This window comes from Rickettsia philipii str. 364D, assembly GCF_000283995.1.
GTDB lineage: Bacteria > Pseudomonadota > Alphaproteobacteria > Rickettsiales > Rickettsiaceae > Rickettsia > Rickettsia rickettsii.
In genome coordinates, this window is the sequence record NC_016930.1 from 115343 (window position 1) to 173013 (window position 57671).

Sequence of the window (57671 nt, forward strand, 5' to 3'; positions counted from 1 at the left end):
AAATGAAGAGCATTTTATGTCAAGGACAAAAGAGGAATATGCTGCACAAATTTATGCTGCCGAAGAGCATCGTAGGAGACAAGCTAATTATAGTGATAATGATGCCGAATTGCTTGAAGTTATTATAGTATGTGCCGGTTATGCATGTTATAAAGCAGTAGAAGGGGCAGTAAAAGTTACCGTCACAGGAAGTAAAATTATAGAAAACGCCTATAAGATAGGAAGTGGACAAATAGCAGTACTAGGTACTGATGCCGAAAGTAAAATAACTTATATAACAAAGCATCCTTCGTCTCGAGGTAATACGAGTACTCCCATTCAGTCGATTACAACTAATCGTGTAGATCCTTTAGAGCAAACTCCCCCTAATACTCCTACCTCTAAAAGAGAAAAGGCTAAAATATACGGAAAAAAACTGGTAGATAGTGCAAAGATTGGAGCTAAAACCCTTTCAAACGCTTATAAAGTGACAATCGGTACAATAGAAGTCGTCGGTCCAGGAAGTAATTTTTAATAGCACCGGTAAGGAAAAATTTATATTTTCTGAACCTACTAAGCGTAAAGTTGTTCAAAAAGAATTTAAAACCGAAAACGGTTATAAGTGCGGTATTATGTTGGAAGAGACAATTGAAGCTTCCTTAACATTAAGATTAAATAACAAGCGTATAGTTAAGATTAAAGAATTTAGAAGCATGAGATTGTCTCTGATACTACAGAAGATACAGGAGAAACTTTTGATATTTCGCTAATTTTAAAATATTCTGATGGGGCAAACATGCCTAAAGCAGATCCTGCTTTTTTAAAGATACATTACGGTAGAGACGGAAAATTAAATAAGTTATCGTTGCCAAACCCACCTATAATTTTTCATAACCAATGGTATCCGGCCTTAACCGTTTATAAAGGTGAATTATGTTCTTTGCCTATAAGTAGTGGGTATTATAGGTATTTGAATAAGAAAATACTAGAAAATTAACGGAAGTATAGAAATCAGTCACGTAGATCCTGAATTTACTATAGAGCTTTTAGGAGAATAAGAGTTTTTAGTCTATCAAAGAAACTTCGTAATTACTTTTAAATATTCATCTAGGACTTTTTGGTTGTCCTTAATAAATTTTAAAGCATTTTCGCGGTAAGCTGTAAGTTCTAGAGCATTATTAGACCTGAGTAGATATGTTAGTTTAGTTAGTAAATCTTCACCGTTTTTGATTTGGATAGCTGCTTCATTTTGCAGTATGCCTTTAGCGATATCGGTGTTTTTGCTCATATCGGGACCGAATATAATACAATTAGAGAAATATGCTGCTTCTAAAATATTATGCCCGCCTTGTTTAAAAGAACCGCCGATAAAAGAAATTGTAGCTACAGAAAAAAATAGTCCCATTTCGCCGAACCTATCAACTATATAAAGATCATCGCTTAAAACAGGTAAATCATTTTGCGACTTAGCGGTAGCGGATAAATTATGTGACTTACAATTATCGATAATTGATTTAACTCGCTCAGGATGTCTTGGAATTAAGATAATATAGCAGTCTAAAAACTGCTCTTTTAGGTTTTTGATTATAGGCAAAATCACCTCTTCATCTTCAGGGTGAGTGCTGGAAAATAGCACGACTCGCTTATTGTCTAAATGTAAGCTTAATTTTGATAACTCTTCTTGATTAACCGGAAGTTTTTCGTTGGCAAATTTAATATTGCCTAAATTCACTGCATCTGATACGCCAAGTTCATTGAATTTTTGTAAGTCACGTTCGCTTTGTACGATAATTTTACTGCAATTTTTGAGAATAAGCTGAAAAAAGCTTTTTCTTTGTAGCCAAGCTTTAAACGATTTATCGGAAATACGAGCATTAACTAGTAGTAATTTACACTGCTTTGCTCCCTCATTAATAGTACACGGCCATAATTCCGATTCTATAAAAATGCCTAAATCAGGTTGCCAATTTCTTAAAAATTTTCGAGTAAAAATAATATTATCTATCGGTAAAAATTGGTGAACTGCTATTTTAGGTAATTTGGCAGTTAATATTTTAGCGGAGCTGTTAGTCCAAGAAGTTACTAGAAAACGAACGTCAGGGTAGCGTTTACTTATATTATGTATTAATGTTAAAGCTACCATAGACTCGCCAATGCTTGCTGCATTAATCCATATCAGCCTTCGTGCATAACTTGCTTCTAAAGGTAATTTATACGTCGATCCTAACCCTTCATCCTCACGTATTAGTGTATACGCTGTGGTTCGCAGTGAAGTGTCTCCTTTAAATTCCTCTTTATTAGCGGACGTTTGCATGAAGTCTAATGAATAGTCTTGTCTGTGTTTGCCAATAGCAAAACGCTCTTGGATGCGTCTTATATCTTCTTTACCTATTAATAAACGTATAAGAATTATGATAAAATAAACAGGTAATAATATAAAGCTTAAAGCATAATATAATAACATCATTTCTTTAAACTTTCTGTTAAGCTTGCTAATTGTTTTTCAAGGCTTATATGGTTTTGTATTTTATCATTTGTGAGTTCTAAAGGCGAGCCAACTATGATTTTAATGGTACCAAACGGTAGGGGTATTATTAATTTATCCCAACTTTTTAATCTGAAACATCTAGAAGTGGAGCTGACTATAGTAATAAGTTTTGTGTTATATCTATAGGCAATTTCGGTAATACTGCTATTTACTTTATATACCGGTCCTTTAGGACCGTCCGGCGTGACTATTATATTTGCACCTTGAGATAACTTACCTATAATATTACGTAAAGCTCCAATTGGATTTTTATTAGTAGAACCTACTATCACTCTGCAACCGAATTTTCCTACTAGATCGTTTAAAATTTTTCCGTCTAAATGCGGTGATATTAAAGCATAGATATTTCTATGTCCTATAAACATAGACGGACTTAAGGCAAGCATATTATGCCAAAATGCAAAGATTACCCCTTGTTCGTTTAGGAATTTTTCCTTATTGCCGTTATCGTAAAATATAAATTTCTGCTTTGAAGTAAAGTAAACAAAACGCAAATACCAATATAGTAAAATAGTAATTATACTAAGTACGTATTTATTATTTTTTAAAAATTTTTTAAAAACTTTCCGCATTATTTTTTTGTTGGTTTAGGTGGCTTTTTAACTTTTCCGTCATTGCGAGGAAATTACGAAGTAAGTGACGAAGCAATCTCAGGATATTTGACGAGATTGTCATGCAGCCTATGGCTGCTCGCAATGACGATTTGGTATCCATGCAAAGCCTTAAGCAGGAATGACATCGATTGTTCTCTCAATTCTAATACAAGCTTTTTCTAGCTCTTCCATAGAAGTAGCATAAGAGATTCTAAAATATCCCTCTAAGCCGAAAGCGATACCAGGTACTACGGCAACTTTTGCTTCTTCAAGTAAATATTCGGCAAAATCATTACTATTTGCAATAATTGTTCCTGATTTAGTTTTATGCCCAAATATTTTATCGCATTTAACAAATAAGTAAAACGCCCCTTCCGGCTTATAGCATTCAAAATATTTTACTCTTTTCAAAATTGATAAAGCAAGATCACGCTTTTTTTGACAATTTAAAGCATTAGGCTTTATATAATCTTGAGGACCGTTTAATGCTTCAATAGCAGCCATTTGACTTATTGAACAAGGGTTTGAAGTACTTTGCGACTGAATAATAGTCATTGCTTTAATCAAAGCTTTAGAGCCTGCACCGTAGCCTATACGCCAACCCGTCATAGAATAAGCTTTAGATACTCCGTTTACGGTAAATATTCTCTTTTTTAAATCAGGTGCTATTTGGGCTAATGTATAAAATTTAAAATCATCAAAAGTAATATGCTCGTAAATATCATCGGACATTACGTTTACATGTGAATATTTTCTTAAAACTTTAGCAATATTTTCTAGTTCTTCAAAATTATAGCTTGCACCTGTTGGATTACTAGGTGAGTTAATAATAAGCCACTTAGTTTTATCCGTAATTGAACGTTCTAAAGCTTCTGCACTTAATTTAAAGTTATTTTCAATTCCGCAATTTACAAAAACAGGTGTTCCTGTGCTAAGTGCAACCATATCAGGATATGAAACCCAATAGGGTGCTGGAATAATTACCTCATCCCCTTGGTCTAAAGATGCCATAAACAAATTATATATAACTTGCTTACCGCCGGTGCTTACTATTATTTCATCAAGTTCGTAATTTATATTATTTTCACGTTTGAATTTGTCTTTTATTGCTTGCTTTAAAAGAGGCATACCCTCAACGTTAGTATATTTAGTAAAGCCGTCTTTAATCGCTTTAATCGCCGCTCCCTTAATATTGTAAGGCGTATCAAAATCAGGCTCACCGGCACCGAGTGTGATAATATCAACTCCCGCTTTTTTAAGTTCAAGAGTTTTTTTAACGACTGCAAGGGTCGGCGACGGTTTTATAGAACTTAGCCTCGTAGAAATAATTGACATAATTTGAGTCCGTATTAAATGAAAGCTATAGTAAAATCGATGATTTCAAGAAATAAATATTAATTCTTATAATGAAATCTACAATTATATATTATAATTTGTTTAGTATTGACAGAATATATTAGTCTATGTTCGTGGTTAATTCTACGTGACCATAAACCTGATAATATATGTTTTAAAGGTTCGGGCTTACCTATACCTGTAACCGGTGCTTCTTGGATATTTTTTATTAGAAGTTTAATACGTTCATATTTTTTTAATATCGTATTTTTTCCAATACGCTAAATCCTCCACTGCTTCTAGTGTCCACTCAATCTCAATCATCTAAATTAACTTTAGCAAACTCGCCTCTTTTTGCTTGTTCGATAGATTTTTTTATTCGATTCGCATTAGCAAGATTAGATTATAAATATAATGTTTCTTTTGTAGATTCATATTCTTCTTCGGTTAAAAGAATAATATTCTTATGATTCTTTCTTTTAATAAGATAAGGGACATGATCGTTTTCTACGGTATTTAGTACAGAGCTTAAGTTTTTTCTAAATGAAGTGCCGCTAATTGAGTTCATGAGCTACCTACTGATGTAATAACATGTACATCCTAGCTTCAATACCATTAATTCACAAGTAAAATTATTATTTTATTTAAAAATTTATCAAGATATGCTTTATTATAGTAAGTAATATTAATTTAGTAATTAAACTATGCTCGGTAAAATAAAAGACAAAATCAAACATTATTGCTTAACTATAATAAATGTACCGAATTTTATTAAGAATAAAATTTTAGAATTTAAAAATTATATAAGTGATTATAAATATAAATTCTCTCATTTAACCGAAACTAATTATCAACTTGGACTCGATCATTTATATAGAGGTAATTTAAATGATGCATTACTTAGGTTTAAACTAGTCGATAAATTTTTTAATCCTAATGATTCTAAAGTATATTCTCAACTCGGATGGGTTTATTTTTTAAAAAATAATTACAGGCAAGCTATAGAATATTTAGAAAAATCTAATGAGAAATATAAACCTATATTTATAAATTTTTTGAAAAATTATAAGGATATTACTGAAATACCTCAAGAAATTTGTGGAAAATATCGTGATTTAACTGCACAATATTATCCTACTATTTTTAATAACGATAAAAATATCCATCTTCCGTATAGGTTTGTTAATGAAGCACTTAAGCAGATATCTGATTTACCGGATAATTACTCTATTTTGGAACTTGGAAGTAATATAGGGCTTGTAGGTTATGAAATACAAAAACGTTTTCCGGAACGTTTTACTTTAACCGGTGTAGAAGTGTCTGCTTTAATGAATAAGTTACAAGAAACATATTACCCGAACACTAAAATTTACGATCAAATATATAATATTGCTATCAATGAATTTTTAAAACAAAATTCTAATAAATTTGATATTATTTTTAGTTTTTGCGGATTATCGTTTACTAACAATTTAATAGAATATTTTAATTTAATATACTCATCTCTTAATAAACAAGGGTATTTTGCCCTTTGTTTACCGAATGCGACGAAGACACAATTTTCAGTAAAACGCAAAGAATTTATTTTTAACTTGAATGAAATAAATAATTTTTTACAAAAAAATAATTTTACTATATTAACTTCGGAAGAAATAATACTAGCGGAAAACAATAAATATAGTATTATTGTTTGTAAGAAAACGGCATAAATCAATGAGAATATTAATTATATTATCCATTATTTTATGTTCATTATTGATAAGAGCTGATCTTGAATATGTGGATAATGAAATATATAACTATAATGGTGGAAGCAATGAAAACGGTTGCATAGAAGTTTATGATCCATATGAAAAATTCAACCGTAAAGTGTTTGTATTTAATTCTGTGTTAGATTATATAATATTGCGTCCTTTAGCGATAGGTTATAAGAACATCACGAATGATTACGTAAAAGCACGCGTTAATAGTTTCGTCAATAATGTCGATACACCGCTTACGGCGGTAAATTACGGGCTTCAGTTAAATTACGATAAAACTATGAAAAGCGTTTGGCGGTTTCTCATTAACACGACGCTTGGCATAGGCGGTTTATTTGACGTGGCAGGTAAAGTAGGTTTGCCGTCTGATCGTCAAACTTTCGGTAGTACCCTCGCACATTATGGAGTTGCCCCAGGTCCTTATTTAGTATTGCCGATAATCGGTAGTACTAACGCAAGAGATATGACGGATTCGGTAATTACTAATTATGCTCTTAATCCATTAATGTACTACACTCATAATGATTTTGACTTAGGAGTACTAGCAGTTAGTAAAATAAACGATCGATATGTTGTATTACCGTTTAGTGATTATGTGATGAAGAATTCTACCGATCCTTATGTGGCTATTAGATCAGCATTACATCGTGTTCGTGAAGCATCGGTTCAATATCCTGAAAATTTTAAATGTCCTAAACCCAAGAATTAATGAAATTAAAGAGGATTATATGCAAAAAATTATTACAGGTTTATTTTTATTAGTTATGACTTTTTACGCTTATTCTAATGAAAAAGTGCCTGCCGGTTTGAACAGTTACGTTACTAATTTAGTAAATGAAGCTTCTAGTATATTAAACGATAGTAAGTTATCTGAGCGAGTAAAAATTGCTAAAGCACGTGAGTTAATGTCTCAGAACCTAGATTTTGATTGGATGGCTAAATATACATTAGGCAGAAATGGGGTAAAAACTTTATCAGGTGGGCAGGTTCAGGAATTCATCAAAGTTTACTCTAAATATGTTACTAAATCTTATACTGATTTAATAAAAGATTATAAAGGCAAACAGCCTAAAATAGTAGGAGTTCGTCCTTTAAGCTCAACCGATTTTATGGTTGCTATGAATATCATTAGTAATAAAGAGCAAGACCCTATTAAAGTAGAATATCTTGTACGTGAAATGAAAGGAAACGGAAAAGACGTTTTTAAAGTTTCTGATATAATTACGGAAGGTGTAAGTCTTATTGGAGCTCAACAAGACGAGTTTACCGATACTTTAAAAAATCAAGGCTTTAAGGCACTAATACAAAAATTAGAAAGTCGTTCTTAAGCTTATTTCACTGTCATCTTAAATCGTCATTGTGAGGAGGTATTGTTGCGTAGACACCTCGTCGGCATTGCGAGGAAATTGCGTAGCAATTGACGAAGCAATCTCAGGAGTTTGTTATTATTGCATGAGATTGCCACGCAGTCTACGACTGCTCGCAATGACGATTAGATATCCACGCAACAAAGCCCGCTCGCTAATAGCGTTAAACAACATAAATCACTCACATACAAATCTTAGCAGGCAGTAGTAATAAGTTACTTGCAACGCGTTTAGCTAAGCTATAGCATTAAATATTAAATATATTGAGCCGAAAATTACCTATTTCAATGATTCCGAAATAAAAGTAGAAATTCAAAAATCGTTTCATAATGAAGATATAATCATAGTACAATCCACATCAAAACCCGTTAATGATCGCTTAATTGAGTTGTTTTTGCTAGTAGATGCAGCAAAAAAAGCGGGTGCACAAATCGAATAATTTTAGTAATGCCTTATTTTGGTTATGCAAGGCAAGATAATATAAATTCTCAAAATATAATTCCTGCTAAGTTAATAGCAGATTTCTTAGAGAAGCTCGGAGTAAACCATGTAATTACTATTGATTTACACTCCGATAAAATGGAGAAATTTTTTAATATTCCTGTTTCTAATCTTGAACCTATAAATTTATATATCCCGTTTTTAAGCACTTATAGCAATTTCGTCATAGTTACACCTGATAAAGGAAGTATCAATCGAGTTCAAAAAATTAGTAATTTACTAAATATAGATTCAGCTTATATAAACAAAGAAAGGGATATAAATAATAATTGCGAGATTGATATCAATAACAAGTAGTGTAGAGGGCAAAAATTGCATATTAATTGATGATATTATAGATAGTGGAGAAACAATCGTAAAAGCAGCGAGATTTTTAAAAGAACATTCGGCTTTATCGGTTAGTGTTTTTATAACTCATGCAGTGCTTTCTGCCGGCCGGTTCTAAAAATTCGATAATAGACCTCTTGGAGAACGAAGCTAATAAAGAGGAATTTGTAGGAAACACGGAACGCAGCACCGCAGCGTACACTTTAGTACGTGAGGATGCGAATACTGGATTGACGTACAAATTACCTTTAGAAGCAAGTTATGCAAGAGGTCTATTAGACAATATTTTTATCACGGATACTAGAAACAAGTGACTTATCTACAAAATTTCATATAATACCCGTATTGTCTATCATCGTAAAAAAGTTAATAAATATACTATGAGCTTGTGTACTGTAGAAATAAATCTATCTACAATAAAAAATAATTACCTTTTATTACAAGATGTTTGCAAAACCTCATTAGTCGGTGCTGCCGTTAAAGCTAACGGTTACGGTCTTGGAGCAGTACAAATTTCTAAAGCTTTAATAGAAGAAAATTGTAGGCATTTTTTTGTGGCCTCAAGTGAAGAAGGAGTGAATTTACGCAACGCTTTAGGATTAGATATTAATATTTTAGTTCTTAACGGCGTTTTTGAACATGATGCTTTAGAGCTGATAGAATATAATTTAACACCTGTCCTAAATAACTTAAAACAAATAGAAATTTGGCAAAAATTTAGTAATTTGAAAAACCGATTATTGCCTTGTTATTTACATTTCAATACGGGGATTAATCGTCTTGGCTTAAGCTCTGATGAGATAGAGCAGCTCATTAATGATCGTGATTTGTTAAAAGGGCTAGATTTACAATATATTATAAGCCATCTAGCTATATCCGAGGAAATAGATAATCCTTATAATCTAGAACAATTAAACAGATTTAAAGCTTATTTACAATATTTCCCAAACGTCAAAGCAAGCCTTGCTAATTCCGGCGGCATATTTTTAGGACAGGATTACCATTTTGATTTAGCAAGACCAGGGGCAGCCTTATATGGTCTTAATCCCTTAACAAAGAATCCCGTAACCTTAAAAGCTCCTATAATTCACTTACAGAATTTGACACTAGATAGCCATATCGGTTATAATATGACTTTTACAACTAAGCGTGATAGTGTCATTGCAACGTTACCGCTTGGTTATGCTGATGGGTTTAGTCGTAATTTTAGCAATCAAGGCGAAGTATTTATTAACAGTCGCAGCGTTCCTATAGTAGGGCGAGTATCGATGGATTTAATAAATATCGATGTTACCGATCTACCACCATCCGAGATTTTTCTAGGGCAGGAAGCGGAAATTATCGGAAATTATTGCACGCCCAATAAAATAGCGAGTATTATAGGTACTATCGGGTATGAGGTATTAACTAACCTTGGTAGTAGATATAAAAGAAAGTATATCGGGTAGATATCTGTGTCATACCATGACTTGACCACGGTATCCAGAAAAAAATTAAAAAAGACTGGATCCCGCGATCAAGTCGCGGGATGACATTAGAGGTTACTGGATTCCTGCTTGCGCAGAAATGACATAGCGTACTTAAATTAAATAGAAAAAATACAAATGTTATTCAATATAGCTAATTCGGTCGGTAAACGTACTGTAAAGTTTGCACAAAGTGTAGGTAGTTTTTCTCTATTTAGCTTTGCTGCCGTTAGCAGTATCATAAGACCGCCTTTATATTTGAGTTTAATCATCAGACAATTATTATTTATCGGGTTTCACTCGCTTCCGGTTGTTGCAATGACGACTTTTTTCTCAGGGGCAGTACTTGCATTACAGAGCTATATCGGTTTTTCCCGTTTCTCAGCTGAAAGCTCTATTGCAACGGTAGTAGTATTGTCGCTGACTAGAGAGCTTGGACCTGTCTTAGCTGGACTAATGGTAGCGGGAAGAGTTGGGGCATCAATCGCCGCCGAAATAGCCACAATGAGAGTAACGGAGCAGGTAGATGCTTTATATACTTTATCTACCGATCCTATTAAATATTTAGTTTTTCCAAGAGTAATAACAGCTATTATTACAATGCCTTGTCTTGTTTTAATCGGGGATATAATTGGTGTTATGGGCGGTTATTTGGTAGGGGTATATAAACTTGATTTTAATAGTGCAGCTTATTTAACCAGTACTTTTCAGTATTTAGAACCGATTGACGTAATTTCCGGTCTTGTTAAAGCGGGAGTTTTTGGGTTTATTATTTCTATAATAAGTTGCTATAGCGGCTATTATTCAGGTAAAGGGGCTAAGGGAGTTGGAAGAGCAACTACCTCGGCAGTAGTGAATTCTTCTATCCTTATCTTAATCAGTAATTATTTAATAACCGAATTATTTTTTAAAGTATAGTATACTCGTTTAATTTGAAAAATTGGTTTTGTTGTTTTATATTTTTTGATCCTCACGTTTATGTACGCTGCGGTCAAAAAATATAAAACGCCTAGCTCTTTTCCAAATTAAACGAGTATACAGTTTTTTTGTTTATTTGGAGTATGCATGAGTGTAGAAGAATTTAAAATTAAAATTCGGTCATTATATAAATCATTTGCTAATCATAAGGTGTTAGACGGAATAGATTTGGATGTAAAAAAGGGCAGTTCATTAGTGATTTTAGGTGGTTCCGGTAGTGGCAAATCAGTTCTAATTAAAAATATAGTAGGATTGATTAAACCTGATAAAGGTAAAATTTTTATTGATAATGTAGAAATCCAAGATATCTCAAGTAAACAAAAATTTGAGATTATGGATGGTATAGGTTTTTTATTCCAAGGCGGAGCATTATTTGACTCCTTAAATATACGTGATAATATTACTTTCGAGACTAAAAATTTATCTAAGAAAGAAAAAAACGACCTTGCCGGTGCAAAGCTTAATGCCGTGGGTTTATCTCCTAGAATACTCGAGCTTTACCCTGCCGAATTATCGGGAGGAATGCAAAAAAGAGTAGCCCTTGCTAGGGCTATTTGTAGTACACCGTCGATTTTATTTCTTGATGAACCGACCACAGGGCTTGATCCTATCATGGCAAATGTTATCAATGAATTAATTATAAAAATCCAAGAAGAGTTAGAGGCAACTACGATTACTATAACTCATGATATGATTAGTGCCGCAAAAATAGCTAAAGAAGTAGCGATGATTTATCAAGGAAAAATTAAATGGTACGGTAGTAAAGATGACATGCGTAATAGTGATAATCCTTATTTAAAACAATTTATAAATGGATTAACTACTGGGCCTATAGAGGTATAAAATGTTTAAGAACTTATTATGTATAATAATATTTCTAGGTATAAATCTAAATGTTTATGCTATAAATTCTAGCTCTTATACGACAGATGATATAATAAAAATAGTAATTATTCTTGGAATAGTTATTTTAATTTTTAGTCCTGCAAAATTCCGTGTAATCGTTATCGGTACTATGTTAGGCTTGTCTTGTGCCTATTTCACGTATAAATACATCGTACCTATCTTTATTTCTTTACTAAATGGACCATAAAGATAAATATTGCTATTAGTGACGCCCCACATCTCAGCTATTTTCTCTTCTAATAGTATCAATTTAATATTCTACAATTAATCTAAAGCTCTAACTCCCCCGTGATAGCCATCTAATTCAAAAGAATTGGGATGTATATTTTTACATGCATCTAAACCTATTATATTAATCATATTAGTATTATTATCAATACCATTTAAAGTAGTACGAATATCTTCCAAGTATTTAGATTATTCAGGCGAATCATTACCTCCAATTATTCGTACTTTTATTAAAGCTTGTTCTATCAATTCATTCTGATTAAAGTCAGTAATTAATGGCTCTAACTGTTGTGAATTAATATTTCTAGCTGATGCTATTTTATTTAATTTTACGGAAAAGAAACTACAGACAATCTCTTCATTTAAATCTTTAGTATAAATTACTAAGTCATCATTTATATCAAAATTTTATATTCTTGTGAGTTAATTTCAATTTGCATAGTTTATTTACTTTGTTGATTATTTTTGTGTAAAGCAATATTTTTATTGGGAAGAGTATAGCTAGGTGCAGCTATTTTTGTCTTAGTACTTATATTTTTTTAATATCTTATCACTTGTTAAGTTTAATTTTGGTTCATTTTTTGTTTTATTACTACTAAAAATATTTATGAACAAATCTTTTATTTTTTGTATCCAGGCTTTTTTAATATTACTATCTTGTTGGTAGGTAGAATGAGTAAGTGCTAATGTTTTATTAATTTCTGAACGTACACTTTCCAACGGATTTAAATTGTTAGATAATAAATAATCAGTTTTAGCTATTAAATTATTTACAATTTTTGTTTGTTCTTGATCCTTTAGATTCAATTCGTGAACTCGAGTACTAATATTTTTAGTTACTACATTTTTTACTAATTTTGGATTAGTTTTTTGAATTTCCTCTGCTACTTTAGTAAGTGGTCTTGATATTTGATTAGATTGCCATGTGTCCATAGAATTAGGATTTTGATTAGATCCTAATAAATATTGCTGAATAATATGTTTTTGTTGGATTTCATTTAAAGAGCGATTAGGTATATTTTTATGTTTAGTGAAATCAAAAGCTTTATAAAGTACAGGAGTATTACTTCCTATACTGAAATGTACTTTTCTAGCAGCGGTTGTTTTATCCTCTCTATCCGGAACAGTTACCTGTTATTGGATCAAATAATTCCTAATGGGGCTCCCTTGTCTTCTATATCTGCAGATTTTATATTTACGTTAAAGTGGTTAGTTAATTCTTGTGTTACTTTACGAATATTATCATCTGATACCGAAATTGATACTGCAGATCTATCACGCCCTCCTACTAAATAAGCTTCTAATTGAGTATTAGGAGGAAAGTTGCTTATTACATCATGTGTTAAAGCACCAGCATCAGTAAACCTGTCAACATGGGCTAATGCAGTTTTTTTAGTTAATGGATCATGTAAAATTACAGCAACGCATTGTTGAATGTGATCAGTGCCTATCTTTTCTTTATCAGAAAAACCAACTTTATGCTGTTCCACACGCACAGCTTCATAATCAACTATACCTTGCTGTAATGAGTAAGCATATGCATACTGCGCTATTGAATTTTCTTTGCGGTTTTGAGTTTTATAAGCAGCTCCTAAAGCTAATCTTGCCATTAATTCTTTAGCTTGGCTAATGTTCCTTATGGTTGATATGCAGTGACTAATGCTTTGTATGAATTTTCGACATTATAATATTGCTTTGCTTCAAAAGAATTCTCTATGCTATCTTGAAATTGTTGAATGGCATTATCAAACAGTCCTAGCTGTTGATAGCTACGTCCTATCATAGTATTAATATAGGAAAGTAGGAAAGAAAATTACTGTCAGTTTGACCTATAGCAATTTGTTCAGCTTGTTGTAGTTGTTTAAGAGCAACAAGATGATTATCTTTGCTATATAATTTTAATCCTTCATTATACAAAAAGCTGCTTGATTATGATCAATTTGCTCCTTTGTACTTAATGGTTTTGGAGTAAGGTTACTATAATATATTCAGGAAAACTTGAAGGCAACTCGCCTAATTGTTTAATTAGTCCGGTGATATTACCTTGAACTGGCTTCCCATTAATAAGCATAGATTTATAATAGTTTAATTAATTTATATTTTTATATAAAACTCTGTTATTTAATAAAAATCAAGCATTAGCTAATACTTAGCTACAAAATAATTATCTCTTGACACTAGGGGAGTATTGCGTTATATTCTTTATCTATTGTATATACTGGATGCACTTCAAAATTGGCTACGTCGTTCTACAAGATCTGCGGTGCTCACGTATTAAGTATACGCTCCGCTCCTCGGCGTGTGAACTCTTAGCTCTTTTTGAAGTTGATCTTCGTATATGACTCTTCATTTACTTGAAGTATATTTTATAAGTTTTAAGGTATTTAGCTTATGTCTCGTAAGTGCGAACTCACAGGTGTGGGTGTTTTATACGGCAACAATGTATCACATTCTCAGCGTAAAACTAGAAGACGTTTTGAACCTAACCTAAGATCGGTTAAGTTTACAAGTGATATAACAGCCGGGGAATATAGATTATCGGTTAATGCTAGATGTATTAGTTCAGTGGAAAAAGCCGGGGGTTTTGATGCATATATTCTAAAAGCCGATGATAATGTTTTATCAAGTAACGCTAGAGCTATTAAGAAAAAAATAATTCAGACTAAAACAGCAAAATCATTATGAAAAGTGGTATACATCCAGAATATAAAAAGTTTTTGATTAAAGTAGGAAGCGATGTTTTTGAAACAATGTCTACTCATCCTACAGGTGAAATTTTAATGGATGTTGATTTTAGAAAGCATCCGGCATGGAATAAAGATTTTGGAAATGTAGTAAATCAATCAAACAAAAGTGTTAGTGATTTCAATAAAAGATTCTCAGGTCTTTCTTTCGGTAGTAAGAAAGAAGCTAGTTAGGCTTTGTTTGTGGATAACAAATCGTCATTGTAAGGAAATTGCATAGCCATTGACGAAGCAATCCAGTAAACAATTTTGATTTATAGAATTTTTTATTATTTTTTCTGGGTTGCCGTGCAGTCTACGACTACTTGGTATTTACACAAGAATGACACTAACAACAAAATATAACACAGATAAATCGTCAATTCTCAATTATTGCGGGGTGGAGCAGCTCGGTAGCTCGTCAGGCTCATAACCTGAAGGTCGTTGGTTCAAATCCAGCCCCCGCTACCATGTTTTTTAATGTCATGCTAGCTCACTTATAGCGTTATTGCAGTCTGCTGATGCCATTCCTATACGAAAGCAAATTATGACTACTCAGAAAATAGTGCCTACAAAATCAACTGATGGCAGTAAGCTTTTTCGTCATCAAGCTAAATTTGTAGCCGGTGCTATGAATATAAATCAAGTCCCCAATTTTTCATTACCGGAAATTGCTTTTGTCGGTAAGTCAAATGTCGGCAAATCAAGCCTAATAAACACGATATGTAATAATAAAAATCTTGCTAAAGTTTCTAATACTGCAGGGCGTACTAGGCAAATCAATTTCTTTAACCTTGCAGATAAACTTATTATAGTTGACCTTCCCGGTTATGGTTTTGCTAATGTTCCTATATCAGTCAAAGAGCAGTGGGGAGTGTTAATTAGTTATTATTTACGAAATAGTTATAATTTAAGGTTAGTTAACTTATTGATTGATTCAAGAAGGGGTATAAAAGAAAATGATAAGAAAGTAGCTGATCTATTACTTGCAAATAAAAGAGAATTTCAAATTATTTTCACAAAATCCGATAAAGTTACGGATCATAAAAACCTTCACGATGAAGCACAGAATTTTCTTGCAACTTTAAACTACTCATGTAATGTTATGTATGTAAGCAATAGGAGTAAAGAAGGTGCAAGAGAACTTAAAGCTAGTTTGGCAAAATGCATCAAACTTCAAAAATAAATAGGTAGATAGTATTTCTTCATTAAATAACATTGCTATAATTAAGAATATAATAAAGTGTAGTAGTGAGTTGAAGAATCAAGCAATAGTTCTAAAATTACCTGCTACTATTATTATTGACGATAAATTATTTACGGCTTTTATTGAATCTGTTAGATTGCTTGAGATGTGCGGTGCTAAAATATATATAGTACATGATCATATTGATTTACGAAGTTCGTCTTTAGTATCACAAATAGATGAAAATTTTAGTCAAAAAATTAGTAAAATAAGCGACTATAGTTCTCTAAATAATCCTATTATTATGGAAATTTTATCCAGTTACGTTAACAAGCTTATAGTAACAAAGTTAAGTAGTATAGGTTGTTATGCAGTTGGTATTTCAGGTAAGGATGCTAATTTACTGCAAGCAAAAAAATCAAAACTATCTTACCGAAAAATTGTAAATCATGATGTTATAAATATTGGTTTTTTAAGCGAGCCTATTATGATTAATCCAGAAATTTTATTAAATTTTGCAGATAATAATATTATACCCGTGATAGCACCGTTTGCGAGCGACGATCAGGAGAAAACGCATTTATTAAATGTTAACTTAACGTTAGCAACAATTGCTTCTGCATTAAGTGCAGAACATTTAATATTGCCATATGAGATATTACAGGTATCCGAGACGTTTCCGTATAATATAAAAATACGAGATATTAACTTGTTGAAATCAATGTTAGATGATAGTAATAATTTCATCGAAGAAGCATTAATTAAGATAGCAGTTAATGCCCTTGAAAATAATAATGGTTACGTACATTTTGTGAATAGTGAAGCACCGAATTCAATATTGTCAACTATGTTTGATATTAATATAAATTAATAGAGGTTTTTTATGGCAGGAGCATTAGCATCCGATCTTTTATTTGTAGGGTTAACTAGACCGCCGATGATATTTGGAGTAAGTATTAAGTTTGCTGCATTAAATATGATAATGACGATGATAGTATTTATTTGGAATAACGGCATTATGATTTTATTCATTGCAGCTGCTTTGCATTTGGTAGCTTATATTATATGTTTTAAAGAACCGAGATTCATAGAGCTATATTTAAATAAAATGTCAAGAACTAGCCAATGTCCTAATAAATTTTACTACGGAGCAAATTCGTATAATATTTGAGTTTTATGTCATTCCCGCGTAGGCAGGAATCCAGATTTTTTGTTGTCATCCCGTGGCTACGACCACGGGATCTTGTATCACAGACTGTGTCCTAAGATACCGCGATCAAGGCGCGGTATGATATTAAATGTTACTGGATTCCTGCCTACGCGGGAATGACATAAAAAGAGGTATAACTGACACAATAAATCAAAATAGTTAAATCAGGTGAGGTAATGAAATTATTTAGAACTAGAGCCGCTAAAGAATTAAGGTCTAAACAAGAAAGACCCACTTCGCATTTTATTCCTTATAAATGTCATTGGGATAGTAATACTATTTTAACAAAAGATAATTCTTTATTACAAGTTATTAAAATAAATGGATTTTCTTTTGAAACTGCTGATGATGAAGATCTAGAAATTAAAAAGAATATCAGAAATGCCTTACTTAAAAATATGGCTTCGGGAAATATCGTTATGTATTTCCATACTATTAGAAGACGTAAAGCAGTAATATTTGACGATACGGAATTTACTTATGATCCTACCGTAAAAGTCCCTAATGATTTTATTACTTATTTAGGTGCAGAATGGCGTAAGAAACATGCTGGGGCTAGGTCGTTTTTTAATGAATTATATGTTAGTATTTTATATAAGCCTGATACTGGCGGTGTTGCTATAGTTGAGTATTTTCTAAAGAAGCTTAGACAGAAATCTAATAAAACCGTTTGGGAAAACGACATGAAAGAGATGAAAGAAAATCTTCAAGAAATGTCAACTAGAGTGATTAATACATTCAGAAGTTACGGAGCAAGATTACTTGGAGTTTGTCAAACGCAGTCAGGTAGTTATTGTGAAATTTTAGAATTCCTTTCATCTTTAATCAATTGCGGCGATTCACCGGGTCCTATAGCATTACCGCGTGGTACTATTGACGAATATTTACCGACTCATCGCTTATTTTTTGATTCTCGTACTATTGAAGCAAGAAGTCCGCTTGGCAAGAAATATGCTGGAATGATCAGTATACTTGAATACGGTCCTAATACTTCTGCAGGAATTTTTGACGGATTCCTGCAAATGCCTTTTGAATTTGTTATGACTCAAAGCTTTGTCTTTGTTAATAGAACAGTAGCGATCGGTAAAATGCAATTACAGCAAAATAGAATGATACAAGCCGGTGATAAAGCTACTTCACAAATTGCTGAAATTAATACGGCCCTTGATATGGCCACTAGCGGTGATATCGCTTTCGGTGAGCATCATTTATCGCTTTTATGTTCCGCAAATAATATTAAAGCTTTGGAAGATATATTGTCAATGGCAGCAGTTGAGCTTTCTAATTCAGGAATTCAGCCGGTTAGAGAAAAAGTTAACATGGAACCTAGCTATTGGGGACAGTTGCCGGGAAATATGGATTATATAGTGCGTAAATCCACTATAAATACTCTTAATATGGCTAGCTTTGCCTCACAACATAATTATCCGCTCGGTAAAATTAGAGGTAACCATTGGGGAGAATATGTCACAGTACTTGATACTACTTCAGGTACACCGTTTTATTTTAATTTCCATGTAAGGGATGTTGGACATACTCTCATTATCGGTCCAACCGGTGCCGGTAAAACAGTTCTTATGAATTTCTTATGTGCTGAAGCACAAAAATTCAAACCTCGTATGTTCTTTTTTGATAAAGATCGAGGAGCAGAAATATTTATACGTGCTTTAAAGGGAGTTTATACAGTAATTGATCCGGGTTTAAAATGCAACTTTAACCCTTTACAGCTTGAAGATACTAGTGAGAATAGAACGTTTATTTTAGAGTGGCTTCGTGTGCTTGTAACTTCTAACGGTGAAAGTTTAACTGCACAAGATAATAAAATCTTATCTCAAGCGGTAAGCGGTAATTTTAGATTAGCAAAACAAGATAGAAGGCTTAGTAATGTTATAGCATTTCTTGGTATTGATACACCAAATAGTTTGGCAAGTAGGATTGCAATGTGGGTTGGTAAAGGTTCACACGCTAAGATATTTGACAATGAAATAGATGATATTGATTTACAAAAAGCAAGAGTATTCGGTTTTGATATGACTGAATTACTTAAAGATCCTGTAAGCCTTGCACCGGTATTACTATATATTTTCCATCGTATTAATATCTCTTTAGATGGGCAGAAAACTATGATAGTACTTGATGAAGCATGGGCTTTAATCGATAATCCGGTATTTGCACCTAAGATCAAAGATTGGTTAAAAGTGTTGAGAAAATTAAATACTTTTGTTATATTTGCTACGCAGAGTGTCGAAGATGCTGCAAAAAGTAGAATTAGTGATACGTTGATTCAACAAACAGCTACGCAGATTTTTTTACCTAATTTGAAAGCTACGGATATTTATCGTAGTGCATTTATGTTAAGTCAGCGAGAATATATTTTAATTAAAACTACCGACCCTACTACACGTTATTTTTTAATAAAACAAGGAATAGATGCTGTAGTGGCAAAAGTTAGCTTAGATGGTATGGATAACATAATCAGTGTTTTATCCGGTAGAGTTGAGACTGTAATATTGCTCGATCAAATTAGAGAGAAACACGGCAATGATCCGGATAAATGGTTACCTATATTTTATGCAGCAGTTAAAACATTATAAATGCCTGTCTTTCATCCCACGGCTTGACCGCGGGATCTTGTCTCACAGACTGTATTCTGAGATCCCGTGGACAAGCCACGGGATGACATTTTTACAATGCGAGGCAAGTAACTAGTTATGAAATTATTTCCTCGTAGTATACTTATAACATTAGTATTAAGCTTTGCCCTAAATTTAGGGATAGTTACTAAAACTCATGCTAAAGATACTCTTGATAGCATTGTAGATATTTTGAGTGGCTTAACTTGCGAAACCCAAGGCGTAGGCGATTTGCTGCGTACTGAATTTTCTCATACATGTATTGTTGCTCCGTTCTTTACTTTTGCGGTAATGAATCTTGTCTCTCCCGTTTTATACATGAATACGTTTTTAAAGCTTAAAATAAACGACAGTGATTTATTTAACGATAGTAACTTTGGGAATTTTCCCGGAGGTCAATGTACTCGTGAAAACAGAATTGATCCTAAAAATCCAGAATTACGCTTTGCTTTATGTAATAATGCTAAATTAATTGTATCTCGGGCAAAATCTGTTGCAGAATCGGCACTTGCTATTGCTAAAGCCGTCTTAACAGGGAGCGACCCTTGGGATGATATAAAGACAGCGTGGGCAAATAAAAAAAAGGAATATCATGTTCCATATAGTGGTAAGCCCGGTGATGACGGTTTTGCATTTGATTTAGGCTTTCCTGTAATATATTGGAAAGTTATTCAAGATAAAGATAGAATATGCGTATCGACAAAAGGATTTACAGGAGACGTTCCCGTTGGCTGTAAATATATGAAAGAGCCGTTTCCAAAATCCATGTATAATAGCTTTATGGATGTAGCAGATAAGGATTTTATTGAGGATCCAAATAAAACTCCTACCGATCCTTTAGCTTTAGTTTCCTGTAGTGCAGCGGGTGATGGCTGTTATCAAAAAGCTTATAATGCTTCAAAAACTGCAGTAGTAATGACTTCTCCTCTTATAGAATGTATGAGGCAAATGATTGCTAGATTACTAATTAGTAAAGATGTTTGTAGTTTTGATAATGTAAGCCAAGTGGTTAATTTGGTTTCAAGGCAAGATAGTGCATTCTTTCAGTTTCAAGTAGGAATGTATAAAATAGTTACGGCTTTTCTCACTTTATATGTTATGTTTTTTGGTTTTAAACTATTACTTGCAGGTGAAGTGCCGCCAAAAAGTGAGTATATAAATTTTATATTGAAAATGATATTCGTAACTTATTTTTCAATAGGAATTAATATAACCCCTGGTAATGGTTCTCCGTATGACCGGTTAGACGGCATGATTCAGTGGGCGTTTCCTTTCTTACTTGACGGTATAAACGGTTTAGCAAGTTGGGTTATGAATGCTGCTCCGTCCGGTTTATGTAAATTTAACAATCTTTCTTATGACGGTACCGTTTCTTATATTGCATTATGGGATGCATTAGATTGTAGGGTAGCTCATTATTTAGGACTTGATATATTATCTACGTTACTTGTCGAAAATGCTTATCGCAGTCATGATTTTTTAAATTTTGATTTCTTTAGTTTTAGTGCTCCACCATATATTTATTTGCTAATTCCGGCGATAATCTCCGGTAATATGATGTTGGTGTCACTCGCTCTTGCTTATCCATTACTTGTGATTTCGGTTGCTGCCTTTATGGTTAATGCAACGATTATGTGTATGATATCTATAGTAATACTCGGTATTTTGGCTCCTCTTTTTGTACCTATGTTTTTATTCGCATATACAAGAAATTATTTTGAGAGCTGGGTTAAACTAATGATCTCGTTCTTGCTACAACCTATGGTGGTAGTTACTTTTATGATCACGATGTTTTCGGTATATGATTATGGTTTCTATGGTAAATGTCAATATAAGAGCAAGTTAATTCACAATAGTATAGAAGACAAAATTCAAGGTGGCATTACTGCTAAGAGGGATGTTTTAATATTTTACATTAATAATGATTGGGATGATACGTCACAGTATCCTGATAAAGATGCCGTAGAAAGCTGTCAAAATAGTTTAGGTTATATGTTAAATAACCCTATTACCACGGTATTTAACTTTACAAAAGATAGTGTAAGTGAAATTGTCGATAGTAAACCGGGTAATACCCCTACCGATAAATTTCTTGCTAAATTCCAGTTTTTATCAGGAATAGTTTTAGGGCCCGGAATGTTTTTCATGTCTCCAAAAGTGCTTTTTGAGAAAATTAAAAATATTTTGCTTGCGTTAGTTATGGCATGTTTTACATTGTATTTGATGTATAATTTTAGTAGTCAGCTAGCTGAATTTGCTGCAGATATGACGGAAGGAGTAGCTCTTAATAATGTTGCTATAAAACCGCAAGCAATATTTAAGGCAGCTATGGCAGTACTTGCTACTGCGGGTGCTGCAACTCAGGGGGGCGATCAGATAGCAAGTAGAGGAGGAGTTGGTGATTTAAAAGCTGGTCAAGGTGGAGGAGCAAGTGATTTAGAGGTAGGGAAAGGCGGACTACCAAATGATAATATTGCTACAAGCGGAGGTATGTCGACGCCGACAGCTTCGTCTTCTGTAGCAACTTCTAGCCCAAAAACTGTAAGTAGTGAAGCAAGATCAGATGTTGTGACTCCTCCTGCTCCTACAGAAGCTGTTTCACCACCGCCTGCTAGTATTAGAACTTCTATTTCTACACCTGCACCACGTGTTGGAAAAATCATAAGAGATAATAATCAAGAAAGTAAAAAAGAGATTGATAATACTCTGCCTTCACAAGAAAAAGTTGATAATGCAGCTCCACAAGAAAAAGTTAACAGCACAAGTAAAGGTACAGGAGTAATTGATTATAGTTTTAACTTAAAGGAACATGATAATCCGACAGGCGTAAAACAGATACAGGAAAATGCAGAGATTCGAGATAAACGTGTAAAAGTAGAAAAAGCATGGAATGAACTAGTAGCAAGCGGAGGAGGAAGAGTAAGAGAACAAGAAGGAGGAGAAATATCAGAACGACGTGCAAATGCTGAAAAGGCATGGGATGAGTTAGTAAAAAGCGGCGTAGTAACAGAAAAAAAAGATAATAGTTCTAATGAAAACTCTTAAAACCTTAAAGATATTTATTATAGTTTGTATAACGTCTGTAAGCTTAGCTAGCTTTGCCGGCTTTGGAGAATCATGTTCTAGTTTACCGACTACTTCAGATGGGTATTTAGAAACGGACACGGCATATGGCTATATAATTCGTAATATTGATATGAAAGATCCGAGAGGTAATTGTAACTCAGTTGCGTCTAGTATAACGTTTTGTTTTAAAAATGTAGAAGGTAGTAGTAGCCCTTGCACCATGTATACTTTAAATGAAGGTGACTCTAAAAAGATTAGTGATTTAAGTACCGATAATAATCCTGATCTTGGAGCAAATCCTGTATTAAAGAATATCGTTTTAACGGTTAAAAAATGGGATAATGATCTATGTTTAGTTATGCCTACGTCAAGGGGACCGATGCCGGTAGCATGTAAATCTTTGAGTGCTACACCGACTCCACCTCCTCCTGAGGATGAGAATTGTAATATAGGAAAAAGTTGCTATACGGGAGCAAATTATAGTCAATCGTTAATTAATTTTTCCGGTCTTGCAGTTCAGTGTTTGAGTGCAACGCTTAATAAAATATTTTTTGCTGGAAAGAGTTGTAGTGCTCAAGATCAAAATTCTAGAATAACTAATCTTGCTGCTTTTTCTACGTTTCAAGGTTATTTAAAGAGAATTATAGGTGCGGCATTAATTCTTTATACTATGTTTTTTGCTTTTAATATGGCTCTAAATACAGAATATGCAAGTACTGAAAAAATAGCTCTTTTTGTAATAAAATTCTTATTTGTTGCTTATTTTTCTATCGGTCTTGGACCTTTAGATTTTAGTGGTGGTCAGCCGACAAAAGAAAACGGTATGTTAAAATATGGATTACCTCTTTTGACAGGAGCAGCACCGGACTTTGCACAGATGATCTTTAATGCAGCAGGTTCTAGAGGATTATGTCAATTTGATAATTCAAAGTATAAGGACGGTTATAAATTTTACGGTTTATGGGACGCGATTGATTGCCGTATAGGTTATTATCTTGGCTTGGATTTACTTTATAATATAGATAAGAATGGAGTGTTAGGGAATGTGGTCGGCAATGGTCCCCGTGGTAATAATACACCTATACCTAATTTTGATCCTGAAGGCAAAAATGACAGACCGAAGGATTTAAGTAAAGCAGGAGCACTTAGATTTTTTACCGTTATGTTTGGATTCTTTATGGCCGGAAATGTTATTATATTTGCAGCAGGTTTAATATTTTCTGTAATATTTTTATCTATACTTTTATATTTTATTACGCATTATTTAGTTTGCATGATTACTATTTATGTTATGACATATATTTCTCCTATATTCATTCCTATGGCTCTATTTACTCGTACAAAAGCTTATTTTGACGGGTGGCTAAAAGTATGTATGTCATGTGCATTGCAGCCGGCAGTATTAGCAGGTTTTATAGCTTTATTAATAACTATGTATGATTCCGCAATATTTAAAAATTGTGAATTCCTTAGATATGATTATGAAAAAGGGGATATTAGGTTTAGTACTTTTGAGTTAAGGCTTCCTGTTGGCGGGGCAGATCAATGTCAGGAAAGTTTTGGATATAAAATGTTAGAATATTATGCAGGTAAAGGTTGGGAAGAGCATTTATTGATACTTTTTCCAATAAAATCAATTGTTAGAGATGTTGTATCTATTTTAGCAGAACTTTTATGCGTATTAGTATTTTCGGTTATTTTTTATTACTTCTCTAAATCTATAGGGCGATTTGCTTCTGATTTAACTAATGGTCCTAATATGGATGCAGTAACGGCAAGTCCCACTAAAATCGTTGGTTTAGTAAAGAAAGGAGCAGCTTTCCTTAAGGATGCTGCTATGGCTTCGCAAGGTAAGCCGCTGGTAGGAGATAAGCCGGGTGTTGGAGGTAAGCGTAAAGAGGGGCAGCAGCAAGGCGGGGATTTAGCAAGCGGTTCGGGTGGAGGTAAATGATAGAATATGCAGGGTAACTTATTAAAAGTTTTAGGAGTACTTGCTATAGTAGCAACGTTAGTTTGCTTTATTTTTGCAGCACTTGGTATGATAGGAGCAGTAAAAGTCGGTGAAAGCTGCTACATGAGGTATGAGTCGGACGGTAAAGGAGGAGCGGATTCAATAATCGGTACTATAACCCTTAATGCTAATGCTAATTATGTAAACACTGCTAAGATGTTGTCCGACGGCACGATTCGGCTTATTCCTGATCCTACTCGTTACGGTGAATGGCTAAATACTCAGGTGCTAGTAGAAAACGGCCAACCGGTGAATTTACAAGTGGTCGGTCAGGTTAGTTTGTGTTTAGCTTATATACCTAAAGATAATTTACAACGTACAGGGGCTGGATCTAATTTAGACGATAACGGTCAAATGATCCCGATTCCTCGTATTAACGATACAAATAATCCACCTGTCTCTCTAATAATGGATGCAAAAAATAATGAATGGCGTAATATTGCCGAATTATACGCCAATGATAGAGTTTTAGTTTCCGTATCTCCTAATTTTGCCAATACGGATGCGACAGTTAAAGATGCTTTTAAAGGTGTTGAAGTTACGAAAGATTGTTCAGAGAATAAAACTACTTATAATCCAATTTGTGGAAAATATTCTGTTTATTCAGGTGAATATGTCAATGCTTGCGAGTTAAAAGAGCAGTATTGGAATTGTCAAGTCACATGGAGGTGCCCTACCTGGCATGAGCGAATAGGTTGCAACTGGGGACAATTGGGCTGTGCTCCTTCTTGTGATAAGATACCAGAATGTACAACGAAATGTATGGCTTGGGTTAATAGAACGAGACCAGCACCAGAAAACTACCTAGATGATGAGAGTTTTACATTTTCGTGGTCTGACAACACAGGTAAATTATTTATCGACTATTCAGCCCTTCAATGTTCTTATAATGCTAATATTCCTCCAGTTGATCAATGTCCTGATAGTGTGCGCGATCGTAGTCCAAAAGATAAAGATTATATTGGAGGTGTACATTGTACTTCGGGCATATGTAGCGATGGAGATTTTCAAAAGAATCGGAGATTTTGGTATACGGCGGACGGTAAAGGAGGCAAAGGACCAACTGGATTAATATATCAAATGAATGATGCGGGTTCTGTAAGTCAAGCTCTGCCTTCTAAGCTAGAATTTGCTAAATTTGTTGCAGATACAGATCAACCGCCTGACTATAAAGATAAAGACGGTAAATATTTATATAAAGTTATATATAATATACCTTTTAACAGTAATATTGCAAAAAGTTATTTACAATATAGGCTGTGGTCTCCTACCTCACAAGATAGTAGTAAGAATACGGGAGGATACGTTTTAAATATTAAACAGACTAAATGCTATAGAGAAAACGGTAATAGTTTTAACGATACTTTTGATGATCGAGGACGAGTGCAATACATCATAGTAAAGCCTTCGGAAAACCCGAATACTAGCGGTAAAACCTATTCACCTCAAGGAATTAGCGTTGATAGTGAAGGTAAATATAGCTTTAACGCAAATGAGGCGGGTTATATATGGATGAAAATTCTAAATGATCCTGGTAATAATTTAAGGGACTATAAAGATAGTGAAGGTAGCTATAAAGTACATTTCTCAACATCCTTAAAAGTAGGAAGTTTTACTATTAAAGTAATGAATCCGTTACTTCAGTTATTTAAAACTAAAGTGCAAGGGGCTGCTACTTCTATTTTTAAAAATATGGTATGTTATAAAGCTAATGATAGTTCGTCCTGTACTAACTTTTTTACCTATATTAAAGCAATTTTAATTCTGTATGTGATGACTTACGGAGCAATGTTTTTGCTTGGTTTTGCTAAGATAAACCAAAAAGAGCTAGTCATTAGAATAGCAAAAATCGGGGTAGTTAGCGGACTTATGAACGGTAATACCTTTGAATTTTTCAATAACTATCTTTTTGATGCAATTACCAATTTTTCAGACTCAATTATTGCTAATATGAGTGGATATAGTTTGTTTACTTCTACTAATACTATTGCTAATCCTTTCATGTTTTTAGATGCAGTAATGAGTAAAATATTTTTTAGTCAAACCTTTATCGCTCAATTACTTGCACTTCTTTCTCTTGGGCTTAGCGGTATTATATATTTTATAATTATTTTTATTGCGGTTGGTATAGTAATTATTACGGCGCTTAGAGCTGTTGCAGTTTATATTATGGCATTTATGGCAACTTGTATATTAATCGGTATAGCCCCTTTATTTATTAGTTTCTTATTATTTGATTTTACTAGGTATTTATTTGATAATTGGGTGAGGTTTACGATCCGCTATATGATAGAGCCGGTAGTTATGATGGCAGGTATTATAGTACTAACACAACTATTTACCATTTATCTAGATTTTGTTTTAGGTTATAGCGTGTGTTGGAAATGTGCTTTACCGATAAAAATTCCGTTTATCGGTACTATTTTACCTATTGCCTTGCTGAATGTACCTATCTTCTGTATTAATTGGTTTGCCCCTTGGGGAATGGATTATATGTCGGGTATGATGGGAGTAAATATGCAAAATATCGTAGCTCTAGTTATTATTGCTTACGGTATGTACGGTTATGTCGAATTTTCAGGACGTATGGTAGTAAAATTAACTAGTGCTGTTGGGCCTTCGGCTACTGAAATTGGTGGTAAAATGTCTCATGATGCAGGACAAAAAGCATTAAGTTCAATAGGAATGGATGATAAAACAAGACAAGGTATTACCGGCAGAGCGGAAGCACGATTAAAACAACGCAATAAGACATTAGATCAGGCTGAGAAAAATAGGAAAAATACGCCAAAAGAAGGGGGCGAGAAGACAAATGAAGAACCACCTAAACCTGAAACACCGAAATAGAGGGTGAATCGAAAATCGTCATTGCGAGGAAATTATGAAATCATTGACAAAGCAATCTCAGGAGTTATTTCATGAGATTGCCGCGCAGCCATACAGCTGCTCGCAATGACGGGTTTACTATTTAATACTCACGGTATGGCGTGTTGGATAACAATTTAAAATTATGAAAATTCTTAAGAGTTTAGTTTTATTAGTTTTGTTTATGGCGATGCCAGCTAAAGCCGATGATGCTTTTTCATGGATGTCAACCAGTTTTGGTGGGTTAAAAAGCTTATTCGGTTGTTTAGAAGTGCCTGAATTTACAAGTTTTCAAGAGGGTAATATAGGAATTAATTTATCTAAAGCCGGAATTTGGCAATCAACAGGTAATACTGTTCAGAAAGGTAAATTGTTAAAAATAAATTGGTCTACTTCAGGTATTACTCCTGAACCTAGAAAATATCTAGTATTATATAGAATTGATCCAAGGTTTAGTATGCCGCAAGTTTTCATTAAAACTTATAATTATTCTAAATTACAATTTGAAGCTTTAGGGTTTCCTCGTTTTGTTACAGACAATAACAGTGAAACACCGGGGACTATACCGCCTGATAAAGACCTTGATGCACTTTCATTTACTAAAATGTCTGATTTTGTTAAATATTTTAACTATTCTAACGGTAATTCGAGAATTGAAGTTAAGGCCGGCGATGTAGTAAATATTAGTTTAGTTGGTAAAGATAATTTTTTTAGCCCTAATACTCTAAAACTTCCTAATACCGTAGATAATATTTTAACACAGGAACTTGATAGCTCGATATTCGCTGCTTCTGCACTTTATACTCAAAGTAACCTTGGAGATTTTGATAATAGAATAATTTACTCTTCTGCAGAGCAGGTGTGTAATATGATAGATGAGGAAAGAAAAAGTGTATGTAGCGGCACGGGTACTGCTACAAAGTATAAAAATACCGATAATGGAGTAATAGTCGGTAAGCCTATGATAACGGGAGCGGTACAGTATTTCATGGGCTTAATTAAGGCTTGTCCTGCTAATGCCGGTATAAATACTAGCCCTGCTTGCTATTACGATCAAGGTAGAGGGATGATAATTAAAGTAGGCGGGCAGGTTATTAAGGGACGAGATCAGAGTTTTGTAAATTCAGGCAGTACTCAAAGTAGCTTTATATATTATCAAGCCACTAGCGGTGGTACTATGGATTTTACTAGCGATTGGCAAGTTAGTAACATGTTTAGTAATTCAGTTTTAATGAGTGATTGGAGCCGAAATTTTTCAAATTATGCTAGTTTTGTAGATTATATAAATAAGAATGATTGGTCAGCTAATTTTTTATATTTTGGTTGTTATTCGATGATTGTTGAAATAGGTAATGGGGCAAATTCAATTAATCCTGATGATCAACAAAATATAAAGTTAGAATATTTAATAACGTCTGATGGTACATTACCTGATCCATCTGTTCGTGGTACGCCGGTAGATTATAACTTTGCGACTGATGCCCCGCAAGATGGATATTTATGGTTAAGGGTGGTAAATCCTAATAGTAATATACAAGGGGTAGTTAGTGTAAATTATGCTAATTATACCGGTACAACTTGGTTTTCTGATATAATATATAACGGTGCTATTAAACCTATTACCGATCAGTTTAGAACTTTTAGTCAAAACTTTTATATTAAGTTAGTTAAAAATTCTGCAGTGCAGAATTTAGCTAAAACTGCATTAACCCTTTATGTTACTATATTTGGGCTAATGTTCGTTACAGGAGCATTAAAATTAACTGCTGTAGAAGTAATAACACGTATATGCAAAATAGCTATAGTAGCTTTTTTAATTAGAGAAGAAAGTTGGAGCTTCTTTAATACATACTTCTTTAGTGTATTTACTGACGGTATTGATTTCTTTGTAACTAATGTAGTAGGTGCTACAAGCTCTAGATCTAATATTTTTGGTTTTATTGATCCTATATTTGATAAATATACTAACGGTAGGATTTGGGGATTACTATTTATTGAATTATTACAAATACATAATGGTTTAGCATTTATCGCTATTATAACCATTTATTCACTTATTACTTATTTTAGAGCTATTTTAGAAGTTATAATAGGTTATGTTATTGCATTCATAGGGGTAACTGTTATGATTTCATTGGCACCATTTTTTATAATATTAATGTTATTTGAAAAAACTAAAAGTTTATTTGATAATTGGATATCGACATTGCTTAGCTATGTAGTGCAGCCGACAATATTATTGATTTTCTTTTTATTGATAGATCAGGTTTTATCTGAGCAGCTTTTAAAAGTGGTAGTTAGAGCCTGTTGGGATACTCTTATACCAATAAAAATAGGGCTTGATTTAACAAATCTTGGTATTCCGATTCATTTCTCTTTTACATTACCGTTCTTACCCGGAATACCTTTCTATGTACCGGATGTTCCAGAAATTAGTAGCTCGAATATTCTAACGAACAATGCTAATACTTTCTTAGTATTATTTACTACGGCTTTATTATTTTATTCATATTGCTTGATGTCATATAGTTTAGTAACTTTTGTAAATATAGTAGTTGGAATGCTTACAAATGTTACACCGGCACGAATATCAGGAAATTATCAAGAACGTTCTGATCCTGTGGGAGCCGTTATGCAGGATATAGATTCAGTAACAAAACCAATTAAAAAGGCTGCAATGGCTCCGGCTAGAGTTTTCAAAGACAAGATAATTGATCAAAATTATAAAGCTAGAAAACCGGAAGTAGGTGGTGAATTTACAAATAAATTTCTTGCTGAGCGTAATGATGTGAAGAAAGAGGAAGGAGAGCAGAAAGAATAATTGTAAATATTTTTACCGTCATTGTGAGGACATTGCATAGCAATTGACAAAGCAATCTCAGGAATTTAGTACTGCTGCATGAGATTGCCACGCTCCCTATGGTCGCGCGCAATGACATTGAAATTAAGACATATGGAAATAACACATAATAAATGAACAAAAATATTTTTATTACATTATTAATATCGCTATTGCTGCTTTCTGGTTGTACCGGTGATACTTGTATTGACCCTGATGATTTCGGTTTTATCAAATTCAATGTCTCTGCTAGATATGATCCGGAAGAAATTACTTCAAGACAGGAAGGTAATCAGGTAGCACCATGGCGTGATAGTGCTTATAAAGTAAACGGCTATCCTTTAACCATTATGGTAAGACCGTGGAGTTATATACTTGGCGATAAAAATACTTCAGGTCAGTTATCTGCATGGTGTCCATGGTATGGTCAAAAAAATAACACAACTACTTTGGCTGCTTTTTGCGTTAAGCTACAACCGTGTACTTTTTGGGATAATACTAGACTTGATATGTGTACTCCTAATCCTGCAAATAAAAATGATGCAATGATTAGTAATGCTCCATGTATAATGACAAACGGTGTCGGGCTTTATTTTCTTATTGCCGCTAAAAATACCGATCCCAATATTTCACCGGACTCACAGAGTAAACCGCAAGGTATAACTCAGCATTTAGGAGAGGAGCTTACTTCGGGCTATGAATTTTATAGTACTAGTAGTACAGGACAATTCTTGGAAGCCGGCGGTATAAATTATCAATATAAAGGTGAAGATAAGTCAAAATATGCTCAATCTCCTCTTTATTTTAAGATTATAGATAAATTTTATAATGATAATAGCGGGCAATATAGATTAGTAATAAAGTCCGGAGTTACTGATACTAGACCCGATCCGCTACAATTTTTAACGGATTTAATAAAAGGAGTATTATTTGGTAAGGATGGGATTATAAAGAAAACTTATCAACAAATAATTGATACGTCGGGTTATAGGATGAGTGTCTCGGCTATTTTAACTCTATATATAATGTTTACAGGCTTTTCCTTTTTAATAGGTAATATAAACCTTACTCATGTCGAACTTATAGTTAGAATATTAAAAGTTAGTATAGTCTCAATATTATTAAGTACTGATAAAGCTTGGACATTTTTTCATGATTATTTATTCGTATTTTTTATTGATGGGGTTCAGCAAATACTGCAAATAATTAATGAAGCTTCAGCTACCGGTCCCGGTTCTCAAAGCTTGCTTGGGTTACTTATTGCTCCTCAAACTTTATCTAAATTATTTTCTTTACTATTTGTTGATTGGCTTGGTTTTATATATATCATTCTATATTTAATAGCCTTATATTTTATTTTCTTTCTTATATTTAAAGCCACTATTATCTATCTAACCGCTCTTATAACTATCGGTATGATTATAATTATGGGACCGATATTTATTTGTTTCATGTTGTTTAATATAACTCGTTCGTTATTTGAGAATTGGTTAAGACAATTAATATCATATGCATTACAGCCTATAATTTTATTTACCGGTATCGCTTTTATTTCAATGATCATCAGAACTGAAATATATTCAACGCTTGGTTTTGCAGTATGTAAACATGATTTTCCTAATTTAGGTCCGATAAATGAAATATTCGGTAGCTTCCTTGAGGATATAGATCCAAGCCTGGGTCATTCAATATTTTATTGGTGGTTCCCAGTACCGATGAAAGGCGGTATAAATAATTTCCACAAAGCAAATATATTAGTTCCTAAAGATCATATAATAGTAGATGATTCTTGTAAGAATGACCCTGATAAATGTAAGCATTGTGCTGCGTATGAGTGTATAGATGAACGCTATATTGAATTACCGTTTTTAGATTTAGTTAAAGATGCAAAAAGAATTAGTAATTTTATAAATGGGAAATTTGTCCAACTTGACGGGATATTACTAATTTTTGTGTCTATTTATTTGCTAAGTAAATTTAACGATACTGCTATATCGACGGCACAATTTATTGCCGGTACTTCAGGTAATTTAACAGACATACAAAAAGTTAATCAGCAATCTTATGAATCTGCAGCGAAACAAATGAATAGACCGCTAAATTATGTGGCTAAGACGGTAAGTGCACCTGTAACTAGCCGTGTAAGTGCAGGGAAAGAGCAAGTTCGTATGTTTTTTGCCGAGAAATTTGAAAATATGATGATGGGAAGGCTTGAAAAGCAAGCTCTCGGTTCTTCAGCAAATAAAACCGTACAAAATGAGGTTAAGCGAAAATACGGTATAGATTCTAAAGATGTAAAAATGAATGCTATTACGGATTATGAAAACGGTATTGCAGGATTATTAAAGAATTTACCTAAGGGGAATGAATTAAAAGCAAAAGAACTATCGCACATGAAGTTTACTCAGCTTCGAGATAAAATTGCTGCAAATAAATATGAAGTGAAAGATTACGCTGCTTTAAGTAAAGAACAAAAAGCTGAGCTTGATAAGTCATTAAAAGATGCTAACTTACGTGAACTCGCTAGCGATGCAAACTTTACTAGAGATTATCAAGATGCTTATAAAAATGCTCACCAAGAAATGTCCGGGCGAGGTGTTGGTCTGTTCGGTAAGAATATAGGAGTGCTTAGAAGTTGGCAAGAGATAGAGCATCGTGTTGATACAAAACGTAAATTAAAAGAAGAAAAGCGTGTAGGTATAGGCGAAAAAATATATGCAGGTTATACAGGAATAAAAAGAGGAGCTTTAACTGCAATAGTCGGTAAAGATTTACGTGATGCTTATGAGGGTAATCTAACCAGTGCCGAATGGCATGATTTTGAATATAACGATCCAAGGCTTAGAACTTATAGCGAAAAATTAAAAGATGATGAAAAAGCACGAGAACATGAAGAGCTCCAAATGCATATTAATAAGGAGGCGCTAGCTGCTCAAGCAGATATATTATCACCGGAATATCTAGCAAGACTAGAAAAAGCAGGTAGACATAGTGATGTGGAATATTATCAAGAATTAGCTCAAAGAAAGCTTATTCATGAGGTGCATGGTAGGTTATTTGAGGAAGGTGAACCGGTAATGATGGGCGACAGATTTATGCGTGAGAAAGCTACTGATTCTCAGATGCGCGATATGATAGATAACGCTCATAGAAAACATGCAGAATTTATAGATGGAGATCGATATATTCGTCGCCAAGAGCATTATGATATTATGTACGAGAAAGCCCAGGAAAATTTAGAGCAAACTTATAAAGAGCTTAAAGATCATTTCAAAAGAGATGATATCAAGATCGAAGAAATGCCGGCATTAATAGCACAAAAAGTTAAAGATACCGCCGAGGGAGCTGAAATAGACCAAAAGATTACGGAAGAGCTTAATAACTTTAATGCTGATGTTAAAAATTATGAATATAGTACTGAAGTATTAAATAAAATAGAGGATAGAAAGCAAGCCATTACCGATGAAGTCAATGCTCAGATCGATAAGATTAATAAATATAGAGAAAATGCCAAAATGCAAACCTATGTAAAGCCTATAGTAAACGAGGGTAGAAAGCTAAGAAAATTAGAAGATCATTTAAGAAATATGAAGTAGAATAACTAATAATTGTTTTTTTAAACAATTTGATGAACGATTTTACAGAACTAAGCTCAAATCCTACTAATGGTTTTTTTTTCTGAAGGCAGAGCAGATTCTCCACCGCAAGAACGAAATTGGAAATTATTTAAATGATTGATATATAGCTCTTATGTAATTCCGGTGAAAGCAGGAATCCAGAAAAATAACTTCAATATTGATACAGAAGTTACATATTTGATAAAATAAGCATATAAAAAACAAGTTTTTTTATGCTTTACTGGATGCTCATTTCTGCGGGAATGACATTAAGGGTATTTTCCGAACTACGCAACAATGCCTACACGGAATTCGAATATGCACTGTTGCGTTAATAGCATTTAAGAAATGCCCGCTAAAAACAATAATTAGTTTTCCCTTTATTAATTAACTTATATAATATCTAATTAAGTTAGTGATTAATTTATTAAGGGGTTTATGAAGAAGCAACATATAATAAACGAGACTTTTTTAGATGCCATTCTAGCTAAGAAATTAGGTACTACTTATACTCCTCCAAAAGAAATCAACGATCTTGACTGTGATGAAGCAGCAAAGCATTTCATCGATCTATTACTTAGAGCCGACGGCTTTAAGCCTGTTAAAACTGCAGTAGTTCATCCGATCGATAAAGAATCATTACTCGGTGCAGTTAGAGCGGCACAATTTAATGTAATAAAACCGGTCTTGATTGGTCCACAACATAAAATTGAATCAGTAGCAAAAGTTAATAATGTCGATCTTGAGGATTATCAAGTAATTAATGTTGAGCATAGCCACGAAGCAGCAAAAAAAGCCGTAGAGCTTGCAAAGAAAAAGGAAGTTGCGGCTATTATGCCAAGGGGGGCGCTTCATACTGATAAGCTTATGTCTGCGGTAGTTTATAAGGAGAATGGACTCTACGTACTGAACGTCGTATAAGCCATGCTTTCTTAATGGCAGTTGCTACCTTTCCAAAACCGTTCATTATTACCGATGCTGCTATTAATATTCGTCCTACTCTAGAAGATAAGCGTGATATAGTGCAGAATGCTATTGATTTAATGCATATGATCAGAGAAGACAAGCAGGTTAGAGTTGCGGTATTATCGGTAGTTGAGACGGTAACTTCTGCAATCCCTACAACCCTTGATGCTGCTGCTTTATCGCAAATGGTAGATAGAGGGCAAATTACGAATGCTATGGTTGACGGACCGCTTGCGTTTGATAATGCTATTTCTTTATTTGCTGCAGAAGCAAAAGGCATTAGCTCTTCAGTTTCAGGAAATGCTGATATATTAGTAGTACATGATCTTGAATCAGGCAATATGCTTGCAAAGCAGCTAAAATATTTGGGTCAAGCGGTTATGGCGGGTATCGTTCTTGGAGCCCGTGTGCCTATTATTTTAACAAGTAGAGCCGATCCTATGGATATGCGTATTATTTCCTGTGTACTTGCTTCATTTATTTATAATCACACTAAGGTGAAGCTACATATCCAAGCAGGTAAATAATGAAAAATGTTATTTTAATAGCTAATGCTGGCGCATCTAGTTTGAAAATTTCTATTTTTGAAATTCAGAATGAAAAAGTTAAGGATAAAATTTATAATATTTTTTTAGATAATAAAATATTATTTCATATAAATAAAACACAGGCATCTGCTACTGACATTAAAGATGATGCTATTGAAATGATTATTGATCTTTTTGAAGATTGGTGGAAAAAACAAAAAAATCTCAAGTTAATTGCAACCGGTCGCCGTATTGTCCATGGCGAGAAAATTTTTAATAAACCGGTTATTGTTAATGAAAAAGTTAGTGAAGATTTAAGAGCATTAATACCTCTAAGCCCCTTGCATCAACCTTATAATTTGCAGGTACTGGCTTTATTTCTTCAAAAATATAAAGAAATCTCACATATAGCTTGTTTTGATACGTCGTTTCATTTTACCAATCCTCCTATTACAAAAGCTTTCGGTTTACCGAAAAAATATTATGATAAAGGGATAATTCGTTACGGTTTTCATGGGTTATCATATAAATATGTTAGCAGCCGTTTTAACGAAATGACAAAGGAAGATTTACCTACAAAGACTATTATAGCTCATTTAGGACGCAGTAGTAGTCTATGTGCTATTAAAAACGGTCTTAGTTTAACAAGTTCCATGGGCTTTAGCGTACTTGACGGTGTTATGATGGGTACAAGGACAGGTAACCTTGATCCTGGAGTAGTGTTATATCTTATCGATCATGAGCAAATGACTACGAAAGCAGTAACCGAGTTACTATATAAGAAATCAGGATTACTCGGTATGTCCAGTGAAAGCTCCGATATGCGTACTTTGCTTGCCAGTAACTCACCTGATGCTAAATTTGCTATAGAGTTATTTGTGTATCGCATTGTACTTGAAATAGGTAAGCTAACTGCTGCACTTGAGGGAGTTGATTGTCTAATTTTTACTGCCGGTGTTGGACAGAATTCCGCTGTAATACGAGAAATGATTACTGAAAAACTTTTATGGCTAGGCATTATAGATGATACAAAAAACCAAAAAAATGAGCATCTAATAAGCGCTGAAAGCAGTAAGGTTAAAGTTTTCGCTGTGCCGACAAACGAAGAGCTAATCATCGCTGAGGAAGTGATGAAGTTTTTATAACACAAATTGGTTAATTTTTAATTACTTATACCTCTATTTTTCTTTATTAACTTTTTTTGAAATATATGCAACTATAGATATATTTTTAACTTAAATTTTGGGGGAAGTTATGCCAGAAGATTTTTTGATAAAAAGAAAGCAGAAAAACAAATAAAGGGTATTAAAAATAATAAGATAAATCCATATAATGATGCAATGAAGAAAGATTCTAGAAAAGTGGGTTGATGCAGAGGCAAGTTATAGCTAAAAACGCAGCAGCAGGTTATAAGACAGCATTAAAAATAGAGCAGCAAGCAAAAGAGAAGCAGGTATTAGTTTAGATAAAGATGCTATGAGACGCTTAGAGAAAATAACAAGTCCATTATATAGAAGCTGCTAAGAAAGCAGAATTTCAAAAATTTCAAAGTGATCAAGCTCATAAAACATATAAACAAAAAGCTGAAGCATTTAGGAGTGGTACAACAGCTTCTGCTAAAAAACAAAGAAAAGAAGATTATAGGACAGGTGGGTGGGATAAATAATTAAATTATAATTTTATTGCGTTAATTGGTACTGTCTACTATTTTAAACGTATGTCTATACTTCATGCCACAATCTTAACCGTTTTTCCTGAAATGTTTCCTGGAACTCTAGGACATTCTTTAGCAGGACAAGCACTAAATAAAAATATTTGGTCATATGACGTTATTAATATTCGAGATTTCGGTTTAACTAAGCATAAAAATATTGATGATGAGGCTTATGGCGGTGGTAACGGGCTTATAATGCGTCCTGATGTTCTAGGCAGTAGCATAGATCATGCTCTTGCTTTAAATCCTAATGCTGAAATGTACTATCCTTCACCTCGCGGTAGAGTCTTTACCCAAAGCTTTGCTAAAGAGATGTTAAAAAATAAAAACCTCATATTCTTATGTGGACGTTACGAAGGGATTGACGAACGTGTAATTGAAGAGTATAATGTTAAAGAAATTAGTGTAGGCGACTACATTTTATCCGGCGGAGAAATACCTACTCTCACCATTCTCGATTGCTTAATTAGACTACTGCCAGGTGTTTTAATGAACCAAAATACCTTATCTTCTGAGTCTTTTGAAGAAGACGGGGAATTTAAGGGCGGGCTTGAATGCAGCCTATATACAAGACCTGAAATTTGGCGTAATCGAGCTGTACCGAGTGTTTTGTTATCCGGTAACCACAGGCTAATTAATGAATGGAAAAAAGCGCAATCACATATGATTACTAAATTACGCCGTCCGGAGTTACTTAAAGATTTATAGAGTTAAGGAGTTAAAAAATGAATATTATTGACCGCTTTGAACAGGAAAATATTTCAAAGCGTACTGCAAATAAAAAAATTCCTGATTTTGAAGCCGGCGATACAGTTAAGGTAACTGTTAAAATTGTTGATAGATCGATTGAGAAAGACGGTAAGGAAAAATTAACGGAAAGATTTCAAGCTTATGAAGGTGTAGTTATCGCAAAACGAAATCGCGGTATTACTTCATCTTTCTTAGTACGTAAAATTAGCCACGGTGAAGGAGTCGAAAGACGCTTTATGACTTACTCGCCGATAGTACACTCTATTGATGTAGTAAAATACGGAGTAGTTCGTCGTGCTAAACTTTATTATTTAAGAAATAGAAGCGGTAAGTCGGCTAGAATTAAAGAGAGACATATCCCTATTGCTAAAACTAAGGCAGCAAAAGCTTAAATATATTTGTATCTCTTATGTCATTACTGCGAAAGAGTGCATTGCTACGTGAATACTCAATACGTCATTGCAAGCAGCCGTAGGCTGCATGGCAATCTCATGAAATAATAACAAACTCCTTAGATTGCTTCGTCAATTACTTCGTAATTTCCTCGCAATGACGTATGCCTCAAATCCCTAAAGTATCTCTATAAAGCTCAAGCATAGCGTCCTGCTCGGCAAGTTTATCTTTATCCAATTTCTTTAGTTTCAATATAGATTTCATAGCTTTAACATCAAATCCATGTGAAGAAGCATCTTGGAAGATATCTTTTACTTCTTGAGATAAATCAGCTTTTTCTTGTTCTAATCTTTCTATTTTGCTTATATATTGCTCTAATTGTTCTTTTATTACTACTTCTGACATAAAAAATCATTTAACCTTTTTGAATTTACTATATAATACAAATATAATCCTTATTCAACAAAATATATAATAATGCAAATTTATCCTTTAAGACTTTTACCTAATAAAATCGATTTTGATTTTATGAATTTTAAAAAAGTTAGTTACACTTTTTCAATTATTTTATCACTCATTAGCTTTATTTGGATCGGTATATATAAATTTAATTTCGGTATTGATTTTGCCGGCGGTATAGTTATTGAAGTAAGGCTTGATCAAGCTCCTGATTTGCCAAAAATGCGTGGGGTTCTAGGCAAGCTTGGAATAGGTGAGGTGGTCTTACAGAATTTCGGTAGTGAGCGTGATTTATCGATTAGATTCGGTAGTAGTAGTGAAGAAAATCTCATGAAAAATATTGAGTTCATTAAAGGATCTTTGCAAAGTAATTTTCCGTATAAGTTTGAATATCGTAAGGTAGATTTTGTCGGTCCGCAAGTCGGTAGGCAGTTAATAGAAGCGGGGGCTATGGCGATGTTATTCTCTTTCTTAGCGATTATGGTTTATATTTGGGTGCGTTTTGAGTGGTATTTTGGTTTTGGTATACTGATCGCCTTAGTGCATGACGTAATACTCGCTCTTGGGTTTATGAGTATGACAAAGCTTGATTTTAACTTAAGTACTATTGCTGCAGTGTTAACTATTATAGGTTATTCCGTTAATGATTCGGTAGTAATATATGATAGGATTAGAGAAAATTTACGTAAATATCATAAAAAAAATATCACGGAAATTATAAATTTAAGTATTAATGAGACTTTATCAAGAACTATTTTAACTGTCATTACCACGCTACTTGCCAATTTAGCCCTTATTTTTTTTGGCGGTGAGGCAATCCGTAGTTTTAGCGTACTTGTATTTTTGGGGATAATAGTCGGTACTTATTCCTCAATTTTTATCTCTGCTCCGATACTTACAATGTTTGTTAATAGGAAGTTTAATAAAAAAGTAATAGAAAGGTAAAGAATCGTCATTGCGAGCAGGCATTGTTGCTTGGGCCGGCTTTATTGTCATTGCGAGTGGCCGTAGCCTGCATGACAATCTCAGGATTTTGGCATGAGATTGCTTCGTCAACATTTTCAATTTTTCCTCGCAATGACGTTTTTAAGCCATAACGAGAATAGTTTATGCTAAAAGAAGAAGACAAAATTTTTACTAACCTGCATGGGCAGCAAAGCCATGATTTGAAATCTAGCAAGAAGCGAGGCGATTGGGAGAATACTAAAGCTTTGCTTGATAAAGGTAGAGATTTCATCGTTGAAGAGGTTAAGAAATCAGGGCTTAGAGGGCGAGGAGGTGCCGGATTTTCTACCGGTATGAAATGGTCATTTATGCCTAAAAATTTAGAGAAGTCTTGCTATTTAGTAGTAAATGCCGACGAGTCTGAGCCTGGCACTTGTAAGGATCGTGATATATTAAGGTTTGAGCCGCACAAATTAATAGAAGGTTGCTTGCTTGCAAGCTTTGCTATAGGAGCGAATAATTGTTATATCTATATTAGAGGTGAGTTTTATAATGAAGCCTCTAATATTCAGCGTGCCTTAGATGAAGCCTATAAAGAAGGGTTAATAGGAAAGAATTCTTGCGGTTCGGGCTTTGATTGTAATATTTATTTACATCGTGGGGCGGGTGCTTATATTTGTGGCGAAGAAACGGCATTGCTTGAAAGCTTAGAGGGCAAAAAAGGTATGCCTCGTTTAAAGCCGCCTTTTCCTGCCGGCTTTGGGTTATATGGCTGTCCGACTACTATAAATAATGTTGAGTCTATCGCAGTAGTGCCAACCATTTTAAGACGAGGAGCTAGCTGGTTTGCTGGTATAGGTAAACCTAACAATACGGGCACTAAGATTTTCTGCATATCAGGGCATGTTAACAAGCCTTGTAATGTTGAGGAAGCAATGGGCATTTCGTTAAAAGAATTGATTGAGAAATATGCGGGTGGTGTTCGTGGTGGATGGGATAATCTTAAAGCCATAATCCCGGGCGGTTCTTCTGTGCCTTTACTTCCTAAGTCATTATGTGAAGTAGATATGGATTTTGATAGTTTAAGAACAGCAGGTTCTGGACTTGGTACAGGCGGTATTATAGTTATGGATCAATCTACCGATATTATTTATGCAATAGCAAGGCTTAGTAAATTTTACATGCATGAATCTTGCGGGCAATGTACTCCTTGCCGTGAGGGTACGGGCTGGATGTGGCGAGTTATGATGCGGCTAGTTAAAGGTAATGTCACAAAATCTGAGATAGACGAACTCCTTAACGTTACGAAAGAAATAGAGGGGCATACTATCTGTGCTTTAGGTGATGCGGCAGCTTGGCCGATTCAAGGGCTGATACGCCATTTTAGAAGCGAGATTGAGGCAAGGATAAAGAGTTATAGTGTGGTTTGACTTTTTATCGTCATTGCGAGGAGATATTGCCTGCGTGGATACTAAGCCGTCATTGCGAGCGGCTGAAAGGAGAAAGGAGCGTGGTAATCTCATGAAATAATAACAAACTCCTGAGATTGCTTCGTCAATTACTTTGTAATGTCCTCGCAATGACGATTCCAATTTATAAATAATTAAGAGATTATGCAAACAGATAATACAAAATCAAACACTAATAAAACAGCTAAGCAAGAGTGGGGGTCTTTTGCTTTTGTAATATGTATCGCTTTACTTATTAGAATACTTATTATGGAGCCGTTTACCGTTCCAACCGGGTCTATGAAAGCAACCATACTTGAGAATGACTATATATTTTCTACGAAATATAGTTATGGTTATAGTAATTATTCTTTATCTTTTTTTGATTTTATTCCTCTTTTTAAAGGGCGAATATTTGCTCGTGAACCGGATCGTGGCGATATTGTAGTTTTTCGTCCGCCTAACGATATGAGTGTTAGATATATAAAGCGTTTAATAGGGCTACCCGGCGATAAAATTCAATTGATTGATGATGTAATATATATTAACGACAAAAAAATAGAACGCACGGAAGTTGGAACTTATATAAGCGAAGAGGGAATAAAATATTTAAAGTTTAAAGAAACACTGCCAAACGGTAGAACATATTTTTCTTATAAGCTTGCTCCTATTTATGGCGTTATATATAATGATAGATACGGTAATACGGATGTTTTTTATGTACCTGAAGGGAAATATTTCTTTTTAGGGGATAATAGAGATCAGTCAAATGATAGTAGAGTAAATCTTGGATTTGTACCGTTCGAAAATTTTATTGCTAAAGCACAATTTATTTGGTTCTCAACAAAAATAACTTGGTGGGATAATGATATAGGAGTTATTAATCTAGTACTAAAGTTAAAGCCATGGGTTGAATCTGTTAGGTTAAATCGAATTTTCAGAAATCTTTATAACACGGATGCGTAATGGAATCATTTGAGAAGTTAGAAAAGCTACTTAGCTATAGTTTCAAAAATAAAGAGCTTTTAATAGAGGCGTTAAGTCACCCGTCTTTAAGGCAACATCACGAGTACAAGGATGATAAAGATTATGAACGATTAGAATTTTTAGGTGATGCCGTATTAAATTTAGTAATCACAGAAATTTTATTTAGAAATTTTGCAAATTATAATGAGGGGAATTTAGCTAAAATTAGATCCTATTTGGTTTGCAAAGAAACAATATGCATGGTTGGAGCTAAACTTACTTTAAAAAATTATATAATTATGACTCATGGCGAAGAAGTAGCAGGCGGGCGTGATAATCTTAATAATATAGAAAATGCCACGGAAGCTTTAATTGCAGCTATATATCTTGATAGCAATATTGAAACAACCCATGATATTATCGAGAAGTTATGGGCAGAATTTATAAAAGTTCAGAATTTAACGGATTATGACCCAAAAACTGCTTTACAAGAATGGGCTCAAGCTAGTGATCATCACCTACCTATATATCGTCTGATAAAAAGAGAAGGAGCCTCCCATTCATCGACTTTTACGGTTCTTGTAAAAGTAAAAGATTATGAACAAACAGGCACTGGTCACGCAATAAAAGAAGCAGAGAAAAACGCAGCACGCAGCTTATTGCATAGACTTAAAAATGACTAATAGACATCTTGCCAAATTCGCTTATAGAGAGGAATTTAAAGGAGACACGGAAGCACTTGCCGCCGCAGTACGCGAGGATGCGAGTACTGGATCGACGTCTAAATTACCTCTAGAAGTGAAGTTTGGGAAGATGTCTAATCAGAAAACGGTATCGGTTTGTATAATCGGGCAACCTAATAGCGGAAAATCAACTTTATTAAACAGAATAATCGGTGAGAAGCTTTCAATTGTTACCCCAAAAGTTCAAACTACTAGGTCAATTATTACCGGTATTATTACCTTAAAAGATACACAGGTAATTTTATACGATACGCCCGGTATATTTGAGCCGAAAGGGAGCTTAGAGAAAGCAATGGTAAGATGTGCGTGGTCTAGTTTGCATAGTGCGGATTTAGTTCTGTTAATTATTGATAGTCTAAAGTCGTTTGATGATATAACGCATAATATTTTAGATAAGCTTCGCTCACTTAATATTATTCCGATATTTTTATTGAACAAAATAGACATCGAATCAAAATATCTAAATGACATTAAAGCTTTTTTAACAGAAAATTATCCTGATAGCTTGCTTTTGCCTATATCTGCTTTATCAGGCAAAAATATTGATGGATTACTTGAATATATAACAAGTAAGGCCAAAATTTCTCCTTGGCTTTATGCGGAAGACGACATAACGGATTTACCTATGCGTTTTATTGCAGCAGAAATTACAAGAGAGCAGTTATTTTTAAATTTGCAGAAAGAACTCCCTTATAAATTAACCGTACAAACCGAAAAATGGGAAGATCTTAAAGACAAATCCGTAAAGATTAATCAAGTTATAGTAGTTTCAAGAGAGAGCTATAAAACTATAATACTCGGTAAAAACGGCTCTAAAATCAAAGAAATAGGAGCAAAATCCCGAATGCAAATGGAGAGGTTTTTTGGATTTCCTGTTCATTTATTTTTATTCGTTAAGGTGCGTGAGCTGTGGGAGAATAATCAAGAATTTTATCAGTATATGAAGATATAAAGCTGTCACTCTGTGGCTTGACAGGCTTTGTTGGATCGTTTTCGATTTCATTCCCCCAAAAGCGGGCATGACATAAAAGCCATATAATAATGCCAATAAAAATAACATTAAATAATCATGATAATACTTGGAATTGATCCGGCACTTGGGAGTCTTGGATGGGCAGTAGTGGCAAAGGAGACCGCACAGTTGAAATATTTAGCTAGTGGTATTATTAGAACAAATAGTAAGGATGCAATGCATCATAGACTTGCTTTTATTAATAGTACATTAGAAAAAGTAATATTAGAATATCAACCAAATATGGCAGCGATTGAAGAAACATTTGTTAATACTAATAGCGTGACTTCTTTAAAGCTTGGATATGCTAGAGGGGCGATAATGTCGCTGATCGGTAGATATAATTTGGACATGCGCGAGTTTAAGCCAAATACGGTAAAAAAAACCGTAACAGGATATGGGCATGCAGAGAAAGACCAAATGTTGCATATGATAAAGCTTTTGCTGTCTGGCACTGCCTTAATTACCAATTCTGATGAAGCTGACGCCGTAGCGATTGCCTATACCTGCTTAGTTACAAAAAATTATTAAAATGAATCCAATAATAATATTAGTTGCCCCGCAAATGGGTGCGAATATCGGTGCTACTGCAAGAGCAATGAAGAATTTTGGCTTAAATGAGCTTAGAATCGTGGCTCCAAGAGACGGCTGGCCTAATGAGCAAGCACGTAGTAATGCAGTCGGAGCGGTTAATATTATAGATCATGCAAAAATTTTTGATAGCCTAGAGGATAGCATTAAAGACCTCGAATATTTATATGCTACTACTTGCATTAAAAGGGCTATGAATAAAGATTATGTATTTTCACAAAATTTACCTTTAGATTATCCAAATTCTGAAAAAGTCGGGATAATGTTCGGACGGGAAAATAATGGGCTTAGCAACGAAGAAATCGCATTTGCTAATAAGATTATCACTATTAATACAACCGAATTTAGCTCATTAAACATTGCTCAAGCGGTTATTATTATATGCTATGAGTTGTTGCGTAATTCTACGCCCAGAGAGGATGTACATAACATTCAAAAATTAGCTACTAAAGAAGAAATAGAGCATTTTTTAGTAAATTTATTCGGCAAACTCGATAAAGCTGGATTCTTCAAGGCTCCCGACAAAAAAACTGCTATGCAACAAAATATCACTAATATATTTACACGTATAAATAGTCTCTCTTCCCCTGAAGTCCAAACTCTGCAAGGTATTATTAAATCTTTAAATCAATGATATTTAGTAATTTCTTAAGTTCAGGAACATAATTTCTTATTCGGTTATATATTTCATCAGCAAGCTTTTTATCGTAAGTATAAGATATCATATTACGATCAGTGAGCATATAAATCCATAAACTCTCATCATTTATAATACCGGCAACAAACGCTTCCTTTATCACTTCTTTAGGATAGTGAAGAAATGTGCCTTTTTGAGAAAAATATTCTTTTAAAAACTTCCAAGCGAGTTCAAAAGTAAATTCAAATCTTTGTATAGTGGCATCAATATAAGCCCCTATCTTCTGTTGTCGGTTTTAAATAAATATCTTCAAGCGTCATAAAAGCTTTACGAAATTTTTCAAGTTTAAGGTTTATTTTTGACATATATAATTTTTTTCTTTTAATATATTTTTATAAAGTTCAGAGCTTATTTTAGTACTTTCAAACCTTACACAATCTATTTTTAAAAGCGTGTCGGCATTCTCTATAAATTGCAATATCAATATCAGAACGCTCATCGTTATCCCCTCTAGCATGAGAAGCCAAAAAGCCATATTGCGTTGATAAACGGTAAAGATTTTAGCTTATTAATGAATATATATGATTGTATATCTTTATTCATATAATTACCAGCTTTTGATTAAAGATTTAATAATTTCAGCTACTCTTTCTGCTTCATTTAAGGGTTTGTAGCTATATTCTTCTAGAGCAATAGCCGACTTATCAAAAATTCTTGCTATCTTCTGTTCTACTAACTGCTTTATAAAAATCTTATGCTTTGAAGAATTAAAGTTTGGTGGGCAGAATATATAAAGAGGCTTGCCGCTTGAAGCTGCTTCACTGCACATTGAGATTGAGTCGGCCGTAGAGATTATATATTTTGCCTTGGATAGCATAGCTATATAAGGATTATAGCCTGCGTCTTCGTTCGGGTAATAAATAATTGTGGAGGACGGCATATTATTTTTAATAATTGATTTTACATTGTGTGGTGTACGTCTACTAAAACTAATAAAAAAAGGTATTTTTTGATTAGTATATATTTTATTTAATAATGAAGCAAATAAAACTGCTTCATCTTCATGGAAATTAAATTTTTTATTATTCCCACCGATTATCACTGCAATAAACTGTTTAAGAGTAGGATAATGTTTTTGGAGTTCCAAGTTCGCTGCGGCGAACTGTTCAGTTACGTTGTTGATAGCTCCGTTGATGGGGATGATGTTTTTAAAGTCGTCATTGCGAGGAAATACGAAGTATTGACGAAGCAATCTAGTAAAAAAGCCCTGAGATTGCTTCAGCCACTTTGTGGCTTCGCAATGACGTTGGTCATGATAAGGCAGAATAACGGCATCAAATGCATTGTAAGGAAGATTAGGCTGCATTATTTGTATTAACTTGATATCTTTAAATTTCTTTTTTAAATAAAATGCTAGTACTGCAGTTCTTCTTCCAGCGGTAATTATCATATCAGGCGGGGACTTATCCAAAAGATACTGCAATAGCTCACTTTTTATATGAATAGGATAATATTTTAGTAAAAAGTTCGGTAGCTTAGCTAAGCAATTATATTCAAGCTTAATTGTTGTATATTCTTCCGTTAATTTTTCAGCAAGTGCAATAGCCTGATGGGTGTTGCCTGTTCTATCATCCCCCAATACGTGTATTTTCATTGTAAATACTTCTCTAAAGGTAATGTTAATAAGTTTGTTAGAGGTAGTGATTTATCGCAAGCCTCGGCTATTTGTGGTGTGATCGGAATTTGAGCGATTAGTGGTATATTATATTTTTGTGATAAATGTCCTCCACTATTATTTTTAAGCATATAGCTCATATTCTCAATTATTCCCAAAATAGGTAAATTTAGTTTTTGATATAAATCTATAGAACGTATTACGTCTATTTCTGATATTTTTTGTGGTGTAGTTACGATTATTACGCCGTCTAAATGATAATTTTCTAGTATACTTAAATGAATATCACCTGTTCCCGGCGGCATATCGATAATTAAATAATCTAAATTATCCCATTTTGTTACCGATAATAATTGATAAATAGTCTTACTCGCCATAGGACCACGCCAAATAATTGCCGAGCGGTCTTTAACGAAGAAGCCTATAGATATAATTTCGATGCTTTGAGCAAGTACCGGTATTATTCGTCCATCTTTCGTTTGCGGTACTTCGTTAATGCCGAATATATGAGGAATTGACGGACCGTAAATATCCGCATCTACTATCCCAACTCGGTAATTTGCTAGACTTAACTGCTGAGAGATAAGAGCCGATATTGTAGATTTTCCGACTCCGCCTTTACCTGACGCTACTAAGATAATTTTTTTTACATTTTCTACAAAATGTTTTGGTTTTTGAACTTTTTTCTCCATCGGTTTAATTTCGGTAAAAACAATTGTTATTTTATTTACTTCCGAAATCTCGTTAAGTTTATTCATTGCCTTAAGTCTAATTTCTTCGGCTTCTAACTTGTTTTTACCTGATATATCTATTGAGAAACCGATATTATTACCTTTAATTATAATATCCGATATAACTTCATTTAAAAAAGTACCGTCTTTAAAGGTAATATGCTGAATTTTATCTATAATTTGTCGTTGGTGTAAATTCGCCATAATTAAATTTCCTTATTTAAAGCTGTTTAAGCTCGTAACTTGACGTTATATACTATAATATATATAATTATCTCATCTTTAAAAATAATATAAAACAATAAAGCAAATGCTTAATAAAAAACATATCTCAATTTTAAAAAAATCCCCATGGAAAGATTTTGAGTCTGATAAAGAAGATAACATATTCACAAGGCCGCGTAAAAATCAATTTAATTTTGATCAATTTCAATTCCCATTTAATTTCAATGCTAAAACAATAATTTTAGTTGTTGTTGCAGTGGTTGCTTTATGGCTCGCTTCGGGTATTTATGAAATAAAAGAAGGCGAAGAAGCAGCGGTAATAAGATTTGGGCGTTTTGTGCGTAAGGGCTACCCCGGGCTTAATTATCATTTACCGGCACCTTTTGAAACGATAATAGTTGAGAAAGTTAAACAATCACGTCGGATTGAGATTGGTTATCGTACAAATAGCTCTCTGCGTAGCGGTGGCGATAATACTAAAAATATTGCCGGTGAAAGTATAATGCTCACCGGTGATGAAAATATCATTGCTTTAAATTGTGATGTAATGTGGCATATTAATAATCTTGAAGATTTTATTTTTAACGTACAAAGACCTGCAGAAACAGTAAAAGCAACAGTCGAGAGTGCCGTTAGGGAAGTCATAGGTAATACTCCTATTTCTTGGGTATTATCCGATCAAAAGCAGGAGATTACTTATAAAATAGAGAAATTAGCACAGAAGATATTGGATAGTTATAATGCCGGCGTTATGATTGAGAAAGTACAATTATTAAAAGCCGAGCCGCCTGCCGAAGTAATAGACGCTTATAGAGACGTGCAAACTTCAAAAGCAGATAAAGAAAAAGAAATAAATCAAGCTCAAGCCTATAATAATAAGATTTTGCCGGAAGCTAGAGGAGCGGCTGCAAAGATTATACAAGAAGCAGAAGGTTATAGAGCAGAAGTTATATCGAAAGCAGAAGGTGATAGCCAAAGATTTAATGCTATTTATAAACAATATGCTACAGGTAGGCAAGTAACTAGAGATAGATTATATTTAGAAGTAGTCGAAGAGGTATTAGGCAGTTCAAATAAAACGATTATTAATAATGCACTATTGCCGCACATGGCTATTAAACCATAGGGGTGCTATGTCATTCCCGCTTTTGCGGGAATGACATCAAGCGTATTTTTCACGCTATACACAAATGACATCTAAACAACAAGGAATATTAAATGCAACAAAAGATTTATTATATAATTTTTACAATTGTTTTTGGGCTGATACTGATTTCTAGCTCCTTATTTTCAGTTGACCAACGCCAATCTGCAGTAGTATTCCAGTTTGGTGAGGCAGTTAGAACTATAGAAAATCCAGGACTGAATATTAAAATCCCGTTTATTCAAAATGTTGAATTTTTTGATAAGCGTCTTTTAGATGTTGAGGTTGAGGCAAAAGAATTAACGGCTGCTGACGGTAAACGAGTTATTGTTGATGCCTACGCCAAATTCCAAATTAATAATCCCGTAATGTTTTATAAAACGGTACATGATTATCAAGGTGTGAAAATTAGGCTGACTCGTAATCTTGAATCGTCAATGCGTAAGGTGATAGGTAAAATCTCGCTAAGTAGCCTTTTAAGTCAGGAACGTAGTAATGTAATGTTAAATATCTTAAATCAAGTGGACGGTGAAGCTAAAAGCTTCGGTATTGATGTTGTAGATGTTAGAATTTTAAGAGCAGACTTACCAAAAGAAAATAGTGCGGCTATTTATCGTCGTATGCAAACGGCACGTGAAAAAGAAGCAACCCAAATTAGAGCGGAAGGACAAGAAGAAAGCGTGCGTATTCGTTCAAAAGCAGATAAAGAAAGTAAAATAATACTTGCGAAAGCTTATCGAGATGCACAAATTATTAAAGGTGACGGCGATGAGAAAGCGGCAAAAATATATAATTCTGCTTATTCAGTTGATCCGGAATTTTATAAATTTTATAGATCACTTTTAGTATATAAAAATTCTTTAAAGAAAGAGAATACTAATTTTGTAATTTCACCGGATGCTGAAGTTTTAAAATATCTAAATCTTACTAAGTAGTATACTAGTCTATCTATTTTTATTTACGGAGTATATGGTTAATCTGAAAATAGTTATTGTTATAATAGTTTTAATATCAAGTAACGTTGTTCTAGCAAAAGAAAATAGTAAGTCTTTAAAAGTAGCAGCTCAAGAAGAGAATGAATTTACGGAAATAAATTCTGCTCCTTTAAAAGTAAGTGAAGCCGCTCGTTATAGCTTTGCCGATATAGTGGAACCGTTAATTCCTGCCGTCGTTAATATTTCAACAATAGAATATGTTAATAGTAAATCGGAAAATGCCGAGAAAGATCCTCTGCAAGAAAAAGTTAATGATTTTTTAGAAAAGCTTAATATACCGCTGAATTTGGAAGAGGTTGATCAAACTCTGAAAAGTGTCCCGCTTGGTTCAGGATTTATTATTGAACCTAACGGCTTAATAGTGACAAACTATCATGTAATTGCAAATGTTGATAAAATTAATATAAAACTTGCAGATAATACCGAATTATCGGCTAAATTAATAGGTAACGATACTAAAACCGATTTAGCTCTCTTAAAAATAGATAGCGAGGAACCTCTACCTTTTGTTGAGTTTGGAGATTCAAATGATGCAAGAGTAGGAGATTGGGTTATTGCGATCGGTAATCCGTTCGGTAATCTAGGCGGTACGGTGACAAGTGGTATTATTTCTTCTAAAGGGCGGGATATCGATATAGATACGGACAATATAGTCGATAATTTTATTCAAACGGATGCTGCAATTAATAACGGTAATTCCGGTGGTCCTATGTTTAATTTGGATCAGAAAGTAATCGGCGTAAATACGGCAATTTTTTCACCGCTCGGTACTAATATAGGTATCGGTTTTGCAATACCGTCAAATACTGCAAAGCCTATAATCGAACGTCTTAAGAAAGATGGAAAAGTAAGTAGAGGACGCCTTGGAGTAACAATACAAGATTTAACCGAGGAAATTTCTGAAGGGCTAGGACTTAAAAATACTAGGGGGGTGTTAGTAGCTAAAGTACAAGAAGACGGTCCAGGTGATAAAGCGGGAATTAAAACAGGTGATATAATAATAGAGTTTGCAGATATACCGGTTAAAAATACTAAAAAATTACGTGTAATTATTGCAGATGCTCCTATTGATCAGGAAGTAAAAGTAAAAATACTTCGTGATAAAAAGGAGCTTGAGTTACCTATTAAAGTTACTTCGGATAATGAAGAGGTTACCAAAGATTCTACAGAAGAGACCAATAAGAAAGAAATAACAAATAAAGAAGAAAATAATTTATCTATTACTAAAAATAATATTACTTTTGGTAATTTGACTGAAGAACTAAGACAAAAATATACTATTCCTCAAGATAAAATGGGAATAGTGATAACCAATATTGATGAAGAAGAAAGTAGCTTCAAAATTGGTGATCTGATAACCAATATTAATCAGGAAAGCATAGACGATATAAGTAAGCTAGAAGAATTATATGACAATGCTAAAAAATCAGATAAGCAAAATATTTTGCTCTTGATTGAAAGGGGGAGTAGTAATATGTTCGTACCATTGCAGGTTATGTAGTTTTCTATGTTATTTCCACGAAGGAAAAATAATCTTAACATTGATACAAAAATTACATATTTAATAAAATAAAGCTATAAAAATAAGTTTTTTATAGCTTTTGCTGGATTCCCGCCTTCGCGGGAATGACATAGAATGTAAAAATAATACCTAAATAATTTATGAATGAAAAAATAGCAATTTTAAGTGCATATAGTTTTGTTAATATAGAAGAACCAGCGAATTTGATACCGAAACTTTTGCTTCTCGGTAAAAGAAAATATATTAGAGGTACTATTTTATTAGCTAATGAAGGCTTTAACGGTTCTTTTTCAGGTTCATATGAAAATGTAAATCTTGTACTTGAAGAATTGATAAAGCTGACCGGTCCCAAAGATGTTAACGTTAAAATAAATTATAGTGATGTTCATCCTTTTCAGAAATTGAAAGTCAGACTGAAGAAAGAGATCGTAGCAATGAACGTTGATGATTTAAATGTTGATTTGTTTAAAGGCGAATATATAGAGCCGAAAGATTGGGATGAATTTATCACAAAACAAGATGTTATAGTAATAGATACTCGAAATGATTATGAAGTAGAGGTTGGTACATTTAAATCAGCAATTAATCCTAATACCAAAACATTTAAACAATTTCCTGCTTGGGTTCAGCAGAATCAAGAATTGCTCAAAGGTAAGAAAATTGCTATGGTTTGTACAGGTGGTATCAGGTGTGAAAAAGCCACCAGCTTACTTAAAAGCATAGGTTATAATGAGGTATATCATTTAAAGGGTGGAATACTGCAATATCTAGAAGATACACAAAACAAGAACAATTTATGGCAAGGTGAATGTTTTGTCTTCGATGATAGGAGAGCAGTGACAGATGATTTATCGCCTGTAGAAAGACATTGGTTGCAGAGATAGATGTCGTTGACCGATTGAAACGTGTAGTATGTCATTCCCGCGAAAACAGGAATCCAGAAAAAAGAGAGCTTTTAATTTTAAAAATGCAGTATAGTTGTATTTTTTAATTACTGGATTCCTGCTTCCGCGGGAATGACATAACCCTTTGTTTATTTATTAGAAATATATGACTAAAACCAAACAAGAAATTTATAATAAGCGTCCAACTTCACCACATTTAACTATATATAAGCCACAAATAAGTTCTACATTATCAATTTTGTATCGTATGACCGGCGTAGCTTTGTTTTTTGCGGTGTCAATCTTGGTGTGGTGGTTGATTCTTAGTAAATATGACAATAATTATTTACAGCTTGCTGAATGCTGTATTATAAAAATATGCTTAGTAGCTGTTAGCTACGCTTGGTTTTATCATTTATGTAACGGCATTCGGCATTTATTTTGGGATATCGGTTACGGTTTTTCTATAAAATTGGTTAATATCACCGGTTGGTGTGTAGTGTTAGGATCTGTATTATTAACGGTATTGTTATGGGTGTAGTAATTAAAAATGTCATTGCGAGGAGATGCGTAGCATCGACGTGGCAATCTCAGAAATAATAACAAATGCCTGAGATTGTTTCGTCAATTGCTATGCAATTTCCTCGCAATGACGAAAAGCTAAAACAAATAATAGAGAAAATTAATGGTATATGATTTTAAAGCAGAAATTGTAAAAGCAAAAAATAGCGGTTCTGCTAAAAGCGGTTCTCATCATTGGTTATTGCAAAGAGTAACGGGGATTATATTAGCTTTATGTTCTGTGTGGCTAATATATTTTACGTTAACCAACAAAAATAATGATATAAATATTATTATGTGGGCACTTAAAAAGCCTTTTAATGTAGTAGCTTTGTTAATTACGGTGGTTATTTCGTTGTATCATGCGATGCTTGGTATGCGTGTAGTAATTGAAGATTATATAAGTTGTCACAAATTACGTAATACATTGATTATAATAGTGCAATTATTTTGCATTGTTACTATTGTAGCTTTTGTAGTAGCGCTGTTTTATAAAGGATAAAAATTGTCATACCGCGGCTTGACCGCGGTATCCAGAAAACAATATTGTGTATTGAATTACTGGACTCCGTGGTCAAGCCATGGGGTGACAGAGATAGACAATTCACGTATCAAAATAGTAAAAAATTAATTTAATGACCAAAGCGTATAATATCATTCATCATAAATTTGACGTAGTAGTTGTAGGTGCAGGCGGAGCAGGTCTTCGTTCTGCATTTGGTATGGCTAAAGCAGGGCTAAATACTGCTTGTATAACTAAGCTGTTCCCAACCCGTAGTCATACTGTGGCTGCTCAGGGCGGAATTAGTGCGGCTCTTGGGAATATGGGTGAAGATGATTGGCGTTGGCATATGTATGATACGGTAAAAGGTTCTGATTGGTTAGGCGATCAGGATGCCATTGAGTATATGTGCAAAAACGCTCCCGATGCGATTTTAGAGCTAGAGCATTACGGCGTACCTTTCTCAAGAACTGAAGAGGGAAAAATTTATCAGCGTCCTTTTGGAGGGATGACAACAGAGTACGGCAAAGGAAAAGCAGCTCAGCGTACATGTGCTGCGGCAGATCGTACGGGGCATGCCATACTGCATACTTTATATCAACAGTCACTAAAACATAAAGTACAGTTTTTCGTTGAGTATTTTGCTATTGATTTATTGATGGAAGATGGTGAATGTAGAGGCGTAGTTGCGTGGAATTTAGATGACGGTAGTCTGCATTGTTTTAGAGCGCATAATGTAGTGCTTGCAACGGGCGGATACGGGCGTGCTTATTTTTCAGCGACGTCTGCTCATACTTGTACTGGTGATGGGGGCGGCATGGCGATTAGAGCCGCTCTTCCACTGCAAGATATGGAATTTGTACAGTTCCATCCGACAGGTATATATTCGGCCGGCTGTCTTATTACCGAGGGGGCAAGAGGCGAAGGGGGATATCTCGTTAATGCAAACGGTGAGCGTTTTATGGAGCGTTATGCTCCTGCTGCAAAGGATTTAGCTTCAAGAGATGTAGTTTCAAGAGCAATGACTATAGAAATCAGAGAGGGGCGAGGAGTCGGCGAGCATAAAGATCATGTATTTTTACATTTAAATCATTTATCGTCTGAGATTTTACATAGTCGTTTGCCCGGTATCTCTGAGACGGCTAAAATTTTTGCCGGTGTTGACGTGACTAAAGAGCCGATACCGGTACTTCCTACGGTACATTATAATATGGGCGGGATACCGACGAATTATCACGGTCAAGTCATAATCAAAGACGGTAAAAATCATAATAGCGTAGTAAAAGGGCTTATGGCAATCGGTGAAGCGGCTTGCGTATCGGTACACGGTGCTAACCGATTAGGATCAAATTCTTTGCTTGATTTGGTAGTATTTGGTAGAAGTTCTGCATTAAAAGCAGCCGAGCTTATTAAGCCTGCGAGTCCCCACAAGTCTATAAAAGAAGAAAGCCTTGAAAAAATTATAAATAGATTTGATAAAGTCCGTCACGCTAACGGTAATATTTTAGTTGCAGAGTTAAGGCTTAAAATGCAAAGAACTATGCAAAGCCATGCTTCGGTATTTAGAACTCAAGAGCTACTAGATGAAGGGGCAGGAATGATTAGCGAAATAAGAAGCGGCTATAAAGATATAAAAATTAACGATAAATCTTTAATTTGGAATAGCGATTTGGTGGAAGCCTTAGAGCTAGATAATCTACTTGATCAAGCTTTAGTAACGGTATATTCGGCAGCTGCAAGAAAAGAAAGCAGAGGAGCTCATGCACGTGAAGATTATCCTGATCGTAATGATGAGGATTGGATGAAGCATACTCTTAGCTCTATCGATGAAGCAGGTAAAGTAGTTCTTGATTATAAACCTGTGACTTTAACTACTTTAACCGATGAAGTAACAGCAGTCCCGCCGGTGAAGAGAGTGTACTGATTAATGTTCTTATGTCATTCATGCGAAAGCAGGAATCTAGAAACCTTTAATGTTATCCCGAGATTAAATCGCGGGATCCAAAAATGCTTATTTTTTAGATATCGTGGTCAAGCCGCGGTATGACAAGAAAAAAATATATATAAAATATGTTTGAGTATTTAATAAAGTTCTATCCAAAAATCTTTTTTATTGTAGAGGGCACTTTGGTAACTTTAAAATATAGCGTTATTGCTGTTATATTCGGTTTAGTAATAGGGATGCTGCTCGCTATTTGTAAGGTAAATAAAAATCATGCTTTAAGGCTTTTTGCAAATTTCTATACTTCTATTTTCAGAGGAACGCCTTTATTAATTCAATTAAGTATTATTTATTTTGCTTCACCTTATATCATAGGTATTAAATTTAGTGTGTTTATGGCGGGAGCTATTGCTTTTTCTCTTAATTCGGGAGCATATGTTTCCGAAGTAATCAGGGCAGGGATTAATGCAGTTGATAAAGGGCAGTTTGAAGCGGCTGAAGCTCTTGCTATTCCAAAGTTTTTAATAACGAAAGATATAATTCTGCCGCAAGCAGTTAAAAATATTTTTCCGTCATTAGTAAATGAGCTTGTAAATTTGATTAAAGAATCAGCCATTATTTCTATGCTTGGAGAAATGGATTTAATGCGTAGAGCACAAATTGTATCAATTGAAACATATAATTATTTTTTTCCAATGCTTATTGCTGCGTGCTGTTACTATATTTTAGTGATGTTAATCAGCTTTATAGCAAAAATAATTGAGAAAAAAATGATTGTTAATTAAAACATACTTGCTTTTATGGAAAAAGTAATTATAATTTAAATTTAGTGTAATTTACAAATTCTTATAATTTGTATTTAGAAATGATTGAAAATAAAGGGTGGAAGTATTTTCACCCTTTAATTATCGTATATATAAGTTTTTTTTGGAGTATTTTTTTTAATGCCGACATATAATCAATTAGTACGTTTTGGGAGAAAGTCAAAAACTCGTAAGACCAAATCTCCTGCCTTAGAATCTAATCCTTTTAAAAGCGGTGTTTGCCTAGTTGTAAAAACCGTTACCCCTAAAAAGCCTAACTCTGCACTTCGTAAGATTGCAACGGTGCGTTTAAGTAATAAAAGAACCGTAAATGCATATATTCCTGGTGAAAAGCATAGTGTAAAGGAACATGATAGGGTGTTAGTAAGAGGTGGTCAGGTGCCTGATCTTCCGGGGGTGAAATATCATATCGTACTCGGTGCTTATGATATTGCCGGAGTTAAAGGACGTAAGCAAGGTCGGTCACGTTACGGTGCTCCTCGTAAACAAGTTGCAGTTACAAAAAAATAAATTATTAGTTAGAGAGAAAAAATAAAATGTCACGTCGTCATGCCGCAGAAAAACGAGTAATTTTACCTGATATGAAATATAACAGTATTTTACTGTCAAGATTTATCAATAATATTATGAAAGAAGGGAAGAAAGCCCTTGCAGAGAAAATTGTTTATTCAGCCTTTAATAAAATTGAAAAGAAGCATAGAGTTGATCCGTATCAAGCCTTTAATAATGCTATGCATAACGTGAAGCCGCATTTAGAAGTAACTTCGGTTAGGGTTGGAGGAGCTAATTATCAAGTTCCGACTCATGTTGATGAAAGAAGAGGATATGCCCTTGCTAGCCGTTGGATTATTAATGCTGCATCAAAACGTTCTGAAAAAATGATGATTGATAAACTTGCCGAAGAGCTGTTTGAAGCTTCTAATAATAGAGGTGTTGCCATTAAGAAGAAAGAAGATACTCATAAAATGGCCGAAGCTAATAAAGCTTTCTCTCATTTTAGCCCTAAAAAAATGAAATAAGGTAGGGTAATAATGAGTAAAATAAATAAACTTGAGCATATTCGTAATATCGGTATATGTGCTCACATTGATGCCGGTAAAACCACAACTACCGAACGTATTTTATATTATACCGGTAAATCGCATAAAATAGGTGAAGTTCATGAGGGTGGTGCTACCATGGATTGGATGGAACAAGAACAAGAACGCGGTATAACCATTACCTCAGCTGCTACTACTTGTAGATGGCAAGATAAAATAATTAATATTATCGATACTCCTGGACACGTTGACTTTACTATCGAAGTAGAGCGTTCGCTTCGTGTTCTTGACGGTGCAGTTGCAGTATTTGACGGTGTAGCAGGTGTTGAACCGCAGT

The 57671-nt window shown here is 33.9% G+C and carries 55 protein-coding genes, 1 tRNA gene and 4 pseudogenes (1 of these 60 cut by a window edge); 47 read left to right on the plus strand and 13 right to left on the minus strand.

Annotation, left to right across the window (positions count from 1 at the left end; genetic code table 11):
• Positions 1 to 16 precede the first annotated feature (16 nt).
• Complete coding sequence (locus tag RSA_RS00585) at positions 17 to 514, plus strand: hypothetical protein (RefSeq protein ID WP_014364384.1); 498 nt, start codon at positions 17 to 19, stop codon at positions 512 to 514.
• Positions 515 to 775: 261 nt separating this feature from the next.
• On the plus strand, positions 776 to 976 hold the full coding sequence (locus RSA_RS00590) for a Sca4 family protein (RefSeq protein WP_014364385.1): 201 nt from the start codon (positions 776 to 778) through the stop codon (positions 974 to 976).
• A gap of 75 nt (positions 977 to 1051) precedes the next feature.
• On the opposite strand, the gene waaA is transcribed toward RSA_RS00590, so the two are convergent.
• The 5 genes and pseudogenes from waaA to RSA_RS00610 form a co-directional block, all read right to left on the minus strand.
• Positions 1052 to 2446 (minus strand): lipid IV(A) 3-deoxy-D-manno-octulosonic acid transferase, encoded by a 1395-nt coding sequence (waaA, locus tag RSA_RS00595; RefSeq protein ID WP_014364386.1) that lies wholly within the window; start codon positions 2444 to 2446, stop codon positions 1052 to 1054.
• Positions 2443 to 3099, minus strand: a complete 657-nt coding sequence (locus RSA_RS00600; protein ID WP_012150342.1) for a lysophospholipid acyltransferase family protein — start codon at positions 3097 to 3099, stop codon at positions 2443 to 2445. The genes waaA and RSA_RS00600 overlap by 4 nt, the downstream gene beginning before the upstream one ends.
• Before the next feature lie 150 nt (positions 3100 to 3249).
• Entirely contained in the window at positions 3250 to 4455 is a 1206-nt protein-coding gene (locus RSA_RS00605; protein WP_014364387.1) for a pyridoxal phosphate-dependent aminotransferase, read from the minus strand.
• Positions 4456 to 4514: 59 nt separating this feature from the next.
• Positions 4515 to 4779: pseudogene (locus RSA_RS10185) on the minus strand (Txe/YoeB family addiction module toxin).
• A gap of 79 nt (positions 4780 to 4858) precedes the next feature.
• Positions 4859 to 5023: a type II toxin-antitoxin system Phd/YefM family antitoxin gene (locus RSA_RS00610; protein WP_012150344.1), complete on the minus strand. Its 165-nt coding sequence runs from the start codon at positions 5021 to 5023 to the stop codon at positions 4859 to 4861.
• Between the two features lie 136 nt (positions 5024 to 5159).
• Between RSA_RS00610 and RSA_RS00615 the strand changes: the two genes are divergently transcribed.
• The 11 genes from RSA_RS00615 (at position 5160) to RSA_RS00655 (ending at position 11947) form a co-directional block, all read left to right on the plus strand.
• A complete protein-coding gene (locus RSA_RS00615) occupies positions 5160 to 6164 on the plus strand; it encodes a methyltransferase domain-containing protein (RefSeq protein WP_014364388.1) in 1005 nt (334 codons plus the stop codon).
• Positions 6165 to 6168: 4 nt separating this feature from the next.
• Positions 6169 to 6924: an MlaA family lipoprotein gene (locus tag RSA_RS00620; protein WP_012150346.1), complete on the plus strand. Its 756-nt coding sequence runs from the start codon at positions 6169 to 6171 to the stop codon at positions 6922 to 6924.
• Between the two features lie 19 nt (positions 6925 to 6943).
• Entirely contained in the window at positions 6944 to 7543 is a 600-nt protein-coding gene (locus tag RSA_RS00625; protein WP_014364389.1) for an MlaC/ttg2D family ABC transporter substrate-binding protein, read from the plus strand.
• A 337-nt stretch (positions 7544 to 7880) separates the two neighbouring features.
• A complete protein-coding gene (locus RSA_RS06985) occupies positions 7881 to 8021 on the plus strand; it encodes a ribose-phosphate pyrophosphokinase-like domain-containing protein (RefSeq protein ID WP_230453790.1) in 141 nt (46 codons plus the stop codon).
• A gap of 8 nt (positions 8022 to 8029) precedes the next feature.
• Positions 8030 to 8380 carry a ribose-phosphate pyrophosphokinase-like domain-containing protein gene (locus RSA_RS00630; RefSeq protein ID WP_014362730.1) on the plus strand — a complete coding sequence of 117 codons (351 nt, stop codon included), beginning with the start codon at positions 8030 to 8032 and terminating at the stop codon, positions 8378 to 8380.
• Positions 8361 to 8528, plus strand: a complete 168-nt coding sequence (locus tag RSA_RS06990; protein ID WP_014362731.1) for a phosphoribosyltransferase family protein — start codon at positions 8361 to 8363, stop codon at positions 8526 to 8528. The genes RSA_RS00630 and RSA_RS06990 overlap by 20 nt, the downstream gene beginning before the upstream one ends.
• Positions 8500 to 8724 carry a palindromic element RPE1 domain-containing protein gene (locus tag RSA_RS00635; RefSeq protein WP_012150350.1) on the plus strand — a complete coding sequence of 75 codons (225 nt, stop codon included), beginning with the start codon at positions 8500 to 8502 and terminating at the stop codon, positions 8722 to 8724. Before RSA_RS06990 ends, RSA_RS00635 begins: the two co-directional genes overlap by 29 nt.
• A 66-nt stretch (positions 8725 to 8790) precedes the next feature.
• Positions 8791 to 9858, plus strand: coding sequence for an alanine racemase (locus RSA_RS00640; RefSeq protein WP_014362732.1), 1068 nt, complete (start codon positions 8791 to 8793; stop codon positions 9856 to 9858).
• Between the two features lie 156 nt (positions 9859 to 10014).
• Positions 10015 to 10794, plus strand: coding sequence for an MlaE family ABC transporter permease (locus RSA_RS00645; RefSeq protein ID WP_012150352.1), 780 nt, complete (start codon positions 10015 to 10017; stop codon positions 10792 to 10794).
• A 147-nt stretch (positions 10795 to 10941) separates the two neighbouring features.
• Positions 10942 to 11697, plus strand: coding sequence for an ABC transporter ATP-binding protein (locus RSA_RS00650; RefSeq protein ID WP_014362734.1), 756 nt, complete (start codon positions 10942 to 10944; stop codon positions 11695 to 11697).
• A gap of 1 nt (position 11698) precedes the next feature.
• The gene (locus RSA_RS00655) at positions 11699 to 11947 is read left to right on the plus strand and encodes a DUF5510 family protein (protein WP_014364390.1); all 249 of its coding nucleotides are present in this window, start codon (positions 11699 to 11701) and stop codon (positions 11945 to 11947) included.
• Positions 11948 to 12024: 77 nt separating this feature from the next.
• On the opposite strand, the pseudogene RSA_RS08750 reads toward RSA_RS00655, so the two are convergent.
• The 4 genes and pseudogenes from RSA_RS08750 to RSA_RS08755 all read right to left on the minus strand — a co-directional run bounded on the left by RSA_RS08750 (position 12025) and on the right by RSA_RS08755 (position 13905).
• Positions 12025 to 12237 (minus strand): annotated as a pseudogene (locus tag RSA_RS08750) (hypothetical protein).
• Between the two features lie 273 nt (positions 12238 to 12510).
• A complete protein-coding gene (locus RSA_RS00660; RefSeq protein WP_012150354.1) occupies positions 12511 to 12921 on the minus strand; it encodes a hypothetical protein in 411 nt (136 codons plus the stop codon).
• A 181-nt stretch (positions 12922 to 13102) separates the two neighbouring features.
• Positions 13103 to 13598: pseudogene (locus tag RSA_RS00665) on the minus strand (hypothetical protein).
• A 169-nt stretch (positions 13599 to 13767) separates the two neighbouring features.
• Positions 13768 to 13905 carry a hypothetical protein gene (locus RSA_RS08755; RefSeq protein WP_012150357.1) on the minus strand — a complete coding sequence of 46 codons (138 nt, stop codon included), beginning with the start codon at positions 13903 to 13905 and terminating at the stop codon, positions 13768 to 13770.
• Positions 13906 to 14379: 474 nt separating this feature from the next.
• On the opposite strand from RSA_RS08755, the gene rpmB reads away from it, so the two are divergent.
• From rpmB to rplS, 16 genes and pseudogenes are all read left to right on the plus strand, one after another.
• The gene (gene rpmB, locus RSA_RS00675) at positions 14380 to 14673 is read left to right on the plus strand and encodes a 50S ribosomal protein L28 (RefSeq protein ID WP_004996729.1); all 294 of its coding nucleotides are present in this window, start codon (positions 14380 to 14382) and stop codon (positions 14671 to 14673) included.
• Positions 14670 to 14906 carry a 50S ribosomal protein L31 gene (rpmE, locus tag RSA_RS00680; protein ID WP_014364392.1) on the plus strand — a complete coding sequence of 79 codons (237 nt, stop codon included), beginning with the start codon at positions 14670 to 14672 and terminating at the stop codon, positions 14904 to 14906. The genes rpmB and rpmE overlap by 4 nt, the downstream gene beginning before the upstream one ends.
• 199 nt (positions 14907 to 15105) lie before the next feature.
• Positions 15106 to 15182: transfer RNA gene (locus RSA_RS00685), tRNA-Met, on the plus strand.
• A gap of 76 nt (positions 15183 to 15258) precedes the next feature.
• Positions 15259 to 15897, plus strand: coding sequence for a ribosome biogenesis GTP-binding protein YihA/YsxC (gene yihA, locus RSA_RS00690; RefSeq protein WP_014364393.1), 639 nt, complete (start codon positions 15259 to 15261; stop codon positions 15895 to 15897).
• A 70-nt stretch (positions 15898 to 15967) separates the two neighbouring features.
• A complete protein-coding gene (locus tag RSA_RS00695) occupies positions 15968 to 16768 on the plus strand; it encodes an amino acid kinase family protein (RefSeq protein ID WP_014364394.1) in 801 nt (266 codons plus the stop codon).
• 12 nt (positions 16769 to 16780) lie between these two features.
• Positions 16781 to 17068 (plus strand): type IV secretion system protein VirB3, encoded by a 288-nt coding sequence (locus tag RSA_RS00700; protein WP_010976817.1) that lies wholly within the window; start codon positions 16781 to 16783, stop codon positions 17066 to 17068.
• 215 nt (positions 17069 to 17283) lie between these two features.
• Positions 17284 to 19701: a VirB4 family type IV secretion/conjugal transfer ATPase gene (locus tag RSA_RS00705; RefSeq protein ID WP_014364395.1), complete on the plus strand. Its 2418-nt coding sequence runs from the start codon at positions 17284 to 17286 to the stop codon at positions 19699 to 19701.
• Positions 19702 to 19818: 117 nt separating this feature from the next.
• Positions 19819 to 22785 carry a type IV secretion system protein gene (locus RSA_RS00710; RefSeq protein ID WP_014364396.1) on the plus strand — a complete coding sequence of 989 codons (2967 nt, stop codon included), beginning with the start codon at positions 19819 to 19821 and terminating at the stop codon, positions 22783 to 22785.
• Positions 22772 to 24757, plus strand: coding sequence for a type IV secretion system protein (locus tag RSA_RS00715; RefSeq protein WP_014364397.1), 1986 nt, complete (start codon positions 22772 to 22774; stop codon positions 24755 to 24757). Before RSA_RS00710 ends, RSA_RS00715 begins: the two co-directional genes overlap by 14 nt.
• Positions 24758 to 24763: 6 nt before the next feature.
• A complete protein-coding gene (locus tag RSA_RS00720; protein WP_014364398.1) occupies positions 24764 to 27664 on the plus strand; it encodes a type IV secretion system protein in 2901 nt (966 codons plus the stop codon).
• Positions 27665 to 27827: 163 nt separating this feature from the next.
• Complete coding sequence (locus RSA_RS00725; RefSeq protein ID WP_014364399.1) at positions 27828 to 30503, plus strand: type IV secretion system protein; 2676 nt, start codon at positions 27828 to 27830, stop codon at positions 30501 to 30503.
• Positions 30504 to 30655: 152 nt separating this feature from the next.
• Positions 30656 to 34117, plus strand: coding sequence for a type IV secretion system protein (locus tag RSA_RS00730; protein ID WP_014364400.1), 3462 nt, complete (start codon positions 30656 to 30658; stop codon positions 34115 to 34117).
• Between the two features lie 459 nt (positions 34118 to 34576).
• Positions 34577 to 35631, plus strand: a pseudogene (locus tag RSA_RS00735) (phosphate acetyltransferase).
• Positions 35631 to 36776, plus strand: a complete 1146-nt coding sequence (locus RSA_RS00740; protein ID WP_014364401.1) for an acetate/propionate family kinase — start codon at positions 35631 to 35633, stop codon at positions 36774 to 36776. Before RSA_RS00735 ends, RSA_RS00740 begins: the two are co-directional and overlap by 1 nt.
• Positions 36777 to 37348: 572 nt before the next feature.
• Complete coding sequence (gene trmD / locus RSA_RS00745; protein ID WP_012150369.1) at positions 37349 to 38053, plus strand: tRNA (guanosine(37)-N1)-methyltransferase TrmD; 705 nt, start codon at positions 37349 to 37351, stop codon at positions 38051 to 38053.
• Between the two features lie 17 nt (positions 38054 to 38070).
• On the plus strand, positions 38071 to 38487 hold the full coding sequence (gene rplS / locus RSA_RS00750; RefSeq protein ID WP_012150370.1) for a 50S ribosomal protein L19: 417 nt from the start codon (positions 38071 to 38073) through the stop codon (positions 38485 to 38487).
• A gap of 169 nt (positions 38488 to 38656) precedes the next feature.
• Here the strand turns inward: rplS and RSA_RS00755 are convergent, their stop codons facing one another.
• Entirely contained in the window at positions 38657 to 38893 is a 237-nt protein-coding gene (locus RSA_RS00755) for a DUF2312 domain-containing protein (protein WP_012150371.1), read from the minus strand.
• 72 nt (positions 38894 to 38965) lie between these two features.
• On the opposite strand from RSA_RS00755, the gene secF reads away from it, so the two are divergent.
• The 7 genes from secF to RSA_RS00790 all read left to right on the plus strand — a co-directional run bounded on the left by secF (position 38966) and on the right by RSA_RS00790 (position 45286).
• Positions 38966 to 39892: a protein translocase subunit SecF gene (gene secF / locus RSA_RS00760; RefSeq protein WP_014364402.1), complete on the plus strand. Its 927-nt coding sequence runs from the start codon at positions 38966 to 38968 to the stop codon at positions 39890 to 39892.
• 164 nt (positions 39893 to 40056) lie between these two features.
• Complete coding sequence (gene nuoF, locus RSA_RS00765) at positions 40057 to 41322, plus strand: NADH-quinone oxidoreductase subunit NuoF (protein ID WP_014364403.1); 1266 nt, start codon at positions 40057 to 40059, stop codon at positions 41320 to 41322.
• A 183-nt stretch (positions 41323 to 41505) separates the two neighbouring features.
• Entirely contained in the window at positions 41506 to 42306 is an 801-nt protein-coding gene (lepB, locus tag RSA_RS00770; protein ID WP_012150374.1) for a signal peptidase I, read from the plus strand.
• Positions 42306 to 42989, plus strand: coding sequence for a ribonuclease III (gene rnc, locus RSA_RS00775; RefSeq protein ID WP_004996667.1), 684 nt, complete (start codon positions 42306 to 42308; stop codon positions 42987 to 42989). Before lepB ends, rnc begins: the two co-directional genes overlap by 1 nt.
• Positions 42982 to 44001 carry a GTPase Era gene (gene era / locus RSA_RS00780; protein WP_014364404.1) on the plus strand — a complete coding sequence of 340 codons (1020 nt, stop codon included), beginning with the start codon at positions 42982 to 42984 and terminating at the stop codon, positions 43999 to 44001. The genes rnc and era overlap by 8 nt, the downstream gene beginning before the upstream one ends.
• A gap of 117 nt (positions 44002 to 44118) precedes the next feature.
• Positions 44119 to 44592: a crossover junction endodeoxyribonuclease RuvC gene (ruvC, locus tag RSA_RS00785; protein WP_012150376.1), complete on the plus strand. Its 474-nt coding sequence runs from the start codon at positions 44119 to 44121 to the stop codon at positions 44590 to 44592.
• 1 nt (position 44593) lies between these two features.
• Positions 44594 to 45286 carry an RNA methyltransferase gene (locus RSA_RS00790; protein ID WP_014273181.1) on the plus strand — a complete coding sequence of 231 codons (693 nt, stop codon included), beginning with the start codon at positions 44594 to 44596 and terminating at the stop codon, positions 45284 to 45286.
• On the opposite strand, the gene RSA_RS07015 is transcribed toward RSA_RS00790, so the two are convergent.
• The 3 genes from RSA_RS07015 to RSA_RS00810 form a co-directional block, all read right to left on the minus strand.
• The gene (locus RSA_RS07015; RefSeq protein WP_329517986.1) at positions 45267 to 45569 is read right to left on the minus strand and encodes an HI0074 family nucleotidyltransferase substrate-binding subunit; all 303 of its coding nucleotides are present in this window, start codon (positions 45567 to 45569) and stop codon (positions 45267 to 45269) included. The genes RSA_RS00790 and RSA_RS07015 overlap by 20 nt on opposite strands.
• 327 nt (positions 45570 to 45896) lie before the next feature.
• Complete coding sequence (locus tag RSA_RS00805) at positions 45897 to 46943, minus strand: mitochondrial fission ELM1 family protein (RefSeq protein ID WP_014364405.1); 1047 nt, start codon at positions 46941 to 46943, stop codon at positions 45897 to 45899.
• The gene (locus tag RSA_RS00810) at positions 46940 to 47899 is read right to left on the minus strand and encodes an Mrp/NBP35 family ATP-binding protein (RefSeq protein WP_014364406.1); all 960 of its coding nucleotides are present in this window, start codon (positions 47897 to 47899) and stop codon (positions 46940 to 46942) included. Before RSA_RS00810 ends, RSA_RS00805 begins: the two co-directional genes overlap by 4 nt.
• Positions 47900 to 48005: 106 nt before the next feature.
• On the opposite strand from RSA_RS00810, the gene hflK reads away from it, so the two are divergent.
• The 11 genes from hflK to fusA form a co-directional block, all read left to right on the plus strand.
• A complete protein-coding gene (gene hflK, locus RSA_RS00815) occupies positions 48006 to 49046 on the plus strand; it encodes an FtsH protease activity modulator HflK (RefSeq protein WP_014364407.1) in 1041 nt (346 codons plus the stop codon).
• A gap of 92 nt (positions 49047 to 49138) precedes the next feature.
• The gene (gene hflC, locus RSA_RS00820) at positions 49139 to 49999 is read left to right on the plus strand and encodes a protease modulator HflC (protein ID WP_004996654.1); all 861 of its coding nucleotides are present in this window, start codon (positions 49139 to 49141) and stop codon (positions 49997 to 49999) included.
• 34 nt (positions 50000 to 50033) lie between these two features.
• Positions 50034 to 51560, plus strand: coding sequence for a Do family serine endopeptidase (locus tag RSA_RS00825; RefSeq protein ID WP_014364408.1), 1527 nt, complete (start codon positions 50034 to 50036; stop codon positions 51558 to 51560).
• 161 nt (positions 51561 to 51721) lie between these two features.
• Positions 51722 to 52465 carry an oxygen-dependent tRNA uridine(34) hydroxylase TrhO gene (locus RSA_RS00830; RefSeq protein WP_014364409.1) on the plus strand — a complete coding sequence of 248 codons (744 nt, stop codon included), beginning with the start codon at positions 51722 to 51724 and terminating at the stop codon, positions 52463 to 52465.
• Positions 52466 to 52631: 166 nt separating this feature from the next.
• Positions 52632 to 53006 carry a succinate dehydrogenase, cytochrome b556 subunit gene (sdhC, locus tag RSA_RS00835; protein ID WP_012150385.1) on the plus strand — a complete coding sequence of 125 codons (375 nt, stop codon included), beginning with the start codon at positions 52632 to 52634 and terminating at the stop codon, positions 53004 to 53006.
• Between the two features lie 144 nt (positions 53007 to 53150).
• Positions 53151 to 53528, plus strand: a complete 378-nt coding sequence (gene sdhD, locus RSA_RS00840; protein ID WP_012150387.1) for a succinate dehydrogenase, hydrophobic membrane anchor protein — start codon at positions 53151 to 53153, stop codon at positions 53526 to 53528.
• A 133-nt stretch (positions 53529 to 53661) separates the two neighbouring features.
• A complete protein-coding gene (sdhA, locus tag RSA_RS00845) occupies positions 53662 to 55452 on the plus strand; it encodes a succinate dehydrogenase flavoprotein subunit (protein WP_014364410.1) in 1791 nt (596 codons plus the stop codon).
• 146 nt (positions 55453 to 55598) lie between these two features.
• The gene (locus RSA_RS00850) at positions 55599 to 56255 is read left to right on the plus strand and encodes an amino acid ABC transporter permease (protein WP_012150389.1); all 657 of its coding nucleotides are present in this window, start codon (positions 55599 to 55601) and stop codon (positions 56253 to 56255) included.
• Positions 56256 to 56414: 159 nt separating this feature from the next.
• Positions 56415 to 56804 carry a 30S ribosomal protein S12 gene (rpsL, locus tag RSA_RS00855; RefSeq protein WP_004996647.1) on the plus strand — a complete coding sequence of 130 codons (390 nt, stop codon included), beginning with the start codon at positions 56415 to 56417 and terminating at the stop codon, positions 56802 to 56804.
• A 26-nt stretch (positions 56805 to 56830) separates the two neighbouring features.
• Complete coding sequence (rpsG, locus tag RSA_RS00860; RefSeq protein WP_012150390.1) at positions 56831 to 57313, plus strand: 30S ribosomal protein S7; 483 nt, start codon at positions 56831 to 56833, stop codon at positions 57311 to 57313.
• A 12-nt stretch (positions 57314 to 57325) separates the two neighbouring features.
• Positions 57326 to 57671, plus strand: the beginning of a protein-coding gene (gene fusA, locus RSA_RS00865) for an elongation factor G (protein ID WP_014364411.1). 1754 nt of this gene lie beyond the right edge of the window; 346 of the gene's 2100 nt are visible here — the first part of the coding sequence; it begins with the start codon at positions 57326 to 57328; the stop codon falls past the right edge of the window.

Coding starts and splice junctions, on each gene's coding strand:
- RSA_RS00590 (WP_014364385.1), top strand. CDS start 776: ATGCCTAAAGCAGATCCTGCTTTTTTAAAGATACATTACGGTAGAGAC.
- RSA_RS00705 (WP_014364395.1), top strand. CDS start 17,284: ATGAAATTATTTAGAACTAGAGCCGCTAAAGAATTAAGGTCTAAACAA.
- trmD (WP_012150369.1), top strand. CDS start 37,349: ATGTCTATACTTCATGCCACAATCTTAACCGTTTTTCCTGAAATGTTT.
- RSA_RS00810 (WP_014364406.1), bottom strand. CDS start 47,899: ATGGCGAATTTACACCAACGACAAATTATAGATAAAATTCAGCATATT.
- RSA_RS00730 (WP_014364400.1), top strand. CDS start 30,656: ATGAACAAAAATATTTTTATTACATTATTAATATCGCTATTGCTGCTT.
- rpmB (WP_004996729.1), top strand. CDS start 14,380: ATGTCTCGTAAGTGCGAACTCACAGGTGTGGGTGTTTTATACGGCAAC.
- RSA_RS00640 (WP_014362732.1), top strand. CDS start 8,791: ATGAGCTTGTGTACTGTAGAAATAAATCTATCTACAATAAAAAATAAT.
- RSA_RS00660 (WP_012150354.1), bottom strand. CDS start 12,921: ATGGACACATGGCAATCTAATCAAATATCAAGACCACTTACTAAAGTA.
- lepB (WP_012150374.1), top strand. CDS start 41,506: ATGCAAACAGATAATACAAAATCAAACACTAATAAAACAGCTAAGCAA.
- RSA_RS00600 (WP_012150342.1), bottom strand. CDS start 3,099: ATGCGGAAAGTTTTTAAAAAATTTTTAAAAAATAATAAATACGTACTT.
- RSA_RS00605 (WP_014364387.1), bottom strand. CDS start 4,455: ATGTCAATTATTTCTACGAGGCTAAGTTCTATAAAACCGTCGCCGACC.
- RSA_RS00740 (WP_014364401.1), top strand. CDS start 35,631: ATGAAAAATGTTATTTTAATAGCTAATGCTGGCGCATCTAGTTTGAAA.
- RSA_RS00650 (WP_014362734.1), top strand. CDS start 10,942: ATGAGTGTAGAAGAATTTAAAATTAAAATTCGGTCATTATATAAATCA.
- RSA_RS00700 (WP_010976817.1), top strand. CDS start 16,781: ATGGCAGGAGCATTAGCATCCGATCTTTTATTTGTAGGGTTAACTAGA.
- yihA (WP_014364393.1), top strand. CDS start 15,259: ATGACTACTCAGAAAATAGTGCCTACAAAATCAACTGATGGCAGTAAG.
- nuoF (WP_014364403.1), top strand. CDS start 40,057: ATGCTAAAAGAAGAAGACAAAATTTTTACTAACCTGCATGGGCAGCAA.
- RSA_RS00850 (WP_012150389.1), top strand. CDS start 55,599: ATGTTTGAGTATTTAATAAAGTTCTATCCAAAAATCTTTTTTATTGTA.
- RSA_RS00655 (WP_014364390.1), top strand. CDS start 11,699: ATGTTTAAGAACTTATTATGTATAATAATATTTCTAGGTATAAATCTA.
- rpmE (WP_014364392.1), top strand. CDS start 14,670: ATGAAAAGTGGTATACATCCAGAATATAAAAAGTTTTTGATTAAAGTA.
- RSA_RS00630 (WP_014362730.1), top strand. CDS start 8,030: ATGCCTTATTTTGGTTATGCAAGGCAAGATAATATAAATTCTCAAAAT.
- era (WP_014364404.1), top strand. CDS start 42,982: ATGACTAATAGACATCTTGCCAAATTCGCTTATAGAGAGGAATTTAAA.
- RSA_RS00625 (WP_014364389.1), top strand. CDS start 6,944: ATGCAAAAAATTATTACAGGTTTATTTTTATTAGTTATGACTTTTTAC.
- RSA_RS00805 (WP_014364405.1), bottom strand. CDS start 46,943: ATGAAAATACACGTATTGGGGGATGATAGAACAGGCAACACCCATCAG.
- RSA_RS00635 (WP_012150350.1), top strand. CDS start 8,500: ATGCAGTGCTTTCTGCCGGCCGGTTCTAAAAATTCGATAATAGACCTC.
- rpsL (WP_004996647.1), top strand. CDS start 56,415: ATGCCGACATATAATCAATTAGTACGTTTTGGGAGAAAGTCAAAAACT.
- RSA_RS00710 (WP_014364396.1), top strand. CDS start 19,819: ATGAAATTATTTCCTCGTAGTATACTTATAACATTAGTATTAAGCTTT.
- RSA_RS00615 (WP_014364388.1), top strand. CDS start 5,160: ATGCTCGGTAAAATAAAAGACAAAATCAAACATTATTGCTTAACTATA.
- rplS (WP_012150370.1), top strand. CDS start 38,071: ATGAATATTATTGACCGCTTTGAACAGGAAAATATTTCAAAGCGTACT.
- RSA_RS00720 (WP_014364398.1), top strand. CDS start 24,764: ATGCAGGGTAACTTATTAAAAGTTTTAGGAGTACTTGCTATAGTAGCA.
- sdhC (WP_012150385.1), top strand. CDS start 52,632: ATGACTAAAACCAAACAAGAAATTTATAATAAGCGTCCAACTTCACCA.
- waaA (WP_014364386.1), bottom strand. CDS start 2,446: ATGATGTTATTATATTATGCTTTAAGCTTTATATTATTACCTGTTTAT.
- secF (WP_014364402.1), top strand. CDS start 38,966: ATGCAAATTTATCCTTTAAGACTTTTACCTAATAAAATCGATTTTGAT.
- sdhA (WP_014364410.1), top strand. CDS start 53,662: ATGACCAAAGCGTATAATATCATTCATCATAAATTTGACGTAGTAGTT.
- RSA_RS00725 (WP_014364399.1), top strand. CDS start 27,828: ATGAAAATTCTTAAGAGTTTAGTTTTATTAGTTTTGTTTATGGCGATG.
- RSA_RS00620 (WP_012150346.1), top strand. CDS start 6,169: ATGAGAATATTAATTATATTATCCATTATTTTATGTTCATTATTGATA.
- sdhD (WP_012150387.1), top strand. CDS start 53,151: ATGGTATATGATTTTAAAGCAGAAATTGTAAAAGCAAAAAATAGCGGT.
- RSA_RS00825 (WP_014364408.1), top strand. CDS start 50,034: ATGGTTAATCTGAAAATAGTTATTGTTATAATAGTTTTAATATCAAGT.
- RSA_RS00755 (WP_012150371.1), bottom strand. CDS start 38,893: ATGTCAGAAGTAGTAATAAAAGAACAATTAGAGCAATATATAAGCAAA.
- rnc (WP_004996667.1), top strand. CDS start 42,306: ATGGAATCATTTGAGAAGTTAGAAAAGCTACTTAGCTATAGTTTCAAA.
- RSA_RS00790 (WP_014273181.1), top strand. CDS start 44,594: ATGAATCCAATAATAATATTAGTTGCCCCGCAAATGGGTGCGAATATC.
- RSA_RS00585 (WP_014364384.1), top strand. CDS start 17: ATGTCAAGGACAAAAGAGGAATATGCTGCACAAATTTATGCTGCCGAA.
- rpsG (WP_012150390.1), top strand. CDS start 56,831: ATGTCACGTCGTCATGCCGCAGAAAAACGAGTAATTTTACCTGATATG.
- RSA_RS00610 (WP_012150344.1), bottom strand. CDS start 5,023: ATGAACTCAATTAGCGGCACTTCATTTAGAAAAAACTTAAGCTCTGTA.
- hflK (WP_014364407.1), top strand. CDS start 48,006: ATGCTTAATAAAAAACATATCTCAATTTTAAAAAAATCCCCATGGAAA.
- ruvC (WP_012150376.1), top strand. CDS start 44,119: ATGATAATACTTGGAATTGATCCGGCACTTGGGAGTCTTGGATGGGCA.
- RSA_RS00830 (WP_014364409.1), top strand. CDS start 51,722: ATGAATGAAAAAATAGCAATTTTAAGTGCATATAGTTTTGTTAATATA.
- RSA_RS00715 (WP_014364397.1), top strand. CDS start 22,772: ATGAAAACTCTTAAAACCTTAAAGATATTTATTATAGTTTGTATAACG.
- hflC (WP_004996654.1), top strand. CDS start 49,139: ATGCAACAAAAGATTTATTATATAATTTTTACAATTGTTTTTGGGCTG.
- RSA_RS00645 (WP_012150352.1), top strand. CDS start 10,015: ATGTTATTCAATATAGCTAATTCGGTCGGTAAACGTACTGTAAAGTTT.